The 57,671-nt window shown below is 38.9% G+C and carries 46 protein-coding genes and 1 riboswitch (1 of these 47 running past the window's edge); of the genes, 43 read left to right on the forward strand and 3 right to left on the reverse strand.

Annotated features, from left to right (window positions below):
- Window positions 1-615 precede the first annotated feature (615 nt).
- The 7 genes from galE to ACE198_RS18050 all read left to right on the forward strand — a co-directional run bounded on the left by galE (window position 616) and on the right by ACE198_RS18050 (window position 6,721).
- Window positions 616-1,668: a UDP-glucose 4-epimerase GalE gene (gene galE, locus ACE198_RS18020; RefSeq protein WP_375376531.1), complete on the forward strand. Its 1,053-nt coding sequence runs from the start codon at window positions 616-618 to the stop codon at window positions 1,666-1,668.
- A 261-nt stretch (window positions 1,669-1,929) separates the two neighbouring features.
- On the forward strand, window positions 1,930-2,202 hold the full coding sequence (locus ACE198_RS18025) for a hypothetical protein (protein WP_375376532.1): 273 nt from the start codon (window positions 1,930-1,932) through the stop codon (window positions 2,200-2,202).
- Window positions 2,203-2,291: 89 nt separating this feature from the next.
- Window positions 2,292-3,077: a hypothetical protein gene (locus ACE198_RS18030; protein ID WP_375376533.1), complete on the forward strand. Its 786-nt coding sequence runs from the start codon at window positions 2,292-2,294 to the stop codon at window positions 3,075-3,077.
- Window positions 3,074-3,349, forward strand: coding sequence for a PqqD family protein (locus tag ACE198_RS18035; RefSeq protein ID WP_375376534.1), 276 nt, complete (start codon window positions 3,074-3,076; stop codon window positions 3,347-3,349). Before ACE198_RS18030 ends, ACE198_RS18035 begins: the two co-directional genes overlap by 4 nt.
- Window positions 3,339-3,794, forward strand: a complete 456-nt coding sequence (locus tag ACE198_RS18040) for a signal peptidase I (RefSeq protein ID WP_375376535.1) — start codon at window positions 3,339-3,341, stop codon at window positions 3,792-3,794. The genes ACE198_RS18035 and ACE198_RS18040 overlap by 11 nt, the downstream gene beginning before the upstream one ends.
- A gap of 22 nt (window positions 3,795-3,816) precedes the next feature.
- Window positions 3,817-5,622 (forward strand): ABC transporter ATP-binding protein, encoded by a 1,806-nt coding sequence (locus ACE198_RS18045; protein ID WP_375376536.1) that lies wholly within the window; start codon window positions 3,817-3,819, stop codon window positions 5,620-5,622.
- A gap of 19 nt (window positions 5,623-5,641) precedes the next feature.
- The gene (locus tag ACE198_RS18050) at window positions 5,642-6,721 is read left to right on the forward strand and encodes a nucleotidyltransferase domain-containing protein (protein ID WP_375376537.1); all 1,080 of its coding nucleotides are present in this window, start codon (window positions 5,642-5,644) and stop codon (window positions 6,719-6,721) included.
- A gap of 47 nt (window positions 6,722-6,768) precedes the next feature.
- Here the strand turns inward: ACE198_RS18050 and ACE198_RS18055 are convergent, their stop codons facing one another.
- The gene (locus ACE198_RS18055) at window positions 6,769-7,473 is read right to left on the reverse strand and encodes a DUF421 domain-containing protein (RefSeq protein WP_375376609.1); all 705 of its coding nucleotides are present in this window, start codon (window positions 7,471-7,473) and stop codon (window positions 6,769-6,771) included.
- A 37-nt stretch (window positions 7,474-7,510) separates the two neighbouring features.
- Entirely contained in the window at window positions 7,511-7,990 is a 480-nt protein-coding gene (locus ACE198_RS18060; RefSeq protein ID WP_375376538.1) for a VanZ family protein, read from the reverse strand.
- Window positions 7,991-8,539: 549 nt separating this feature from the next.
- A riboswitch (cyclic di-GMP riboswitch) is annotated at window positions 8,540-8,623 on the forward strand.
- Window positions 8,624-8,651: 28 nt separating this feature from the next.
- Here ACE198_RS18060 and ACE198_RS18065 point away from each other — a divergent pair.
- Window positions 8,652-8,801, forward strand: coding sequence for an anti-repressor SinI family protein (locus ACE198_RS18065; protein ID WP_375376539.1), 150 nt, complete (start codon window positions 8,652-8,654; stop codon window positions 8,799-8,801).
- Between the two features lie 99 nt (window positions 8,802-8,900).
- Here the strand turns inward: ACE198_RS18065 and ACE198_RS18070 are convergent, their stop codons facing one another.
- On the reverse strand, window positions 8,901-9,962 hold the full coding sequence (locus tag ACE198_RS18070) for a lactonase family protein (RefSeq protein WP_375376540.1): 1,062 nt from the start codon (window positions 9,960-9,962) through the stop codon (window positions 8,901-8,903).
- Window positions 9,963-10,117: 155 nt separating this feature from the next.
- Here ACE198_RS18070 and mgrA point away from each other — a divergent pair, with 155 nt between their 5' ends.
- The 35 genes from mgrA to ACE198_RS18245 form a co-directional block, all read left to right on the forward strand.
- Window positions 10,118-11,110, forward strand: coding sequence for an L-glyceraldehyde 3-phosphate reductase (gene mgrA / locus ACE198_RS18075; protein ID WP_375376541.1), 993 nt, complete (start codon window positions 10,118-10,120; stop codon window positions 11,108-11,110).
- A gap of 214 nt (window positions 11,111-11,324) precedes the next feature.
- Window positions 11,325-13,775, forward strand: coding sequence for an alpha-mannosidase (locus ACE198_RS18080; protein WP_375376542.1), 2,451 nt, complete (start codon window positions 11,325-11,327; stop codon window positions 13,773-13,775).
- 137 nt (window positions 13,776-13,912) lie between these two features.
- Entirely contained in the window at window positions 13,913-15,226 is a 1,314-nt protein-coding gene (locus ACE198_RS18085) for an amylo-alpha-1,6-glucosidase (RefSeq protein WP_375376543.1), read from the forward strand.
- A gap of 30 nt (window positions 15,227-15,256) precedes the next feature.
- The gene (locus ACE198_RS18090) at window positions 15,257-15,880 is read left to right on the forward strand and encodes a YesL family protein (RefSeq protein WP_375376544.1); all 624 of its coding nucleotides are present in this window, start codon (window positions 15,257-15,259) and stop codon (window positions 15,878-15,880) included.
- 331 nt (window positions 15,881-16,211) lie between these two features.
- Complete coding sequence (locus tag ACE198_RS18095) at window positions 16,212-17,231, forward strand: LacI family DNA-binding transcriptional regulator (protein ID WP_375376545.1); 1,020 nt, start codon at window positions 16,212-16,214, stop codon at window positions 17,229-17,231.
- A 106-nt stretch (window positions 17,232-17,337) separates the two neighbouring features.
- Window positions 17,338-18,222 (forward strand): carbohydrate ABC transporter permease, encoded by an 885-nt coding sequence (locus tag ACE198_RS18100; protein WP_375376546.1) that lies wholly within the window; start codon window positions 17,338-17,340, stop codon window positions 18,220-18,222.
- Between the two features lie 62 nt (window positions 18,223-18,284).
- A complete protein-coding gene (locus ACE198_RS18105; RefSeq protein WP_098572851.1) occupies window positions 18,285-19,175 on the forward strand; it encodes a carbohydrate ABC transporter permease in 891 nt (296 codons plus the stop codon).
- A 208-nt stretch (window positions 19,176-19,383) separates the two neighbouring features.
- Window positions 19,384-20,664, forward strand: a complete 1,281-nt coding sequence (locus ACE198_RS18110; protein ID WP_375376547.1) for an ABC transporter substrate-binding protein — start codon at window positions 19,384-19,386, stop codon at window positions 20,662-20,664.
- A gap of 111 nt (window positions 20,665-20,775) precedes the next feature.
- Complete coding sequence (locus ACE198_RS18115) at window positions 20,776-22,068, forward strand: amidohydrolase family protein (RefSeq protein WP_375376548.1); 1,293 nt, start codon at window positions 20,776-20,778, stop codon at window positions 22,066-22,068.
- A gap of 5 nt (window positions 22,069-22,073) precedes the next feature.
- Window positions 22,074-24,110, forward strand: a complete 2,037-nt coding sequence (locus ACE198_RS18120) for a YyaL domain-containing protein (RefSeq protein WP_375376549.1) — start codon at window positions 22,074-22,076, stop codon at window positions 24,108-24,110.
- A 78-nt stretch (window positions 24,111-24,188) separates the two neighbouring features.
- Window positions 24,189-24,848 (forward strand): aspartate/glutamate racemase family protein, encoded by a 660-nt coding sequence (locus tag ACE198_RS18125; RefSeq protein WP_375376550.1) that lies wholly within the window; start codon window positions 24,189-24,191, stop codon window positions 24,846-24,848.
- 46 nt (window positions 24,849-24,894) lie between these two features.
- On the forward strand, window positions 24,895-25,812 hold the full coding sequence (locus tag ACE198_RS18130) for a class II fructose-bisphosphate aldolase (RefSeq protein WP_375376551.1): 918 nt from the start codon (window positions 24,895-24,897) through the stop codon (window positions 25,810-25,812).
- A 31-nt stretch (window positions 25,813-25,843) separates the two neighbouring features.
- A complete protein-coding gene (locus ACE198_RS18135) occupies window positions 25,844-28,270 on the forward strand; it encodes an alpha-mannosidase (RefSeq protein WP_375376552.1) in 2,427 nt (808 codons plus the stop codon).
- A gap of 2 nt (window positions 28,271-28,272) precedes the next feature.
- Window positions 28,273-28,944 (forward strand): class II aldolase/adducin family protein, encoded by a 672-nt coding sequence (locus ACE198_RS18140; protein WP_375376553.1) that lies wholly within the window; start codon window positions 28,273-28,275, stop codon window positions 28,942-28,944.
- On the forward strand, window positions 28,941-30,212 hold the full coding sequence (locus ACE198_RS18145; RefSeq protein WP_375376554.1) for a four-carbon acid sugar kinase family protein: 1,272 nt from the start codon (window positions 28,941-28,943) through the stop codon (window positions 30,210-30,212). The genes ACE198_RS18140 and ACE198_RS18145 overlap by 4 nt, the downstream gene beginning before the upstream one ends.
- 27 nt (window positions 30,213-30,239) lie before the next feature.
- Window positions 30,240-30,884, forward strand: a complete 645-nt coding sequence (locus ACE198_RS18150; RefSeq protein ID WP_375376555.1) for a D-sedoheptulose-7-phosphate isomerase — start codon at window positions 30,240-30,242, stop codon at window positions 30,882-30,884.
- The gene (locus ACE198_RS18155) at window positions 30,881-31,858 is read left to right on the forward strand and encodes an ROK family protein (RefSeq protein ID WP_375376556.1); all 978 of its coding nucleotides are present in this window, start codon (window positions 30,881-30,883) and stop codon (window positions 31,856-31,858) included. The genes ACE198_RS18150 and ACE198_RS18155 overlap by 4 nt, the downstream gene beginning before the upstream one ends.
- Before the next feature lie 36 nt (window positions 31,859-31,894).
- On the forward strand, window positions 31,895-34,048 hold the full coding sequence (locus tag ACE198_RS18160) for a Sip1-related alpha-galactosidase (protein ID WP_375376557.1): 2,154 nt from the start codon (window positions 31,895-31,897) through the stop codon (window positions 34,046-34,048).
- Between the two features lie 22 nt (window positions 34,049-34,070).
- Window positions 34,071-37,229 carry an FAD-dependent oxidoreductase gene (locus tag ACE198_RS18165; RefSeq protein ID WP_375376558.1) on the forward strand — a complete coding sequence of 1,053 codons (3,159 nt, stop codon included), beginning with the start codon at window positions 34,071-34,073 and terminating at the stop codon, window positions 37,227-37,229.
- A gap of 5 nt (window positions 37,230-37,234) precedes the next feature.
- Complete coding sequence (locus ACE198_RS18170; protein WP_375376559.1) at window positions 37,235-38,578, forward strand: GH1 family beta-glucosidase; 1,344 nt, start codon at window positions 37,235-37,237, stop codon at window positions 38,576-38,578.
- 6 nt (window positions 38,579-38,584) lie between these two features.
- Window positions 38,585-40,468: a beta-N-acetylhexosaminidase gene (locus ACE198_RS18175; protein ID WP_375376560.1), complete on the forward strand. Its 1,884-nt coding sequence runs from the start codon at window positions 38,585-38,587 to the stop codon at window positions 40,466-40,468.
- 35 nt (window positions 40,469-40,503) lie between these two features.
- Window positions 40,504-41,295: a sugar phosphate isomerase/epimerase family protein gene (locus ACE198_RS18180; protein ID WP_375376561.1), complete on the forward strand. Its 792-nt coding sequence runs from the start codon at window positions 40,504-40,506 to the stop codon at window positions 41,293-41,295.
- Window positions 41,296-41,339: 44 nt separating this feature from the next.
- A complete protein-coding gene (locus ACE198_RS18185; protein ID WP_375376562.1) occupies window positions 41,340-42,320 on the forward strand; it encodes a Gfo/Idh/MocA family protein in 981 nt (326 codons plus the stop codon).
- An 85-nt stretch (window positions 42,321-42,405) separates the two neighbouring features.
- Window positions 42,406-43,023 carry a YesL family protein gene (locus ACE198_RS18190; protein WP_375376563.1) on the forward strand — a complete coding sequence of 206 codons (618 nt, stop codon included), beginning with the start codon at window positions 42,406-42,408 and terminating at the stop codon, window positions 43,021-43,023.
- 226 nt (window positions 43,024-43,249) lie between these two features.
- Window positions 43,250-44,587 carry an ABC transporter substrate-binding protein gene (locus ACE198_RS18195; RefSeq protein WP_098572867.1) on the forward strand — a complete coding sequence of 446 codons (1,338 nt, stop codon included), beginning with the start codon at window positions 43,250-43,252 and terminating at the stop codon, window positions 44,585-44,587.
- Window positions 44,588-44,721: 134 nt separating this feature from the next.
- A complete protein-coding gene (locus ACE198_RS18200) occupies window positions 44,722-45,624 on the forward strand; it encodes a carbohydrate ABC transporter permease (RefSeq protein WP_180230056.1) in 903 nt (300 codons plus the stop codon).
- Window positions 45,621-46,532, forward strand: a complete 912-nt coding sequence (locus ACE198_RS18205; RefSeq protein ID WP_375376564.1) for a carbohydrate ABC transporter permease — start codon at window positions 45,621-45,623, stop codon at window positions 46,530-46,532. The genes ACE198_RS18200 and ACE198_RS18205 overlap by 4 nt, the downstream gene beginning before the upstream one ends.
- Before the next feature lie 37 nt (window positions 46,533-46,569).
- On the forward strand, window positions 46,570-48,084 hold the full coding sequence (locus ACE198_RS18210; protein WP_375376565.1) for an FGGY-family carbohydrate kinase: 1,515 nt from the start codon (window positions 46,570-46,572) through the stop codon (window positions 48,082-48,084).
- A 30-nt stretch (window positions 48,085-48,114) separates the two neighbouring features.
- A complete protein-coding gene (locus ACE198_RS18215; RefSeq protein ID WP_375376566.1) occupies window positions 48,115-49,035 on the forward strand; it encodes a class II fructose-bisphosphate aldolase in 921 nt (306 codons plus the stop codon).
- A gap of 40 nt (window positions 49,036-49,075) precedes the next feature.
- On the forward strand, window positions 49,076-50,449 hold the full coding sequence (locus ACE198_RS18220; protein ID WP_375376567.1) for a protein O-GlcNAcase: 1,374 nt from the start codon (window positions 49,076-49,078) through the stop codon (window positions 50,447-50,449).
- A gap of 27 nt (window positions 50,450-50,476) precedes the next feature.
- Window positions 50,477-52,300: an MBL fold metallo-hydrolase gene (locus tag ACE198_RS18225; RefSeq protein WP_375376568.1), complete on the forward strand. Its 1,824-nt coding sequence runs from the start codon at window positions 50,477-50,479 to the stop codon at window positions 52,298-52,300.
- Window positions 52,300-54,771: an alpha-mannosidase gene (locus ACE198_RS18230; RefSeq protein WP_375376569.1), complete on the forward strand. Its 2,472-nt coding sequence runs from the start codon at window positions 52,300-52,302 to the stop codon at window positions 54,769-54,771. Before ACE198_RS18225 ends, ACE198_RS18230 begins: the two co-directional genes overlap by 1 nt.
- Before the next feature lie 39 nt (window positions 54,772-54,810).
- Window positions 54,811-55,614 (forward strand): DeoR/GlpR family DNA-binding transcription regulator, encoded by an 804-nt coding sequence (locus tag ACE198_RS18235; protein ID WP_375376570.1) that lies wholly within the window; start codon window positions 54,811-54,813, stop codon window positions 55,612-55,614.
- Between the two features lie 22 nt (window positions 55,615-55,636).
- Window positions 55,637-56,650 (forward strand): Gfo/Idh/MocA family protein, encoded by a 1,014-nt coding sequence (locus ACE198_RS18240; protein WP_375376571.1) that lies wholly within the window; start codon window positions 55,637-55,639, stop codon window positions 56,648-56,650.
- A gap of 23 nt (window positions 56,651-56,673) precedes the next feature.
- On the forward strand, window positions 56,674-57,671 hold the 5' portion of the coding sequence (locus tag ACE198_RS18245) for a Gfo/Idh/MocA family protein (protein ID WP_375376572.1). 61 nt of this gene lie beyond the right edge of the window; the window shows 998 of its 1,059 coding nt (coding positions 1-998); its start codon is at window positions 56,674-56,676; the stop codon falls past the right edge of the window.

Genomic DNA, 57,671 nt, shown 5'->3' on the forward strand with positions numbered 1-57,671 from the left:
CATATAACCATAAACTGCCAATTAATATGGCGAAAATAAAAAGGAAACGCAAGTGTCGGTGGCAAATATACTTTGTCACCGACACTTGCATTTCCGAATTCACCGTCATTAAAAATGACTCCTGACACCTTACTAACATCAAATGCAATAACATGTTTCATTTCCATCCTACTAATATAGAATTGAAGTCTTCACCTTACACTTATCGATTCCAATTTCTTAAACACGATGTTAAAGGATCCAAAATACTAAAAACTGATTCAAGTAAGGTAACTGATGTAGGTCGCTTTTTGATACGGATTCTAGATAACAACGAGCCACCGGTCTATTCTACACATCAACTATATAAAAAATAGTAGTGCTAACTAATGCCTTGGTACGCACTACGAATCTTAGTATGTTTTTTATGTGATCAAATCATATAAATGTAGCTCAAAATAATTTTCAAAAACAGGTATGTGGTGGATTTAGCTTTTGTTAAATTAATGTTCTTTAAAAAGAATGCTAACTGTATTATAATATATGGGTAGAAAGAATAAAATCCGGGTGTAAAAACGTGAATTTTTTTGATTAATTTGTTCTTTATAATGAATGTTTTTAATGGAGGTAATTTCTATGTCTATTTTAGTTACAGGCGGCGCAGGATATATTGGATCTCATACTTGTATAGAATTGTTGAATGCGGGACATGAAATTGTTGTATTAGACAATTTCTTAAATAGTAAACCTGAATCATTAAAACGGATATCTGAAATAACGGGAAAGAATTTTAAATTCTACAATGTGGATCTACTTGATTACTCTGCAATAGAGTCTGTGTTTCTTGCAAATGATATTTTGGCCGTGATTCATTTTGCTGGATTAAAAGCAGTTGGAGAATCAGTATCTATGCCATTACAGTATTATAACAACAATATAGTAGGAACATTAAATTTATGTCGAGTTATGGAGAAATATGGGGTTTATAACTTAGTATTTAGTTCTTCGGCAACTGTATACGGATTTCAAGAGCAGGTACCTCTAAGTGAAGATTTACCACTTCAAGCAACAAACCCTTATGGGCGCACAAAACTAATGATTGAGGAAATTTTACAAGATCTATATGCTTCCAACCAAAACTGGAGTATAGCCCTGTTGGTTTATTTTAATCCAGTGGGTGCACACAGTAGTGGGCAAATAGGAGAAGATCCTAATGGTATTCCAAATAATCTAGTTCCTTATATTACCCAAGTAGCTGTTGGGAAGTTACCTGAACTAAAAGTATTTGGTGGTGACTATCGAACACATGATGGTACAGGCGTTAGAGATTATATTCATGTGGTAGATCTTGCAGATGGTCATTTAAAAGCTCTGGTAAAGGTTATGGGGAATTCAGGAATTACGGCATATAATCTAGGAACTGGTACAGGATACAGCGTATTGGATATGATTCATGCCTTTGAACAAGTGATTGGGCGTCCAATACCATATAGAATAGTAAACCGAAGACCTGGAGATGTTTCTATTAGTTTTGCTGATGCTTCCAAGGCCAATGAAGAACTAAATTGGAATGCCAATAAAGGTCTTAATGAAATGTGTAGAGATTCATGGCGATGGCAAGTTAATTATCCAAATGGATTTGATAAAGATTACGAAAGTAAGAAAATAAATGTTGTAAATCAATTATAAAACTACAATTATAATTTTAATCTGTAGAAATAATGGAATGTAACCTAAAGTGTTATTTATGTTGTAGTTCTTGATACATTTTATGTAAGAAAAAGTTAATGGAATATGACATTTTTGTTTAATTTGTTCTTTTAATAGAACGTTTATTGGATTATAATTTTATATATAACCTGTTTAATTTAATAAATTTAAATCGACAATTTTCTTTGAATTATTTGTTCCTTATAGTGAACAATATTGTATCGTTAAGGAGGTGAAATAATGATTATTGAAAAGGTTTACTCTAGACCTATCGTATTAAGCCATCAATCTCTTCGGTTTGAAACCAGACATAGCTGGAATCCTGGGAAAGGGAATAATCCTGATTCAAATGGAAATGGGGGAATAAATTTTCCGGTTGATAAGAATCCAAATCCACAACCATGTGGAGCAGGAACACCAGGAAATGGCAATGGGAACGGTAATGGAAATGGGAATGGCAATGGCAATGGCAATATCGGGGTAGGTCAATGTAATCCAAATGTTAACCCTTAATTTCAGTGGAGACGGGAAGAACATGGGAATATTTATTCCTTGACTTCCCTTTCCAAAAAATATCAACTTTTCCTTGTAGGAGGCCAATAATGAACAAATTAATAACAAAAATTGGCGACCATTATATACATATAATCTGTGAATCTAAAGAATTAAATAATATGTTTGAAAAAAATTTTAACTCCGACATATGTGCTGAAAATGAGCTGCCTGATCTGATCATCAAAATTGAAGAAGGCTATGGTGTTCCCTTTCAAGATTACGAAGTAGAGATTATCAAGAATGAAAGCCAAATCCAGTACCGTCGAGCCGATTACTTAATTGAGGTTAATACTGAGTTTAAGTCTGCGACTATTTCTGTTTATAATGATTTCGCCTTAAAACATGCATTAACAAATTTATACAGTGCCTTCATCGTGTATCATAATTGGGGTCTCTTGATCCACTCCTCCTGTGCAATAGAAAATGGTAAGGCCCATATCTTTGCTGGTCAATCGGGGGCAGGTAAATCAACAGCAGCCAAACTGTCGAATCCAAGACCTCTTCTTTCGGATGAGGCTACACTTGTCAAAATTGCCTCAAATAAAGTTACTGTGTATAACTCACCATTTCGCAGTGAAATCCAATCAGATCATTTTGAGGGAAATGTAGAATTAGCTAGTGTTCAATTACTTTACCAAGCACTACAAAATCAGAGAACTAGGTCTGCTAAATCTGATGCTTTACTGCATTTAATGGATAAAGTCTTCTTTTGGCCCCATAGTGATGAGGAGACGAAAACTATTATGAGATTAATGACCTATTTAGTAAAGAACGTACCAGTTTATGAACTTCATTTTCAAAAAAATAATACATTTTGGGAGTTAATATCATGACGACTCAATATATTCAAAAAGGAAATTATGAAGCTACCGAACTTGATGGAGAATGGATTATCTTGAATACTGAACAATATACCATTACCAAATTAAATGATGAGGGTGGACAATTCTGGTCATTGCTTACTGAGGTTCAAACAGTTGATTCCCTAACGCAATCTTTGTTAGCGAAGTTCACAACAATAGAGAATGAGCTGCAAGTAAAAAAGGACATGGAAGAATTCCTAGCCAATCTCGTTCAGTGCGGGCTGATTGAACATGTTGATTGACAATCATACCTTTGCACATCTTAAACGTACAATCAAAAAGGACGGCAAGTTGGAGCTGCCGGCATTTGGGAATAGCATGTATCCATTTATACAACAAGGTAATCTCTGTAGGTTTATCCCATGTCCATCTTCTCAATTAAAGAAGGGCGATGTGATTCTGTTTTATTCGCAAACCGGTCAATTAATCGCCCACCGATTTGTGAACGTAACAAAATTAGATAACCAACTGTTTTTCTTATTTAAAGGAGATACAAACCTTGGTTACGATCAAGTTATAAGAGAAGAGTTTATTCTTGGTAAACTAGCAAGTGTGCAAAAAAAACGGCTGACAATAATGCCGCAACATTTTCTGGCTCGCAGTTGGGGAAAAATGATTCTTACCTTTCCTTTCCTATCAGGCATGCTTAGAAAATATTTAAATAGGAAATTCAAATTACAATTCTAGTAAAATTTGGAGTGTCCATACGATGAAGGAACGGTTTGATTCTTTAATTAAACAATATTTTACCATGAAAGATATGCGCAGGGCTTTTTCCTTTGTTTTGCCCTTTATCATGAAACGTTGGAAGGCCTATCTTGTTATTCTTATATTATTAGGGTTGGATATTTACTTAACGATCGCTTTTGCAAGGTACTATGGTCAGATTACTGATGCAGCTATTCATGGTGGGTATCAACAGATTTTATCCTTCATACCCTATGGCGGATTACTTATTATATTGAGTATTGTCTCAAGCGTTTGTTATACATACGCTAATTTGTTTGCGACGAATGGGGTAAAAATGGACATTAAAAACCATTTTTTTCACCATGTACTAAGACTGCCAGCTGCAGAAACATCCAATATTCGCTCCGGTGAATTAATGTCCCATTTTTCTAATGATATCCATGGTGTTGATGGAGTAATTGGCAGTAATCTTATTAGTCTAGTTAGGCTGCCAATAATTTATATTGTTGTATTTGTTTATTTGGTAAATATTAATTTGACACTGTGTTTAGTAAGTCTTATCATCGCCCCAATCACAGCATTATCTGGTGTTGTATTCGGCTTGTTACTTCGGAAAAATGGGAGATTGATCCACCGATTAGTAGGAAATATAAATAGCCTCCTAAATGAGACTTTTCATGGCTTTACCGTAATTCGTTCCTTTACACTTGAGAAACTGCAGTATAAAAAGTACGTCAGACAAAATAAGGAATTATTTCAATTAGAGCTTGAAAATGGCAAACTTCAAAGCTGGTATAATTCGGGCGGTCAAATTTTAAGTTCGATTACTTTTATGATTAACCTGTCTGTCGGAGCCCTTTTTGTCTCCAAAGGAATGCTTTCCGTTGGAGCATTGTTAACGTTTCTAAACTTAGTTGGGCACTTATTTTATCCAATTACGGGAATGGCTAGTTTATGGGCTGGCTTTCAACGGTCTGTTGCCGCACTTGAAAGGGTGTTAGCTGTCCTTGAAACACCAGCTGATCTACAAGATTTACCTTCGTTTAAGCCCACCTTGAACCAAGTCGATTCGATTCGGTTTCATAACGTGACCTTTAGTTATGTGGAAAATAAAAATGTTTTGGAACATTTTCATTTAGAGATTCCTGCTGGGAAAGTGGTGGCGTTAGTTGGTCCGAGTGGAGCGGGGAAGAGTACCCTGTTTAATCTATTACAGGGATTTTATAAGCCGCAATCAGGAGAAATTAAAATTGCTGGTAAATCCATAGAAGAGTTCTCCGCTTCAGAGTTAAGAAGTTCGATTGCCCATGTCCCACAAGAAACCTTCTTATTTGCTGGAACCGTTCGAGAGAACCTTTTGATTGCCCGTCCCAATGTGACGGAGAAAGAAATGGTGGAAGCGGCAATCAATGCTGAGATTCATGACTTCATTCTCTCGCTTCCTAACGGATACGAAACCCAAATTGGTGAAAATGGAGTTAAATTATCTGGAGGCCAAAAACAAAGAGTCGCCATTGCTCGAGCCATTTTAAAAGATTCGCCAATTTTACTATTAGATGAAGCTACTTCGGCTTTAGACGGGGAAACAGAATATTTCGTCAAAGAAGCACTGGATGAATTGATGAAAGGCAGAACGACAATTATTATTGCCCATCGCTTGTCGACAATCCAAAACGCTGATGTAATCATGGTGATGAATAAGGGAAAAATCGTTCAACAGGGAACACATGAGGAGTTAATGGGACAAAAAGGTTTATATCGAAAACTCAATGAAACATCGTATAGTTCTAAAAAAGAAACACCTTTGTCTTTAGTTTCAAACTAATAAATGGGAGATGAGGCTGGTGAGTCTAGAGTTCGTGAAATTTTTATATGATAGTAAGAAATCACTGCCTCAGGATGAGGAGCTGTATCATCAAGTTCTTCAGGATATTGAAGATGACGGTACTGCCTCCCAGGTTTATTTTTTATTAAAACAGCAGGGGAGGCTCGAGCAAACTCCTGCGTTTTTTCAATTTCATCTTAAAGAAGAATATAATAAAGGATTGTATCAAAATCTTTTTATTAAAAATCAAACAGATCAATTATTAAGGTTGTTTGAGGAGAAAAAGATAGACGTTATTGCGCTGAAAGGGGTTTATTTTGCTGAGAAATATTTTGGCCACATCGGGGCAAGGGCTACCTCTGATATTGATTTATTAGTCAAAATTCAGGATCTTACTATCGCCATTGAATCTGTTAAATCGTTAGGTTTTACGGTGGAAGAAGAGTCCATACCTGGTCATTTTCATTGTAGTTTTAGCAAGAAATTACCTGATTCGCCCACGCCGCTAGTGGTGGAATTACATTGGGATTTGGTAAAAAGAAGTACCTCGAGGTTTAATATAAATGATCTTTGGGAGCAGTCGGTACCCGTGAGCCAATCCGGGTATATTAAAGAACTTTCCCCACTTCATACCTTTTATATGATTTGCCTTCACGGCTGGCGCCATAATTTAGACTCAATGAAATATTTTATGGATATTATTCAAGTCATTGACAAGGAGAGGAAGGAGATTGATTTTGACCATTTCATACAGCTCGCGGAATCTCACCAAACCTTAAAGCGGAACATCAGGACCTTATCCATCGTTTATCAGCAATTTCCACACTTAGACGAAATCAAGATGTTCCCATTTCAAGTGAATACTCTTTGGGAATACCAAACTTTAAAGGCATTTAGGCAGTACTGGGATTTCCTCGATTATCAATTTTTTAGCTATGATACATTCAAACATACATTGATTGAAATTGGTAACTGGCTTTGGCCTTCAGAATATGAAGTATCTTCACAAATAGATGAGCAGTCACAAGGCAAGAAAATGTACCTCTTGTTGTATAAGAAGAGACTTACTAGTCTATTAAAGGCGGTATTGCCACATTAATAAGCCATCTAACCTAACCAGATGGCTTATGTTTCTTTCATATGCAATTATTTATAAATGAATACCCTCAAATTGTTTTCCCCATCAATTGTGGCTAACAAAACATTCTGGATCCCTGTTTGATGTGTTTGATTAAGAGTATCCACAAGCCACCTTTCATTCTTGTTTTTTTCTTCTAGTGTATGATGAACAATCTTGCCTTCTCTTATAACGGTCTGTGGGAGATCAAAAGGCTTCGTTGTCATCTGGTAGGTGGATGGCGTAATCGGCTCATACTGCGGATCTAAGAAAATGGAAAGTTTCCCATCTGATTCCCATAGCGCTAATGCTACTTTTTTTACATCCTCAATTTTTTCTTTTCTCAACTCTGCTAATAAATAATCAATTGAAATTCTAGCTTTCTTTAACCCTTTATAAAGAATTTCTCCTTCTTTAATAAGAGGAAATGGATCGGGGTCTAGAAACTTTCCGATGCGGGTTGATTTTAAACTGATAAATAAACCACCGGTATACAGAACCACCAATACGATGGTTGTAGTCATCGCACCTTTCATTCCAAGGTGCTCGTCTGATAATGGATGGGCAATAATATTACCAACAACTAGGGCGATAACGAAATCAAGTAATCTTAATTGAGAAATGGCACGTTGTCCCATTAGTTTAGCAACAATGAGCATAAAGAAGAATCCAATTACAGCTCTTAAAATCCACTCCATTAAATTAAGCGTTTCTTGAGCTTGCAAAAAATCCATTGAAGGCAAATAGTCACTTCCTTACCTTGTAAACGTCTTACTTAGTATTGTCACGAATAAGTACTTTTAATATAAAAAATACTGATAAAATACCGAATGAGTCAATAACTAAATCGTAAAGCCGTCCATCTCTACCAAAAAACAGTTGCAGGAATTCTGTTAAAAACGCAAAAATAATGGATATGCCAATAGAATATTTGTGACTTCTAAATAGATTGAAGAGAAGAAAATCCATGATCGCAAAACCAACAAAATGTCCTAATTTAATTTTAATAAATTCAGGATGAATCAAAGTTAAATCATTAAAATAAAAAAAAGACAAAAAATCAGGATTTGAAACCCACTTTAATCCAAAAGAATGTAAATATATTAGTCGCTCTATACTCTCAGTCCAGGTATTTACCAACAAAAATAGGCCCCATAAAATAATCAATAGAACTTTTATGAAAAGAAATCGTTTCTGTGTCTTTCTTTTCTTATCGATTCTACAACTACCTTGTATCGGTTGATGATCCAAAGTCCTTGCTCCTAACTAACTATTATTTCTTAATATACATTTTACCATTGTTCCTTTTAAAGAACAAACGGGGATATTCACATTAAAATAATCCAATAATCTACCACTTTCGTATTATAGGTGAATGAAATTTATCTGGGTAAAATTAACTCCTCTCCGTTTACAAAATTCTACAATTTCTTTATAATGAACAAAGGAAGTTCTTTTTTAGGAACTAATAATTAGAAAAGAAGGGGAATCATGATATATCCACTAATAAAAGAAAGAAACAAGATTCACATTGTGAAGGATTCCTATCATTGTGCATGCGGTATAGTCTTTAACAAGGATCGGATTATTAATAGGAAGACCCTTAAAAAAATTAAATTTATTGAAATAGGTCAGGTAACATGTGAGAAATGTGTTTTAAAACTTCTAAACTACGATTAATTGGTTTATATAAATTTTGTCGAAATTCTGTCGATATTTTTGGAAATATTTTCATTTAGTTTCCATCAAGACTATAGTACTATTAGTTTATTCTATAATAATTTAATACTTTAATACTATGAATGACAAAGGCAAACCTTTCGAAAGATTGGGACGCAAAGCTACAGGTCTAAGGTTTTTAACTAGGATGGCTGAGTTACCTAAAATAGTAATCATTTTAGGAGGGTTAATTTTGCCTGCATTAACCGTTGAACAAGATATTGATACAGAATGGTTAGATCTTATTAATGAAGCTAAAAAGATAGGACTCTCTATTGATGAAATTAGGGATTTCCTAAATCGCTCCCTTGGATTAAAGACGATTGAACCGGAATATAATTAATAAGAGGGGTAATTGAGTGTTTAATTTTCGCAATATTCAATTGATTAAAAAAACAGCTTAACAAATTAATGAGCAATTTGTTAAGCTGTTTTTTTAATTTTAATAATTTAAAAACTTCACACAAACCGGATACGGAACCTCGATATCAGCCTGAATCAATGCAAGTTTTCCTGTGTTTTCATCACGCGAAAACAAGACGAGGTTACTGGACTCTTGGTTTGACGCCACAATGAATTTCTCTGTTGGGTCGAACATAAAATCTCTCGGCCAATCACCTTCAGTGGAGGTGCGATCAACAAAACTAAGCTCTCCCGTTTCTTGGTTTACACGGAAAACAGCAATACTGTTATGGCCACGATTCCCCGCATAAACAAACTGTCCATCAGATGAAATATGAATGGCGCTTCCTTGATTATTCTCGGTGAAATCTTCAGGAAGCGTTGAAATATATTGTTTCTCTGTAAAATGACCATTTTCCGAATGATAGGATAAAACAATCACTTCCGAACTAAACTCTGTCATGATATATGCAAATTTTTGGTTCGGATGGAAAACTAAATGTCTTGGTCCGCTTCCAGCTTTTAATGGAAGAAAGTGCGCTTTTGAAAGTGTTCCATCACTGTTGACTGCATAAGTAATTAAAGCATCAATACCCAATTCAACCACTGCTAGATAATTCTCATCAGGGGTGATGCCGGCATAATGGGTATGCGGTTTCTCTTGTCTTGGGTCTGGACCAGAACCTTCATGTTTTATAACCGATGCAGCTGGTTGAATCGTTCCATCTTCCTGGTTAATTAAATAAGATTCTACCGATCCTTTATGATAATTGGCACTGAATGCATAACGGTTGTTACTGTCAACACTCACATGACAAGGCGATGAGCCCTGAAGTAACTGACGATTGAGCTCGGTTAATCCGCCTTCCCTGTTTATGGAATAAGCAACTACGCCTCCATTTTCTCCTTCTTTAGCCACAGAATAGAGGTATCGATTGTCCTTACTGATCGTGACATAAGTTGGATTCTCTAACTGTGCAGCTGCAACTTGAATATCTTCGATTCTTTTCTTATCCGTATTTAGTTTAAACGTATAGATTCCTTCGCTGCCGCCCTTGGTGTATGTTCCAATATAACCGATAAATGTTTGGTTGTTTGTCATTTTTTTGGCTCCTCGAAAAATGTAGTCTGTTTATTTTAGCAGAAATTTTATTTATTACTCAAATATAGAACCTGAATTAACTGAAAATTAATTTGATATGGTATAGTTTGGGTGTTAGTTTTATCCAAAAGCGAATAGAAATGAGGGTACCCCACATGGTTTACCAAGCTGCAGAAAATCGTTATGAATCAATGAAGTATAATCGGAGTGGCCATTCAGGGTTATTACTACCGGCCGTTTCACTTGGACTTTGGCACAACTTTGGCGGTGTGGATACATATGAAAATGGACGGGCAATGCTGAAAAGAGCGTTTGATTTAGGCATTACCCACTTTGATTTGGCCAACAATTATGGTCCGCCGCCAGGTTCGGCTGAAGAAATGTTTGGTAGAATCTTAAAAACAGACTTTGCTCTATACCGTGATGAAATGATCATATCTTCAAAAGCGGGCTATACGATGTGGCCGGGTCCATACGGGGATTGGGGCTCAAGAAAATACTTGATATCTAGTCTAGATCAAAGTCTAAAACGAATGGGACTTGATTATGTTGATATTTTTTATTCACACCGTCCAGATCCCAATACACCACTTGAGGAAACCATGGGGGCATTAGATTCTATTGTTCGTCAAGGCAAGGCGTTATATGTTGGAATCTCTAACTATAGTGCTGAACAAGCGTCAGAAGCTATCAAAATCTTAAATCAGTTAGGAACACCTTTGTTAATCCATCAGCCAAAGTATTCGATGTTTAACCGCTGGATAGAGGATGGCTTACAGGATGTGCTCCAGGAAAACGGGGTAGGTTCAATCGCTTTTAGTCCGTTAGCGCAAGGTTTATTAACAAATAAATACCTAAAAGGGATTCCAGCCGATTCTCGTGCAGCAAGCTCTACAGGGTTCTTGCGTGAGGAGCATGTAACTTCAGAAGTATTGAATCGTGTTCAAAAATTAAATGAAATTGCAACAGAGCGTGGTCAGAGTCTTTCACAAATGGCGCTTGCTTGGGTTTTACGCGGAGAAAAAGTTACTTCTGTCTTAATAGGTGCAAGCAGAGTGAGTCAAATTGAGGAAAACGTTGCTGCATTAAATAACCTTGATTTTTCAGAGGAAGAATTAATAAGAATAGAGGATATTCTAACTAACTAAGAAGATGGATGGGCTATTGCTCATCCTTTTTTTAGGTGATAAAACTCACTTGCTTAGTTTATTGAATACACAAACTAATGTTAAGATGCTATAATAATTCCAATCGTAAATAATATTTATGAAAGCGGTGTCTTTACGATTGATAGAGGCAGTTAAAACTAAAAAGAAAAGTAAATCTAACTAAGATTATCAATCAATCAGGAGGAAAATCTACATGAAGAATATGTTTATGATTGGAAATGCACACCTTGATCCGGTTTGGCTTTGGCGCTGGCAGGAAGGCTTTCAAGAAGTGAAAGCAACTTTTCGGTCTGCATTAGATCGTTTAAAAGAATATGAGAATTTTATATTCACGTCCAGTTCTGCTGCTTATTATGAATGGATTGAAAAAAACGATTCGAAGATGTTTGAGGAAATCAAGGAAAGAATACAAGAAGGCAGATGGGTTATTTGTGGGGGGTGGTGGATACAGCCCGATTGCAATATTCCAAGTGGCGAATCATTTGTCCGCCAAGGATTGATTGGTCAAAATTATTTTAAAGAAAAGTTCGGCGTGACAGCAAAGGTTGGCTACAATGTTGACAGTTTTGGTCATAATGGTATGCTGCCGCAAATATTAAAGAAATCCGGGATGGATTCCTATGTATTTATGAGACCCGGCCCTGAGGAAAAAGGACTTCCAACCCGTTTGTTTTTGTGGGAATCTAAGGACGGTTCCCGAGTAAAAGCCTTTCGGATTCCTTTTGAATATTGTACCTTTGACCATCTTGAAAACCATATTATGCATTGTAAGAACGAGCTTAAACATTCGTTTAATCAATTAATGTGTTTTTATGGTGTAGGCAATCATGGGGGGGGACCAACCAAAGAAAACATAGAAGTTATTGAAAAATTAAATGGAACGATGGATGATACCAATCTTATCTTTAGTTCACCCAATGACTTTTTCGAACATGTGGAAAGCCTTAAGGACACACTGCCTGTTGTTCATGATGATCTGCTCCACCATGCCGTTGGTTGCTATTCAGTTCATTCGGAAGTGAAGAAGCTAAACCGTTATTCTGAAAATCTCACATTAATGGCAGAAAAATTCTCTTCGATTGCGAATTGGACAACGGGACAAGTCTACCCTCCAGACATAAACCAGGCTTGGAAAGGGATTTTATTTAATCAGTTTCATGATATTTTAGCTGGAACAAGCATTGAATCTGCTTATCATGATGCAAGAGATTTGTATGGGGAGTCTATCAGTATCTCCTCAAGAAATATGAATTACGCTCTACAATCCTTAAGTTGGAATATTAATATTGAAGAAGAAAAAGGAATGAAGCCAATGGTTATCTTCAATCCGCATTCTTGGCCAGTAAGGGTGAATGTTGAAATTGAAGATGGGCTATTTGTTAACTATCTGCTCCCAGAAGAGTTCATTATCGAAGATGTAAACGGGAATGAAATACCATACCAAATCGTTGATCCAATCGCAAAGATTCCAAATCGAAAAAGAGTTGTATTCTTGGCACAACTGCCTCCATTAGGATATAGCACATATAAACTTCGTGCACTTAAGCCAGCTAAAGAGTTTGAAACTGTAAAAGTAAGCGATAATGAAATGGAAAACGATCGTTTCAGGCTGGTTATTGATCAAGAATCTGGCGGGATTCGCAGCTTATTTGACAAAGTTAAGCAAATTGAAGTATTTAAGAATGACGCAGCTATTCCCGTTGTCTTAAATGACACTTTTGATACATGGGGACATGGGACGTTACGCTTTGATGAAATATCAGGGGTATTCAAGCCGGTAAGAATTAAGAAGCTTGAAGAAGGACCAGTAAGAGGGGTTATCCGGGTAACATCAAAGTTTCAATCTTCAACAATTGTTCAAGATTTTATTATGTATAAGCAATCCAATAAGATAGAAGTCAAAGTGAAAGTAAACTGGCAAGAAAGCTATCAAACTTTAAAAATCAAGTTTCCTGTAAGCTTTAATCAGCGGAATACTACCTATGAAATTCCATTTGGGCATACTAGTCGTGAGTCGGATGGAAACGAAAAACCGATGCAAAACTGGGTTGATGTAACAGGTACAATTAGTAAACAAAGGGAAGAGATTTACGGTCTAAGTATTCTTAATGATGGAAAATATGGAGTCGATGTCAAAGGGAATACAATTAACTTAACGGTTCTAAGAAGCACAATCTATGCGCACCATGCTCCGTTTATCCCTGATTTGGACGAGGATTACCCGATTACTGATCAAGGGATTCAAAGGTTTACTTATCAATTGTTACCACATGAAAACAGCTGGGAAGAGGCTGAAACGGTAAAGCATGCACTAGAATTAAATCAAAAACCACAACTGATTGTTGAAACGTATCATAAGGGTTCACTAGCGCAAGAAGATTCATTTATTTCGATAGATCAACCAAATATTCTTCTTTCTGCTTTAAAGAAAGCGGAGAATCATGATGACTTGATTATTCGTTTAGTTGAAACGAATAACGCAGAAACGGTCGCAAAAGTCGAATTGAAAAATTGGGGAAGAGCTATGGAACTGCATTTTGGACCAATGGAAATCAAAACATTATGCATTCCGAAAAATCCTGAAGAGCCTATTTATGAAACCAATCTAATTGAAAATCTCAATCAGGCACTGGTTACCGTATGAAGCGCAGCGAAATAATTCACCGTTTACATGATTGCTGCGTCACAGGAAGTGGAATAATTAATTTTTGAAAAAAATCATTTAGTAATAAGAACATGGATTTATCCATCTATAATAAATTGACTGGGGGAAGCAGTTTGATGGATGCTAGAATAGTTGAAAAGGGCAGAGAAAAGGCAGAAAAAATTTTGTTGCAAAACGGGGGAGAACTTGGTTTACTGGGATCAAGTACTGCTTACCAGCAAGTTTGGGCAAGAGACAGTATGATTTGTGGACTGGGTCTTTTAGCCTGCAGTAGTGAGGAGGGGCCAACGATTCATCGCAGGTCATTGGAGACATTAGGACAGTTTCAAAGTGAACTGGGAAAGATTCCTCATAATGTTGGTTTTCCAAATGTATTAGATCCCGCATTAATCGCACATGGTGGAAAACTTGGTGATGAAGGTGAAAGTGGACAAGCAGTGGAAGATTCTATCCACGCGGGTTGTGTAGACGGGAATATTTGGTATATTATTGGTCATTATGCGTATTACCAGGAAATGAACGATCAAGAATTTTTACGAAAATGGTGGGGGAATTTAGAAAAGGCACTGCTTTGGCTTCGATATCAAGATTCGAATGAGTGTGGGTTATTAGAGGTTCATGAGGCAATGGACTGGGCTGATTTGTTTGCCAACCGCTATAATGTTCTTTTCGATAATGTTTTATATGCAGCGGCCTGGAAGTGTATGGGACATATGGCTGATGCGTTAAACATCCCTTCGAGCTATTATTATGAAAATGCAGCTGATGTTAAGAAAAAAATTAATATTCTTCTGTGGATTACTCCGGATAATCAGGAAAAGATGGACTGGGTAAAAGCTGAGCGAAAAGAATGGATTTATCCAATTAAGCGTGTCGAAACGGAATTGGTAGAAAGACCATTTTATTTACCGTATATGGGGTTCCGCGATTATGCGGACCGATTTGATACACTTGCCAACCTGCTGGCAATCGTCTTTGGAATTGCGGATGAAACACAAGCAAATAAAATATTGGATTATATTCATGGCTGCGGCATAAATGAGCCTTATCCAGTTCAGGCCTTGTATCCAGCCATTCGCGAGGGGGAAAAGGATTGGCGGGATTATTATCGCGTTCGGAATCTTAATTTGCCTCATCATTACCATAATGGAGGTGCATGGCCGTTTATTGGGGGATTCTATGTTACCGCGTTAATTCAGGCCAAAAGGTTTGATGAAGCAAACTATCAATTAGAGAAATTAGCAAGCATGAATAAAGCAGGTAAGAAAAATGAGTGGGAATTTAACGAATGGTTCCATGGCCAATCAGGAAGACCGATGGGATATGCAGGTCAATCATGGTCGGCAGCCATGTATCTATTTGCAGAGAATGCTGTTAGAAATCAGAAGGTAAATATTTTTAATAGTGATCACCAATGGGTATCCTATTAAATTTTCTTATATATTAAAGGATGATTATGAATGAATACTAAGGGCATAAAAGGTTTTATCTATCGGATTACGGAACTCGTGATGCAATTTGCCTATCTGCAATTGTTGTGGATTTTGTTCACAATAGTCGGGTTAGGGATTTTTGGTATCTTTCCTTCAACAGCAGCCATGTTTTCTGTGGTTAGAAAATGGGTAATTGGAGCTGAGGATGCACCTGTTTTTAAAACATTCTGGCAGACGTATAAAACCGAATTTGTAAAGGTAAATGGACTTGGATTAATTTTCGTTGCGATGGGATGGTTATTATATGTTGACTACCACTTCTTTACCATGGGGGACACGGTTGGCAGCTCACTATTGAAAATTGTAACAATCTTTATCACATATTTCTTTATTACTACAGCAATTTATTTTTTTCCTATTTTTGTTCATTTTCGCTATCGTTTTTTTGATTACCTAAAATATAGCTTTTTATATAGTGTTGCTTCCCCACTAAGGACAGCAGGAATTTTTATTATTTCTTGTGTGATCTATTACTTGCTATTGAAAGTGCCTTCACTTTTTCTCATCTTTAGCGGGAGTATTATTAGTTATATTTGGATGTGGTATGTTTACTTAACGATTACTAGAACACAGGCAGCCAAAAAAGGGTGAGTATTTGGAGTTAACTTGCTTTCAATCATAATAAAAAAGAATTGTTTGACAATAATAGTGATAGGCATTAAAATTAAATTAATTAATAAATTCCTTACCCTAAAATGGGAACGTTCCCATTTTAGGGTATCAAGTTACTAGTATCAAGCCTTTTACTACCCGTGATCTTACTATCATATTTTTTTTACACTCAATGTAAACGGTTCCTATTTTTAAATTATTAGTAATAGTCAGTTAACTTTGTTTCTCAAAGAATAACATTCATTTGGCTTTTTGTGGGAACGTTCCTACATAATAATGATACAAAGCTTGTAGAAAGGAGGCTAATATAGTGAATCCAACAATTATAGATGTTGCTAAATTAGCAAATACATCGAAAAGTACGGTGTCCCGTTATCTAAATGGTCTGCCAATAAAAAAAGAGACAGAAGAAGCATTAAAAAAAGCCATTAAAGAACTAAATTACCACCGCAATGAAAATGCCAGAAGATTGGTTGTCAATAAGACACAAACGATAGGAATTGTGGTTGATAGTATTGCCAATATGTTTTATTCTTCCATCTTTAAGGGAATCGAAGAAGTTGCAAAGGAAAATGGTTTTAATTGTGTGTTCTACAGTATGACCTCCAATAAATACACAGAGTCTTACTTTCAAAATTTAGTTCTTGAGGGGCACGTAGATGGGATCATCTTAATTAGCTTTGTGAAAAGAGATGTTAAAGATCTATTGGAAATAGCTAACGCAGGGATTCCTGTTGTTGTTTTTGGTGATACGGCCGGAGTGGAGGATTTGGTTTCGGTGGATGTTGATAATTACTATGGTATTTCAGAACTTGTGCGTTATCTCCATCGGATTGGCCATCAAAAGATAGCTTATATTTCAGGGCCAAAAGACGCAGCTGCAACAGAGTGCCGCTTAGCCGGATACCTCGAAACGATGGAACAATTAGGATTAACTGTTAATCCAGAGTGGGTGGTTCCTACAGATTGGTCAAATGAGGACGGATATAATGCTATGAATCATTTATTAACAATAGGTGATTTTACAGCGGTTTTAGCTTCAAATGATGAAACGGCTATTGGGGCCTTAAGGGCAGTACAGGAACGGGGCTATAATGTTCCGACAGATCTATCAATTACGGGATTTGACGATATTACACTAGCAAGCTGGACTTTTCCGCCATTAACAACTGTAAAACAGCCGTTCTTAGAAATGGGGAAAAAAGCAGCGTTTGAATTATTTAAGCGCATGGGAAATTCTAAGGAATACATCTCAGAACGTCATTTGTTAAAACCAGAACTGATTATCCGTGATTCATGCAGGAAAATATCAGATCCAGTTATGAAATAAAAGTTACTGATAAGGCAGTCCATCAATTTAGTATAAAACTAGATTGATAGATTGGTACATATGGACCAACATTGGAGGCACAAAAAAGTTTAAAGGCTGTGAAAAAATGAGGAAATCATCTATAAACAAATCCAAATATGGTTTTTATTTTGTAGTTCCGTTTTTCGTTTCATTTTTTGTTTTTGGCTTAGCACCAATCCTTTACTCTCTTTATCTGAGTTTTACGAAGTGGGATGGTTTCTCCGATCCTGTATTCGTTGGATTGGCGAATTATTCACGCTTAATCCATGATACTTTCTTTTATAAGGCAATTGGGAATACGTTAATCATTTGGATACTATCCATTATTCCGCAATTGATTCTAGCCTTAGCCTTAGCAATGATTCTTAATGAGAAATTCATTAAAGGAAAGCATTTCTTTCGAGCGGTTTACTATTTTCCAAATATCATCACACCGGTAACACTCGGAGTGTTGTTTAGTTTAATGTTCGATTGGCAAACAGGGAGTGTAAATAAACTTTTAATGAGTATTGGACTCATTGATGACCCGGTAAACTGGTTTAATAGTCCCTGGCTATCCAGAATTATTGTCGCGGGAGTTATTATGTGGCAGTACTTTGGCTTCAACATGTTAGTTTTTATCGCAGGTCTTCAATCGATACCAGAGGAATTATATGAAGCCGCTGAGGTAGATGGAGCATCAAAATTTACCATCGCTACAAAGATTACCCTGCCTTTACTAAAACCGGTCCTGTTATTTACCTTTATCACATCCATTATCGGTGGTTTGCAATTGTTTGACGCGCCATTAATGCTCGGAAATGGTCCAGATAACTCTACACTAACAATGGTTATGTACTTATATCAAACAGCGTTCAAAAACTTCGATTATAGTTATGGAGCAGCCATCGCATACGCCATTTTTGTTATCATCTTAATCTTCTCATTGATTTCGATTAAGTTTTCAAAAATGAACAAAGTTGAACAGTAAAATAAGACAAGTAGAAGAACAACAGGAGCACTTCGGCGAAGAATTGGAAAGGAGATCCCTTTATGATAGCTAACAATGGCATTGCTGATAACGTTACAATTAATGAAGTTAAAACGAAAAAAGAGAGAAACATTAGTAAGTATTTAGGTAAATTCGCTGTGTATTTCTTATTGCTGCTAGTCGCATTCACATGTCTGGTACCCTTTTATAGTATGATGGTCACTTCAACCCACGCGAATTCAGATATTGCAAGGAAACTGCTTCTACTTCCTGGTTCTGAGTTTCTAGAAAACTATCATCGTTTGATAGATACGGTGCCGATTTGGCGAGGTTTTGCTAATACGCTGTTTATAACGATTACTTCAACAGCACTAAATTTATACTTCTCGGCTCTAGCTGGTTATGGATTTTCAAAATTTGATTATAAAGGAAAAAACATTCTGTTTCTTGCTGTACTAGGGACGATGATGATTCCGGGTCAATTAGGAATTATCGGCTTTTTTAAACTTATGGATTCATTCCATATGTTAAATACGTATTGGCCGCTTATCCTTCCATCCATTTCAAACGCATTTGGGATCTTCTTCATGAAACAAATGTGTGATTCAAGTATTCCGACAGAAATTCTCGAATCAGGCAGAATTGATGGGTGTGGTGAAATAAAAATATTCCACCGGTTAGTCCTTCCATTGCTAATGCCGGCTGTAGCAACACTAGGAATCTTTTCATTTATTGGTAAGTGGAATGATTTCTTAACACCAATGATTATTCTTTTTGATAATGAGCTGCAGACCTTACCTGTAATGATAGCCAGTGTAAAGTCTCAATTTTCAACAGACTTTGGAGCGATGTATGTAGGAATTGTCATTTCAGTTATACCAATCTTAATCTTTTTCTCTATCGTTTCTAAGAAGATTATTAGTGGTGTTACTGCGGGGGCACTAAAAGGATAATGATCTTTAATCTTGTTGGAGGTGTTGTAGAAAAAAGACCTCAGTGCAAGTACATCCTTCAGTGAAAGAGTGGAACTCCTCCACTGAAGAAATGCTTACCTTATCCATCTTTCATAGGTGTAAAAGAATTGACGGTCTTAGCCACCAAATGAAAACGATAAGAAAAATATTAGACCTTCATTATATCAAAAAAAGGAGCTGTAAATCTATGAAAAAGTGGCTTTCTATCTTATTTGCTTCTGTTCTTGTTCTATCATTATTTGCTGGATGTTCGAAAAGTGAGCAGACTGCGTCAGGCAATATTAAGAAAGATAATAATAAAGTTGAAGGTAAATTAACGATATGGACATTCTTTGGTCAAGTCGAAGATATGGCTAAAGAATTTGAGAAGAAATATCCGGATGCCGAAGTGGAAGTGAAAATCTTCCCTGGGGATCAATACCAAACGAAACTATTAAACGTCCTACAATCAGGCAGAGATGTCCCAGATATTTTTGACTTAGAAAGAGGCTATATTGACAAGTTTATCAATTCTAAGTTTGCTGTAAACCTTTCAGACATGGGTGCGGAAGACCTTGTAAAAGATTATGTACCATACGTACAAGCATTAGGAAGAGATTCTAAGGGCGATATAAAAGCGATCTCTGATCACTCTTCACCAGGTGCTTTCTGGTATATCAAAGAAAATGCAAAGAAATACCTCGGAACAGATGATCCAGAAAAAATCAGTCAAATGGTCGATTCCTATGACAAAATTATTGAGTTAGGGAAGAAAGTAAATCAAGACAGTAACGGAAAAGTTCACTTAATATCTCACTTTGGTGATATCTATAACATCGAAGCTTATAATACTAAGCCATGGGTGAAAGATGGAAAATTAATGATTGATTCTGCTTGGAAGAAAAATTATGAATTACAAAAAGAGATTTTTAATAATGATGTAGATGCAAAATTAGAATTCTTCTCTGCAGGCTGGGGTAATGCCATTAATGACGGAAGTGTTGTGTTAACTGCAATGCCAGCATGGGCAAGCTTCATGGTCGATAACAAAAATGATAAGGCAGTTAATAAATATGGTGTTGCAAGAACTCCAAAAGGGTTTTACATGGGTGGAACATACCGATCTATTTATGAAAAGTCACCGAACAAAGAGTTAGCTTATAAGTTCATTGAGTTTATTGCCAGCAAAGAATGGCAGCAGCATAATCTAGAAGTTACAGGAAATATGCCTGGATTATTATCAGTATATGAAGACAACTTGGATACTTATAAATCTCCAATGTTTGGCGATCAAAATGTATTAAAACCATATTACGATACTGTTAAAGATATTCCTGACTATAAGTCCGATAAATATGGTGAAGAAGTGTTAAGTAAATGGAGAAAAGTAGCTGGCCAAGGAATAAAAAATAATGAAAAAATTGATAGTGTCATTAAGAAATTCAAGAAAGAAGTTAAGAACACATTCCCAGAACTTAAGGTAGATTAATAGTTTGTTGTTAAGCAGAGGATGACTTAAAAATGAAATGGCAGCCCCCTGCCGCACTAAGTTGTTTGAAAAAACGATATGGAGCGGTTCTAAGGAGGGGGGCGTATTCTTTTGAGTCATCCTTTACTTTTGGAAGGAGCAGCACCTGTGAGCAGTATACATGAGGAAATAAATAAAATTCGCATCATCGATGGACATGAACATATTGATCCGATGGAAATTCGAAAGAAAAATAAAGTAGATTTCTTTGGTCTGCTTCATTATTTAGAATCAGACTTGATCACTGCAGGAATGAAACGAGGCATGTTAAACGTAAATTCACCATTAACTGCAGAAGAGAAAGCGGAACAATTCTTGTTGTATTACCACAAAACGCAAAATACAACCTATGCACGGTTATTAAAAACAGCAGTTCATGATTTATTTGGTATGGATGACTGGTCTGTAAATGGAATATTAGCTTTAAATGAAAAAGTATTAGCAGCTACAAATGATGAAACCTGGTATAGGAAAGTCTTGAATGAAAAATCGGGAATTGATTTAGCTATTACTTTGCCTTTTACGACCAATGTTGATTTTTCCCTTTTTCGACCTGTCATGTTTTTAGATTTTGCCTTTAAACTCCGAACCATTAAGGATGTACAGGTTATTGAAAGACAGACTGGAAAGCACGTTCAGACATTCCAGGATTATCTTCATGCTGTGGATGCCTTATTAAATAAATTTGTGAAAGAAGGAATGGTTGCAGTTAAGTTAGGCCATGCCTATTGGAGGACGCTGAAGACACTAAAGCCAACCTTCCATGAGGCGGAACGATGCTTTAACAACCTGCTTTCTTCTATTATAGATGAACCTATGTCGCAAAAAGAATCGGTCGTTTTACAAGATTACTTAATTCATCACGTTATCCAATGCTCTATCAACTATGAATTACCAATTCAAATTCATACAGGGCACCATGAAACCAGTGTTTCGGGCAATGGCAATATTATTACCAACTCGAAGGTAACGGATCTCATTCCGCTATTGGCAGCCTATCCGGAGGCAAATTTTGTGCTATTACATTGCGGGCTTCCGTATCACCAGGAATATCTGAGTATTGTAAAAAATTATCCGAATGTTTATGCGGATTTTACCTGGGTGTATGCCATCTCTCCAACGATAGCCAAGCAAATCCTGCACCAAATGATTGAGATGGTTCCGCAAAATAAGATCTTCGGTTTTGGTGGAGATTACAACTTCGTTGAGGGAACATATGCACATCAAAAGCTTGCCCGCAAAATTGTGGGCGATGTCTTAGTAGAAAAAGTGCAGGATCAACTGTTAACAGAAAAAGAAGCAGTTGAATTTGCCAGAAGAATTTTTAGAGAGAATTTGATTGAACTTTACAAACTAAAGGTGTGATTTCAGTGAGTACATTTATTAACATACTTGAAAACGGGAAGAAACCAACCGAAATACAGGTCTATTCTTCGGAACGGAAAAGCGGAAATGCATACCTTCAATTTGACTCCCTTCTCGATATATATGATGAAGAAAAGACGATTGAAAACATTCAAATCGACCATGTTGAAGAAATTAATGGAGCTTACCACATATCTGGACATGGAGAGGACTTCTCTGTTGAAACGGAATGGAAGAATGTTCAATCTGGATGTGGCTTTATTCAAGTGAACCTAAAGGTAACCTATAAAAAAGAAACATCCGGTAATTACGGGTTACAGGTTAATGGCAATTTAGCAGGGAGCGGGAAGCCGACTTGGATGATTCCTGGCGCTTTTTATAAAGAAAATCGCTTCGAGCATAATACCAGGAAATATCCACGATATGATTACCGGGATGGCAATCATGAGGAGATGGTATCAGATCATTGGTCATTTCGTTCAGACCGTGCCGCTCTTCCGGCTGTTTTTGCCTGGAATGATGAAATGTGCGGTGCACTTTGTGTCGATGAAATGAGTGAAGTGGGGTTAACTGGCCTGGGATTCAGAGGAAATAACTCTACAACATCGGTTTGGGTGAATTTTCCTTATAAAGAAGAACCAGTCACATTTGTTGGTGAACCGATTCCAGAGCCAAAGGACATTTCCTTGTACACATTTAAGCCAGGGGAAACCGTTCATTTACAGTTTAAAATCTATACCGCCTCATTTGATTTACATTCATATGATCTATTCGTCCGTGAAATGTACAGGCAGCATCAACAAGAGTACTCCTTAAATCCTTGGATGGGGCTTGAGGAGGCATCAGAATTAACAGCCCATGGTTTATATCGTTGGCACTATATGCCAGAACATAGTATTTTAGCCGAAACCGCTGCGTTTGACCGTGAGTTTAATAATAATGTAAAAGGAATGGGAGATCGTCCCCATATGCATGTGGGCTGGGTCAGCGGTGCGCCATATTCATACGCCCTCCTTACCTATGGCAGAAAGAAGGGTCATCAACCATATGTTGATGCTGCCATTGATGTAATGAACAATATTGCTTCGGCGCTTGCTCCGAGTGGAACATTCTGGGCATCATGGGTACTTGGCAAGGGCTGGGGAACTGGCTGGAATCCCAAGAATACCTGGCTGCAGGCAAGAACAATCTCTGAAGCCACATTGTTTTTGGTGCGTGCCTTAGCCTTTGAAAAGGAAGCAGGGGTAAGTCATCCAGATTGGGAAAAAGCAGTCCAATCCAACTTAGACTTTGCCGTAAAGAATCAACGATCTGATGGAAATTTCGGGTCTTATTACCACTTTGAAACAGGTGATGTCGAAGAATGGGACGGGGCAGGAGGAATTTTATGGATCGCTTCACTCCTTGAAGGAAGCAACTTCTTTGAAAAAGAAGAGTATCGGCTCACGGCAGTAAAGGCGGGGCATTATTATGAACATTTCGTGCTGGACGAATACATTTACGGGGCACCAGAGGATGTTCATTTAACTCCAACTTCTGAAGATGCTTATAATGCAGTGGTTGCTTATGTACTACTCTATGAAAATGACAAAAACGATAAATGGTTAAAGCTTGCCAAACATGCGGCTGATTGGTTAATGACCTTCCGATGGACTTACAACCTTGCCTTTCCAGAGCAAACATTTTTGCATCAATATGATTTTCGTTCACGTGGTGCGGACCAGGCATCACCTTCTAACCAGCATTTACATAATTACGGGTTATTCTGTGTTCCTGAGATGCTTCGTTTATGGAAGTACACAGATGATTCCTATTACTTAGACCGGACAAGAGATCATATTGCATGTTTCTTGCAGTTTATTGCTAGGAAAGATGGCGATTTTAATGCTTACAAAGGAATGGTAACCGAGCGTTTTTATAATACGAATTGTTTTCAGCCAAAGGGAATGATGCTGACATTATCACATTCATGGTGTGTAGGCCTTGTGTTATATGCCACCCAGGAAGCCTTACCTTTTAACCATTCATTACAACTGTCTTAATCTGAAAATTCCATTAACCATCTTGGCTTCCCATGATGGTTAATTTTGTTATTACTATTTAAATGGAGGAAACTTGGTATGAAAAAAAAACTTGCGATTATTCACACGACTCCTGTTACGATTGAGCCTTTGAAAGAGTTAACTGCCAAGATGATTGGAGATTGCGAGATTATTAATTTGGTGGATGACTCTATCCTGCCGCAGTTAAGCAAAAATGGCGGAAATATACAGGAAATCGCCCAACGCTGGGAAAGTTATGCAAAGATTGCGGAGCAGCTGGGTGCGGACTGTATTTTAAATGCATGCTCTTCGATTGGAGAACTTGTTTCTTTTACACAACCAAAAGTATCTACTCCTATTGTTCGGATTGATGATGCGATGGCAGAATTCGCAATTCATTCAGCTGAAAAAATCGGGGTAGCAGCTACATTGGAAACGACACTAAAGCCAACCTTGGAGTTGATAAAACAAAAAGCAAGTGAAAAAGGGAAAGCGGTTGAAATGGAGCCAATCCTCGTGGCATCTGCCTATCAGAAATTAATGGCTAATGATAAGGAAGGACATGATTTAGATCTAGCGATTGCCTTAAGGGAGCTGGCTAAAAAAGTTGATATCGTTGTATTAGCTCAAGCATCTATGGCAAGGGTCGTGTCCAATTTTACAGAGGAAGAGCAAAGTCTCTTTGTAACAAGTCCTGAATTGGGAATGGATGCAGTTAAGCGAACACTTCAAAAATAAAAACGAATAAACCACTACAAATACATAATAGAAGGAATGACGACGAATGAATCAATTAAAACCAACAAATGTCCTCCCGTTAACGAAAGCACTTGAAATGGCAGAAAAATTTCACTATGCAACAGGATCCTTTTCACCGCGCTATACAGCCATGATTGCACCAGTTCTACTAGCGGGTCAAAATTCAGCATCCCCGCTGATTGTTCAAATTTCACAAAAAGAATTAGAACGTTACGGAATTAACCCGTTTGAATTTGCGGATGAGTTTTATTTACAGCTTGAAAAGTTAGCAATTACTGTCCCAGTAGTTTTGCATCTTGACCATACAAAAGACATACAAGTAATTAAAGATGCCATTGCTGCTGGCTTCACATCAGTAATGATTGATGCTTCAGAAAAACCATTTGCGGAAAATGTAAAAATCACAAAGGAAGTCGTCGAATATGCACACGCCAAAGGAGTTTCTGTAGAGGCAGAACTTGGAATGATTGGAACCACTGATTTTATCGAAACCGATCATGATGAAGAATTATATACCGACCCGGTTGAAGCGGCTGAATTTGTTAAGCAGACAGGTGTTGATGCATTAGCTGTATCATGTGGAACTGCACATGGTGTGTATATGGTTCGTGAACCAAAGGTTGATTTCGAACGGTTAAGCGCTATTCGAGAATTAACTCCTGTACATCTCGTGCTTCACGGAGGATCAGGTGTACCTAGCGAAATGATGCAAAAGGCATTTCAATTGCCAAATGGCGGGGTAAGTAAAGTGAATATTGCCACCGATCTCGAACTTTCTTTCTTAAAAGCGATTGGACGTGAAGAAAGATTGACAAATGAAGAGTGTAATCATTTACCAGTTGAGATTTTACAAGTAGGACAGGCAGCGGTTGGAGAAACCGTTACGGAGAAAATCACACAATTTCTATTAAGTGATAACAAAGCAAGTCAATTCAACCAATAGAACAACGAGAATAAGGGCAGGGGTTGAGAAAATGAAAGATAAGACATTTCATATGATTGGGAACGCTCATTTAGATCCGGTTTGGCTTTGGCAATGGCAAGAAGGGTTTCAAGAAACAAAAGCTACGTTTCGTTCTGCCTTAGATCGAATGAAAGAATACGAAGATTTCATTTTCACTTCTAGTTCAGCTTCGATGTACGAATGGGTAGAAGAAAATGAACCTGAAATGTTTGCTGAAATTAAGGAGCGAATCAAAGAAGGACGCTGGCGAATTGTTGGCGGCTGGTGGATTCAGCCGGATTGTAACATACCAAACGGAGAATCCTTTGTACGACAAGGACTTTATGGTCAGCGCTATTTTCAAGAAAAATTTGGTGTAACAGCCAAGGTTGGCTACAACGTAGATAGTTTTGGTCATCATGGAATGCTGCCCCAAATTTTGAAAAAAAGCGGAATGGACTCCTATGTCTTCATGCGTCCGGCACCTAATGAAAAAGGGCTGCCAAATAATCTTTTTTGGTGGGAATCAGATGATGGCTCACGCGTGCTGGCCTTCCGAATCATGCATGAATATAATTCATGGGGAAAAGAACTTGATCGGATTGTCAAGCGATGTAAAGGCGAGTTTAAAGGAAACGTGCAAGACCAGATGATTTTTTACGGGGTTGGAAACCATGGCGGCGGACCAACAAAGGAAAATATTGAAAGCATTTATCGTTTAAATGAGGATGCTGCACTTCCTAATCTAGTATTCTCCACTCCTGAAGAATATTTTGACAAAGTAAAGAATACAAAGGATTTGCCAGTTGTTCATGATGATCTGCAGCATCATGCGAGCGGCTGCTATGCAGCCCATTCAGGTGTAAAGCAATACAATCGAAAGGCAGAAAATATGCTGGTAACGGCTGAGAAATATTCAGCTCTTGCATTTTGGTTAACAGGACAAGCTTATCCTGCTGAGTTTAACCGGGCTTGGAAGAATGTATTATTTAATCAATTCCACGATATTTTGGCGGGAACAAGCATTGAGCCAGCTTATGAGGACGCGCGGAATTTATACGGAGAAGCCTTGGCTATTGCTGACCGGGCACTGAATAATGCCATCCAGTCTATTTCATGGAAGATAGACATTGAGCAGGATGAGAGAATGAGGCCCATTGTTGTCTTTAATCCACACGCCTGGAATAGCAAAGTGAATGTCGAAATCGAAATTGGCAGCATTAAACCAACATCAGTGTTAATCGATGACCAAGGCCAGGCAGTTCCGTTTCAAACGGTACAGTCTCAAGCGACAGCGGGCGGACGATACCGCTTAAACTTTTTAGCTGATTTACCAGCTATGGGATACCGTGTTTATCGGATTTATTCAGAATTACCTGGGATCGAAACAGAAGTGGAACCAATAACAGCAAGTTCACATGCAATGGAAAATGATCGCTTTAAAATGGAGTTTGATCCTGAAACTGGTTGGATTTCTAGTCTATTTGACAAAAAGACGGGGCATGAAGTATTTTCAGGACCAGCATCAAGGCCGGTAGTGATCAATGATAAAACTGATACATGGAGTCATGACACCCTTCATTTTAATGAAAAGATTGGTGACTTCAAGGCTGTAAAAGTATATCTTGCTGAGCATGGTCCGGTTAAATCAGTGATCCGCGTGAAAAGTGAATACAATCGTTCTATCTTAATCCAAGACTTTACAATGTATCATGAAAAGGATCAAATCGATGTAAAAGTAACCGTTGATTGGCGCGAGAAATTTAAGATGCTTAAGCTTGTTTTTCCAATTAATTCGATCTTTAGAAAACAGACTTATGAAATTCCATATGGAACAATTGAACGAGAGCATAATGGTGAAGAAGAGCCAGGTCAAAGCTGGGTTGATGTTACTGGTGTTACACCAAACCATGAGGGAGTTTATGGATTAAGTCTCATTAATGACGCAAAATCCAGCTATAGCATTCATAATAAAGAGCTTGCATTAACAGTATTACGAAGCCCGATCTACGCTCATCATGATCCACTCGTACCAGAAGAGGACGAGGAATACTCATTTATTGATCAAGGCGTTCAACGTTTTGAATACTCATTACTACCTCATGAGGGAAGCTGGGAAGAGGCAGAAACACCGAAAAGGGCAGCGGAGCTAATTTGTAAACCAATCTCAATTATTGAGACTTTCCATAAAGGTTCGTTACCACAAAATGATTCTTATGTGACTGTAACTGCTGATAATGTGCTTGTAAGTGCAATTAAAAAAGCAGAAGACAATGAAGATTTAATTATTCGATTATATGAAACAAATAAACTGCCAACGGAAGCAGAGATCACCTTGCCAAAATTTGATCGGACTTTCAAGGCTGTCTTTAAGCCTTCTGAAATAAAAACCTTCCGTATTCCCAAGAATATTAATGAACCTGTCAGAGAGACAAATTTGATTGAATGGGATGAATAACAATGGTTATTTTCGATAAAAAACAAGATCTAAAAAGGCAATTAAGAGAAACAGGGAAATATATGATGCAATATGACCTTGCCTGGGGGAATTCAGGGAATATCAGTGCCAAAACCGAGGAAAATTCGTTTTTAATTACGTCGAGCGGAACGTATTTAGGAGATTTGGATTTAGAGGATTTTGCCGAATGTTCGATTGAAACAGGTCAGGGTATAGGCAGTGGCAGAAAACCTTCTAAGGAAATTCCGATGCATCTTGCCATCTATGAAACTCGTCCTGAGATTGGCGCTGTTTTGCATGCCTCGCCTTTATATAGCACATTGGTTGCTTCTTCTAACATTGAAATTCCTTCGTCATGGTTTGTTGAAGGCATGTATTATTTGGAAAAGATTGAGCGGGTGCCTTATGCACACCCTGGCTCAAAGGAACTTGGTGAGCTTGTTCGGGAACAAGCGAAAAAGGCAAACATTCTTCTATTAGAAAATCATGGCGTTCTTGTTTATGATACTTCCTTAAAAGAAGCGAAAATGGCATTGCAAACATTAGAAATGGCATGTCGAATGCTAGTAATCTCGCAAAAAGCTGGTGTGCACATACAAGAACTTTCTGAGGAAAAGGTCCAAAGTTTTCTTGTAGATTCAGGATATAAGCCAAGAAGGAAGTGGGAACATTGATTGGAATCGTTGCGGATGATATTACCGGAGCAAATGATATTGGAATCATGTTTGCAAAGTCAGATTGGGAGACAGTAGTATTTCCTTATCCATTTCGCAATAAAATGGGAACGTTCCCACCAGATGTATTAATCATAGATACGAATTCACGTCTGGATCAAACTGAAGAGGCCTATAAGAAAGTATTTGCAAGTACCAAAAGTCTCCAGACTCTTGGTTGTGAACAATTTTTCAATAAGACCTGTTCTGTTTTTAGAGGAAATATCGGTGCGGAATTTGATGCAATGCTCGATGCGCTTGAAAGCGAATTTGCGGTGATTGTTCTTGGGTTTCCTAAAAACGGCAGAACGACGATACATGGGCAGCACTTTGTTCATGGAAAGAAATTGGCAGACTCTGAGTTTCGTCATGATCCTGTCCATCCGATGCATCGCTCGGATTTGGTTGGAATTTTACAAGCGCAGACAGAAAGAAAAGTGGGACTAGTTGATCATGAGATTGTTGAACAAGGCAGTGAAAAACTGATACAAGAAATTAATTCAATGCGCTCCCATTGCCAGTACTTAATTATTGATGTCAAGGATCAGTCTTCCTTACAAGTCATTGCTAAAGCAATAAAGAATGAAAAAATTATTTGTGGTGCATCAGGGATTGCAGAAGAATTAGCCCTCGTTATGAATAAAGGTCAAAAAGGCACGGGTTCGATATCCATACCAAAATTAGAATCCGGGGTATTGTGTGCGGCCGGCAGCTTGATGCCGCAAACCTTTCATCAAGTAGAAGAAATGAAACAGCGCGGACTTCCTGTTTTTGAAATGAAATCACCGATTCTTTTTTCGGATCAAAAGGATGCCCATTTAGAGGAACTTATTACGAATCTTGTCACGCGGTTAAATGATGGCAAGGATGTTCTTGTTCACTCCTCTAATATTCAAGAGGTAGTCCAAGAAACAAAACAACTAGGTGCAAGTTTGGGTTATACCAATACTTCCGTTTCAAGAATGGTATCTGAAAGCTTAGCGTTTGTAGTAGATGAGACATTAAAAAGAACAAAAGTTAACCGATTGTTATTAGCGGGAGGAGAAACATCTGCTTCTGTTTGCAGCCGGCTCGGCGTCGAGGGATTGACTGTATGGAGAGAAATTGAACCAGGTCTTCCTTCATGTATTACTTTAGATCCTCCAACGCGGATGCTCGTACTGAAGTCAGGAAGCTTTGGAAGTAAGGATTTCTTTGCAAAGGCAATAAAGCACCTGAAAGAAAATTAAACTAACCATTTAATAGGGGATGTAGCAATGAATGCTAATTTAATGAATGCTAACTTAGAAAAGCTATTTAGAAAGTATCCGGAATTAGTAGAATGCCAAACAAGTATAGAGGAAGCATTCGAAATGATTAAACAGGCTTATCAGTCAGGAAGAAAGCTGTTATTAGCAGGTAACGGCGGCAGTGCAGCTGATTGTGAGCATGTTGTTGGTGAATTAATGAAGGGCTTTATGTCAAAACGTCCATTATCACAAGAGATGAAAGATAAACTAGCTTCGTCTTCAGGCGGCGATTACTACCTGGGAGAAAATTTACAAGGGGCTCTCCCTGCAATCTCATTGGTAAGTCACTCAGCACTCATGACGGCATTCGCCAATGATGTAGCCCCAGATATGGTTTTTGCTCAACAAGTGTTCGGATATGGTAAAGCAGGTGATGTATTTATCGGCTTTAGTACCTCGGGTAACTCCAAAAATATAAATCATGCGGTAAAGGTTGCCAAAGCCCTTGGGTTAGTAACCATTGGATTCACTGGAAAAGGCGGTGGAGAATTGAAAACGTTATGCGATGTAACGATTTCAGTACCCTTTGATTCCACACCTGATATACAAGAAAGACATCTCCCGATTTACCATACCCTTTGTATTTTATTAGAGGAGGCGTTCTTTGGATGATTCCCGTTTTAGCCGGTTTAGATATTGGCGGTACAAAATGTGCTGTTGTATTAGGAGTGGAAGATGAAAAAGGAATTAAGGTAGTGGCAAAGCAAAGCTTTCCTACTCCGGGGACACCTGACTCAGCCCTTTTAACAATGATGGATGAGTTAGAAAAGTTATTGCAGGAACAAAATGAAATGGAACTGAAAGCCATAGGAATCAGCTGTGGAGGCCCGCTTGATAGTAAAAAGGGTTTGATATTGTCGCCCCCAAATCTACCAAACTGGGATCGGATTGATGTGGTTTCACTATTAAAAGAACGTTTTCAAGTTCCCGTTTCTCTCCAAAATGATGCCAATGCCTGTGCATTGGCTGAATGGAAATGGGGAGCAGGAAAAGGCACGAACAACATGATTTTTCTAACGTTTGGTACGGGAATGGGTGCAGGTTTTATTTTGGATGGTCGTTTATATACAGGAACAAATGATTTCGCTGGCGAGGTCGGGCATATCCGTTTAGAGGATGATGGTCCGATTGGATTTGGAAAGGCAGGCTCATTTGAAGGCTTCTGCAGTGGCGGCGGAATCGCCCGCTTGGCACAGATGAAGGCAAAAGAGTGGTTAAATCAGGGAAGAGTGACCTCTGTTTGTTCTAATCAAGATGAAATTGCAGCAATTACAGCAAAAACAGTTGGTGAAGCGGCTCAAGCAGGCGATCTGTTTGCCAATGAGATCTACCGCATTGTTGGACAAAAATTAGGTCGAGGTCTGGCTTTATTAGTGGATATGCTAAATCCAGAAAGAATTATCATTGGAAGCATTTATTTGCGCCAGGAAGCATTGTTGAAGCCAATTGTCATGGAAGAACTTCGAAAGGAAGCACTTTCTTATTCTCTCGATGTTTGTACTGTGGTTCCTTCTGGCTTAGGAGAAAGTGTAGGTGACCTGGCGGCGCTTTCTGTTGCCAAATATGGACTAGAAATCAACGGTTAAGTTCTTTAACAAAAAATGAACAAAAGGAGTTATACGATGTTTCAATTCCAGCAAAATCATAACGAGCTGCAATGCCGTTTGAATAATAAAACCTTTCTTTCCGAGATTCAAGTGTCTATTAATCTGGAAAATCAATCCCTTCAAAATTTAGAATTAAAAACTAGTGAAGAGAGCACAGGAGAAGACCATCTGGGTTTTTATACTGAATATCGTTCTTCCTATAGCGATAATGATGATACAGTATTCACGAAATTACGATTCCGATGCTATGCTTCATCTATTACTGCATTTGTGGATGCAGATGTTAAAAATGAAGAATTGTTTAAAAAACAAGCATTTTTTTCACCACAGCGTGCCATCAACATTACCATTAACAACCTAATGGAAGATTATGAGATTATGGCAAACTATCAACATAAAGAGTGGTGGACGCGGCCATTCTTTACAGATAATATTCAAGAAATCCCAGAACGGACCCAATCGTTATTATTGAGAACAGAAAAAGAATACTATCATTTGCTGCCAGTTTGTGATGAAGTAGTACGGACAGATTTGAGCGGTACAAAAGATGGATTGAAAATCTCGATCTCACCATTTCATGGCGGCTATAATCATATATCCACATTTGCTTTTATTTTAGGAACGGGAAATAATCCTTACTCTTTAGTGAATGAAAATGTTAAGAAAGCCATCACGCTTTGTGGACAAAGCATCATGCCAAGAGAAGAAAAAAAGTATCCTGAGATTCTGGACTACTTAGGCTGGTGCAGTTGGGATGCCTTTTATCATGCGGTTAATGAAGAAGGAATCCTAACCAAGGCAGAGGAACTAAAACAAAAAAACCTTCCTGTTAAATGGATGATGATAGATGATGGCTGGTCCGAAGTGGAAAATAGAAAGCTTTACTCCTTTGATGCCGACCAGGAGAAATTTCCTCAGGGATTGGCCAATACCGTTTCATCCCTTAAAAATGAATTTGGTGTCAATTGGGTAGGAGTTTGGCATACCCTTGCAGGTTATTGGGAAGGAATTTCACCGAATGGACCGTTGGCTAAGTCATTAGATAAACATTTATTTACAGCCAAAAACGGCAGTTTAATACCATCACCCAAAGCGGAAGATGGATTTGGTTTTTGGCATGCTTGGCACTCGAAATTAAAGAAAGATGGAATTGACTTTGTAAAAGTCGACAGTCAAAGTGCTATTTCAAACTTTACGGTGAATAACCAATCTATTGGCGAAGCAGCAAGCGGGGCCCATACAGCACTCGAATCTTCCTGTTCCCTACATTTTGATAATACAGTCATTAACTGTATGGGAATGGCTGAGGAAAATATATGGCATCGTCCATACTCATCCGTTTCTCGCAATAGTGATGACTTTGTGCCGCAAGAAGAGCGCGGATTCAAAGAACATGCCTTGCAAAATGCCTATAACTCCCTATACCATGGTGCGTTTTATTGGGGAGATTGGGATATGTATTGGACGAAAAACCATGATGATCTGCAAAATATGATCTTACGAGTAGTCAGCGGCGGGCCCATTTATTTTAGTGATGCAGTAGATCAAACCAATCCAGACATGGTTTGGCCGTTAATTTATAAGGATGGAAAAATCATTCGTTGTGATCAACCTGGAGTACCAACTGAAGATTGCCTCTTTATTGATCCAACTCAAGCAAAAAAGCCATTAAAGATTTGGAACCAATGCAAGGGTGCAGGAGTTGTAGCCGCATTTAATATTAATGAAGGAACTGGATCAGTTCAAGGATCGATTGGTCCAAATGACGTACCAAATCTAGTGGGTGAATCGTTCATCATTTTTGACGTATTCACCAAGAAACATGTGGTTGTAAGCAAAGATGAACGAATAAATATTGAAATTGAGGAAAACGGGACCTCCCTTTATTTAATTATTCCAGTTGAAAAGCCATTTACACCTATCGGTCTTTTAAATAAGCTCATTTGCAATGATGGGATTGTAAAGGTTTGGAACCTGGATAAAGAATTGAAAGTAACCTTAAGAGAAGGTGGAGTTTTTGCTTTCTTGTCGGAAGGAACACCAGTTAAAGCGACGGTTAATGGTGAATTGGTCTTAATACACCAAGATTCTGCGAACGAGCAGCTGTTTACCATTGATTGCCAGGATGTTGAGGGTGAAGTGTTCCTAGAAATAAAAAAAGGTCACTAATGTAAAGGGGGGGGCTGTCATTGTGAATAATCATCGATTGCCTGCACAAGAAATCCCGATTTTGGCGGAAGTTGATGTCGTCATTATCGGTGGAAGCTTTGCTGGTTTATCAAGTGCCCTGCAATTTGCCAAACAGGGTAAACGGGTTATGGTGGTTGAATCAAGAACTTATTTAGGAAGTGATTTAACAGCTGCCCTCAGGCCTTGGATAACGACGCCGTATACAACAATGCCAATACCTAGACTAATGGAAGCTTGTGTAAATGCTTGTGGAAGAACTATTAGCAATGGAAATTCTCAATCGATCGTCTTTCACGTCGATCGATTGAAATTACAGTTGGAAGAGGAATTGTTGGGTGCGGGAATCCATTTATTGTATGCCTCGCTCCCAATTGGGATCACGAACCTTGCTGACAATTACAACGGGTTGATAATCGCCAATAAATCAGGACGACAATTAATTCGATGTCACGGAATTATTGACGCGACTGAAACGGCTATTACTACTTTTTTTAATGGTGAAGAATGGACATCATCAGAGAAAAGCAAAACGGGTTACTTTAAGCGAGTATTAGAGTTTACCAATGTCCAAGAAATAGATCAAATAGAAATTACGGTTCCATCCGGTTTAGGGATAAAACACAACAAGATTCACCTCTACAACGGCTATCACGGAAATGGACATTTCTATGTAGAATATGAAATGTTGTTACCTGCGGATAACAGTTTAGAAGCCAATCAACAGCGGGAACTAGCTGCTCAAAAAGCAGGAATGTCTCTTGCAGAATATCTGATTCATCACATACCGGCTTTCAATAAAGCCTTGTTATGTGCAAGTTCATATGAATTAAATGGCCCGTGTCAAGAAATGGAAGAGTCTCCAAAAATGCAACGACCGCTGGATCTTAATCATTTATCGGTAAATTATCCATATACATGGTGTTTTTATCAAGATCTTTATAAGCATGGGAATACGGATTGGCTTGACCCTGTCAAAGCAGCTGCATTAGGAGAACAAGTTGCAGAATTACTGAATAATCTTACTTTCAAAAAGGAGAATTCAGGGCAGACAAATGCACAGCTTTCAATTCAAGATGACTGTTTTGAAATGAAAATCCCTGTTGATTTACTGGACCGTAATGTGGACCAAGAGTTTGTTCCGGAACAGGAAATTTACTTATGTAAAACATCAGGTGTGCTAGTGGCAGGAGGCGGCTCTAGTGGGGCATCAGCAGCGATTGTGTCTACAGAAGAAGGTATCAAAACCATCCTTGTTGACCTCAATCCGGGACTTGGCGGAACAGGTACTTTTGGCGGCGTGGATAGCTATTGGTTTGGTAAGCGCCATGGATATGCTGAGAGAATTACGAAACTTGTCCATGATGTCCAGAAACGAATTAAGTACAAAGGTCATAAGTGGAATATTGAGGCAAAGAAGTTTGCTCTGATCGAAACGGCTGATCGTTTAGGAATTGAATGGTTGTTTAACACGATCACATTCGGGGCGATTACAAAAGGAACTAGGGTTTGCGGCAGCCTTGTGGCCACGAAATGGGGAGCTGGCACTGTATGGTGCGATTGTGTAATTGATGCTACTGGTGATGGCGATCTTGCTGCATTTGCGGGAGCTGAATTTGAATATGGCGCTGTCCGCGACCATGTAGTGATGTGGTATTCACTTGCTCAATACAAAGAGCCAGGTAAATTACAAAATAACTTCACGAGCATGGTGAATGTGTCAGATGTTCAAGACTATACAAGGGCAATTCTTGCTGGGAGAAGAAGATGGAGTGCTGACGTTGATGGCTGCCATGACCACGGCATTTATGTAGCTCCGCGTGAAAGCCGTCACATCATTGGCGATGTTGTCATGAACATGAGCGATCAATTGTTACATCGAAGCTGGACGGATTGTATTAACATTCATTTTAGCAACCATGATATGAAGGGAATTAGTGAGGCTGACTGGTTAAATGCCGGCCTAATCCCGCCAAACTTTGAAATTGAAATTCCGTATCGAATGCTTCTCCCAAAAGGACTGGACGGAATATTAGTGGTTGGCAAGGCGGTCTCGGCAACGCACGATGCACTCCCAGCAATTCGCATGCAATCAGATTTGGAAAACTTAGGAGGTATTGCTGCACTTGCCGCAGCGATGGCTGTGAAAGAAAAGCAGTATCCTAGACAGATAGATTACCGGCTTTTACAAGAAAGAATTATAAAAGAGGGCTTAATGCCTGAAAGTATTTTAACGAGAAAATTGGGGTCTATTCAATATACAGATGAAGAACTAAAGAGCTTGGTTGATTCAATTGAGATAGAGCCTCTGTACGAATACTCTCATATGCGGATGAATGAAATCTATCAACAGCGGATTCCATTCGTTGAAATTTGTACAGCGGGAGAGAGAATCATTCCGTTTCTTGAACAGGCATATGAGGACGCGGATAGAATTCGTAAGGTCCGGCTTGCACAAGCATTAGCCATGTATGGGTCAAACTCAGGTGTTCCGACTTTAATCTTTGAAATAATGACCATGCTGCAAGGAGAACAACTGCCGAAACGGACGGCCGATATTTTGTATGTAACGATGCCGCCTGACCACGGAGCGATGTCAGATGCCTGTTATTTACTTTACTCCTTAGGACTTACCAGAGATAAACGCAGTATTAAAGTTTGGCAGCGGGTTGCTGATTTACTGCAACCAACAGAAGAAGATTTTAAAGATAAGTTGTGGGGAATTTTTTATTATATCCATGCAATATGTGTTGGGGCTGAGAGATTAGGTGATGTGGATGCCATTCCAATGTTAAAGCAATTACTGCGCATCCCATCTGTCAACAATCAACAGTGTTATGCTGGCCATCAAGCAGACTTTTTCTTTGAAAGGCGTGCCCTTCTTGAACTAGCCATTGGCAGAGCCTTGGCGCGGTGCGGAAGTGCACAAGGGTATGAAACTTTAATCAATTATCTCGATGATGTCCGTTCCTTACTTAGTAAACAGGCTCATACAGAATTAAAGCGAATAAGTGCCCTTAAACTTCATAAGGATAGAAGGGTTTGGAAAGATTGGCTTGAGAGTAAAAAAGCTGCTTTAAAATCGCAGCCATATATAGTACATACAGATATTGGTGTCAACAATGAAACGATTCTAAGAAAAATAACTTTTGAAAGGGGTTAACAATCGTGTCAATTATTACATTCCCTAAAGATTTCCGCTTTGGGGTTTCTACGGCTGCCTATCAAATAGAAGGGGCATATAACGAAGACGGCAGAGGAATGTCGATCTGGGATACATTTAGTCGGATTCCGGGAAAAGTCAGAAACGGAGATAATGGCGATATCGCTTGTGACAGTTACCATCGCATCGATGAAGATATCGCCTTATTAAAAGAATTAGGTGTCAATACATACCGCTTCTCAATTGCCTGGCCAAGAATTTTTCCGAATGGAAGAGGAGAAGTAAATCAAAAGGGTCTGGATCACTATCATACATTTGTTGATAAATTGTTAGAAAATGGAATTGAACCTCTATGTACCATTTATCATTGGGACCTGCCGCAAGCACTTCAAGATGAAGGCGGATGGAAGAATCGCCAAACGATTGAGGCATTTGTGGAGTACTCAGATTTATTGTTCCATGAGTTCTCTGGAAAAATTAAATCATGGTTAACGATTAATGAGCCATGGTGTGTTTCATTCTTAGGATATTTCGTTGGAGAACAAGCACCAGGAGAAAAGAATCTCCAATCAGCTCTTGATGTAGCACATCATTTATTACTAGCCCATGGAAAAACGGTTAAGCGTTTTAAAGAGCTTGGAATTCCTGGAGAGATCGGTTTTGCGCCAAACGTTACTTGGTACGAACCATTTAGTGATCGCCCAGAAGATATCGAGGCTTGCAAGCGAATCTCTGCCTGGTTTACGGAATGGTTTTTCGATCCGGTGTTTAAAGGCAGTTATCCACAAATATTAGTTGATTGGTTTGCAACAAAAGGGGCAAAAGTAAACATCGAAGAAGGCGATATGGAACTCATTAATCAGCCTATCGATATCCTAGGAATCAATTATTATACGGGAACCGTCTCAAGATATAAAGAAGGTCAGGGAACATTTGATTGTGAACACATTGATTTTGGATTTGATCACACGGACATTGATTTCACCATCTATCCTGAAGGCTTTTATAAAGTGTTAATGGATATTAAAAATAAATATGGTGATGTCCCTATCTACATTACTGAAAATGGTGCAACGTATAATCAGGACCCAATAGATGGACGCGTACGAGATGATAAACGGATTAAATACCTGAAACAGCACCTAACACAAATTAGTCGTGCCCTTAACTCAGGGGTTAATTTAAAGGGCTATTGTATTTGGTCATTGATGGATAATTATGAATGGTCATACGGCTATAGCATGCGTTTCGGTCTCGTTCATGTGGACTACCAAACATTAAAAAGAACAAAGAAAGATAGCTATTATTGGTACAGTAAATTGAATCAAAATTATTGGTTTGAGTTGTAGGCCCCTATGAAACTACACTTTTACGGCGATATCCAAGGACTTGAAGAAGGATTATCAATTATTTGTCATGAGCTTAAGATTGAACAAAGCGAACAAGGATTTCCTATTCATGTGAAACAAATGGCTGGTCCGTTAAAGATCAACTGCAATCCGGAACGCGGGGAGATTTTCTTTGAAGAGAAGATTCACTTTTTTCGTGCAGTAGGATTATGGATACAGGCGTTTGAGGAAAAAAAGACGTTTCAGGTAATGGAAGAACCTCAATTTAAAACCAATGGTGTGATGGTCGATGTTTCCCGTAATGGGGTTTTGACTGTAGAAGGAATTCAAAATCTTCTGCGAAAAATGGCATTAATGGGTCTAAATGTCGTGATGATGTATACAGAGGATACATTTACAGTTGAAGAATATCCCTATTTCGGGTATATGCGTGGCCGGTATAGTGAGCAGGAATTGCGGGCATGTGATGATTATGCCCACCAGTTTGGAATAGAAATGGTCCCTTGTATCCAAACACTTGCCCATTTAACCGAGGCACTGAAATGGAATTATGCAGCAAACATAAAAGATACGGCCGATATTTTATTAGTTGGTAAGGAAGAAACCTATGAATTTATTGAAAAATTATTTAAGGCTGCATCCAAGCCATTTCGAAGCAATCGGATTCATATTGGTATGGATGAAGCCCACCAACTGGGTCTAGGAAAATATCTGGAACAGAATGGCTACCAAAAACGTTTCTCCATCATGAATGAACACTTGCATAAGGTTGTCGCACTTGCCGAAAAGTTATCTTTAACACCAATGATATGGAGCGATATGTATTTTAGACTTGGCTCGAAAACTGGTAATTACTACGACCTAAATGCCCACATACCAGAGGATGTCATTGATTCTATGCCGAAGAATGTCCAGATGGTGTATTGGGATTATTACCATACGGATGAGGAATTTTACCGAACATTTTTAAAAAAGCATAAAGAATTTGGCTCTGAGCCTATCTTTGCAGGCGGAGTTTGGACGTGGAATGGAATGGCTCCGAACTATGGAAAAACAATGGCAACTACAAATGCTGCATTGGAGGCATGTAAAAAAGAGGGTATCACTGAGGTATTCGCGACCATGTGGGGAGATAATGGTGCGGAAACACATCCATTCACCGGATTGGCCGGACTGCAGCTATTTGCCGAACACGGATATGGAAGAGCAGTAGATCACAAGAAATTAGCGAGACGGTTTTCATTTTGTACCGGTGGAGATTGGGACGACTTCATTGCCCTAAATGAATTTGATGAAACCCCTGGTGTTTCGAAAGATAACCTTCATGAATCACATCCATCTAAATTTTTGTTATGGCAGGATGTTCTACTCGGTTTATATGATGAAAATATCCGCAGCCTGCCGTTAGGCCAGCATTATTTAAACTTAGCGTCACGTATGGAAGAAGCGAAAGAACGGAATAAAAATTGGTCAGAGATGTTTTCTTTTTATTCCCAATTGGCCCGTGTACTAAGTGTAAAAGCAGAATTTGGCATCCATTTAAAAGCTGCTTACGACCGGCGGGATAAACAGGAGTTAGCGCAATTAAAGGACCAGCTTCCATTATTAAGAAGCATGGTGGATGAGCTCCGCAAACTGCACCGCTCTTTATGGCTTTCATCTTTAAAGCCTTTCGGCTGGGAAGTAATCGATATTCGATACGGCGGGATTTTGTCTCGATTAGATACAGTCGAATATCGGCTGTATTCGTGGCTCAATGGAAGCATTAGCAGCATTGAGGAATTAGCAGAAGAGCGTTTGTTTTTTGATGCACCATGGAAAATGCCTGAAGGTGCATTGGGTAGAAATACGTACCATCGAATTGTAACAGCAGGAGGATTCTCTGTATAAACAGTCGCAATTAGAAATTGAATGGAGGGATTCTTGTGATTATTGGGTTTCAAACGGCAAATTATTTTGCCCGGGCAATGAATTACCAGACTACTATGGAAAATTGGGGAGAAGCCGAACGGAAAGTAATTGAGACTTTTAGTTTAGAAGAATTTGACCGTATTTGCGGGGATATTCAAGGTGCAGGATTCCGGGATATCGAACTATGGATGGGGCATGCCTTTCCTAAATTTATGACTCCATATTTTGCAGAGGAAATACAGAAAATTTGGAAGAGTTATGGATTAAGTGTCTATTCTTATTCATGTTCGCTAGGTGATCCGGTTCGATATCCTCGATGGACCCATCTTTGTTTCGAAACAGCCAAGATGCTTGGAATAGAGTTAATTACCAGCGGGATTACCAAAGAATCAGCTCCCGTCATTTATAGCCTTTGTAATGAATATGGAATCAAGGTTGGCGTTGAAAACCACCCCGAAAAGCACCCTGATCAGATAAAGGCAGCGATTGGGGATTATGGTGACTTACTTGGTGCGACAGTTGATACAGGCTGGTATGGGACACAGGGCTTTTCAGCAGCTGAAGCAATCTGGCAATTAAAGGATTATTTACTGAATGTTCATCTTAAAGATGTCAGGGAGATCGGGGAGCATAACCCCGTTGCGCTCGGAACAGGAATTGCCGGTATTACAGAGTGTGTACACGCCTTGAGAGAAATCGGATATGATCGGACAGTATCAATTGAACAAGAAGCAGTTAAGCATGATCCAACCGATGACTGCGGGAAAGCTCTTGTATGGGTGAAGAGTTTACTTAATGAAGGTTAGTCCTAGTTCCAAAATTTTAAATATCAGTAAGGAGGAATGCAATCATGGTACGAATTGCAGTGGTCGGCACAGGCTGGCAAGGCCAAGGGCATTTAAGCACGATGAAGAATATGCCGGAAATTGAAGTGGTTGGTGTTTGTGAATTAAATAAAGAAACACTTTTAAAAGCAGTTAATAAATTTGCTGTGAAGGGCTATACCAGTTATGTGGACATGCTGGAAGAAAGCAAGCCTGAAGGAGTAGTAATCTGTACTCCGCCAGAGGTCCGGGAATTTCTTGTTCGTGAAGCCGCGGAGCGGGGAATCCACTGTTTTATTGAAAAGCCGCCTGCAAAAAGTCTCGAAATGGCACAAAAGGTGGAAGATATTTTAGCGCGAACCGGTGTCATTAATAGTGTGGGGTTTATGTACAGGTACAGCCCTGCTGTCGCCTATTTAAAAGAACTGATTAAAGGCAGAAGGATTACCCTGGTTCGCAGTGCCATGCTTGATGGGTTAGCGCTTCGTCCAAATTGGCCGCGCTGGTTCTTTAATAAAGAAATATCGGGAGGTCCTGTATTCGACCAGGCCATTCATATTTTTGATTTGTCGCGCTACCTGCTTGGAGAAATGGAGCGAGTAACAGGTTATCAAGACAATCTCGTTGTGCCAAAAGGCGAAGACTTTACTGTTGAAGATAGTTTTAATCTATCAATGAAATACCAGAATGGAATCTTGCAGAATCACACACATACTTGGTCCTATCCAGATGTCTTTACACAAATTGAATTCATCTCGGACCAACTCCATTTAGTACTTGACCTTGTCAATGGAAGTGTAACCGGAAAGGTAGAAGGGGAGCCTATTTCCTTTCAATCGGATGAAAATGCACTATACCAGCGGGAATTAGCGGCATTTGCAAAGGCGATAGAAGAAAAGAATCCTTCATTTGTTCTCTCTACTTATAAAGATAGTATTCAATCTCTTGATGTTGCCTTAAAAGCAAGTGATGCCCTCGAGTTAAGTACAAAAAACTTAGTTAAATAGTTTAGTATAACCAGGGGTGTCACTCGCAATATAAAGGCACCCTGGGTTTCCATGATCATTAAGTCTTTTTAAGGAGAGCGTTTTTATGCGTAGAACACTGTTATTTATAATGGAGTGGCTGTGGAGACTATTATTTCTGAACGCTATTTGGCTATTATTTTCACTCCCTATTGTTACTATTATTCCTGCCACAGCAGCAATGTTTGGAGTAATGGACAGATTGGTTAGAGAGGATCAAGATGAGCCGGACTTTAAGGTCTTTATTCGAGAGTTCAAAAGGTTATTCCTTAAAAGCTATCCACTTGGACTTTCCATAGTGATTATTGGCGGGCTGCTATTTGTTGATCTTTTAATCCTAAGAAACGCAATTTCTGATATGACAGAAATTATTCGAGTTGCCGTATTAGCATTTACCCTGTTATTCCTAATTGCTGTTTCGTATAGTTTTCCTGTATTTCTTCGCTATGAATATCCATGGTATAAGACTCTATTTTTTTCTTTCATGCTGGGAGTACGAAAGCCTGTTATCACTTTTCTCATGTCGTGTGGTTTTTTGTTGATTCTATTACTGTTGTTGTTTGTTACTGGCATTGGAGTATTATTAATAGCAAGTTTAACGGCACTAATTAGTACTGTTTCAGCACACTATATCATAAATAGACTGCCAAAAATAACCTTAAAAGAGGCTGGTGAAAACTTATAAAAAATATAAATAGAATATTCAAAAATGATTGACTTGTAAACGCATTCATATAATAATAGGGATAAGTCCACAAAACCTCACAAAATCAGTAATAAATTCCACAATAACAGTCATAATCATTTGACGATTCAATGAAAAAACACGGAGGGAGAGAAGTTTTCCAAAATCTAGTTGAACAGAAATGTGAGGTTGCGACCAATTAAAAAATTTTCTAGGGGGATTTTGAATGAAGACAGTAAGAAAAACATTAATGACACTGTTAATTCTAGCCATGAGCTTTTCGTTAATCCTAACTGGCTGTTCAAGCAAAGAATCCGGTGCAAACGAGAGTGGAAGTAAATCTAAGAATGGCGAAAAAGTTGTTATTGATTTTTGGACTTTTTGGGGATCTGAAACTCGCCGTCCAATTATTGAAAAAATTATTGATGATTTTAATAAATCTCAGGATAAAATCGAAGTCAAACATACATATCTGCCATGGGGAGATGTTTGGACTAAGAACTTAGCATCCATTGCTGCCGGAAATCCTGCAGACCTAATCATAAATGATATCAATGCAGTAGGCCACCGTGCGAAAAACAATCAAAATACAAATCTAGCAAAATATTTAAAGAAGGACCCAGCAGTTAAAGATCGTTTCTTCCCAGAACTTTATAATGCAAGTCTATATAAAGGGGATCCATATGCATTGCCATTTAACACAGATACACGTCTATTATTCTGGAATAAAAAAATGTTTAAAGAAGCAGGCCTTGATCCAAATACACCACCAAAAACATGGGCAGAGTTAGAAGAAATGGGTAAAAAGCTTGATGTGAAAAAAGGCAATAAATATGAAAGAATCGGTTACTTGCCAAATCAGGGAATCGGAGCCGATGTCTGGATGATCAATGCAGACGGAAAAGGTTACTGGGACTTTGATGCAAATAAAGCAGTTATCAATGATGAAACCAATGTAAAAGCGTTAACTTGGATGAAAAATTACTATGATTATTACGGTGATAAAACAATTAATAACTTTAAAGCTGAATTTGGTGAGCAAACAGCAGATCCATTTGTTGCTGGTAAATTGGCTATGACTACTGATAATGCAAATTTCTTCACAAAAATAAGAGATTATGGTGAAGGTATGGAATTTGGCGTGGCGCCGCTGCCTGAAATGGAACCAGGAACCGGTAATGAAAGCTGGGGCGGTGGATTTGTCGCCGAGATTCCTAAGGGAGCGAAACATCCTGATGAAGCTTGGGAATTCCTGAAGTATTTAACGGATGTCCAGGCACAAGAATACTGGGCGGTTAAAAACTTTGATATTGTTGCAAACAAAGAAGCAGCAGAAAAAGCTTCTACCAGTACAGAATTTACAGAGGATGGCAAGAAGGTATATTCATTAGCGAATGAAAATATGAAACAAACCTTGCTAACGCCAACACCAATCGAAGCACCAGATTATATCAATTTAATCCAGCCAGAGATTGAGTCCGTTCTATTAGGGAAAAAATCACCGAAAGAAGGATTGGATGATGCACAAAAAGCAGTAGAAGAGCTGGTTAAGAATAACAAATAGTCTTAAGCAGTATTTCAGGGAGTGACATCAATTCGCTCCCTGATTGCTTAAACTGGGAAGAAGGGATGATTCAAATGGAACCAAAGATTTTAGGAAAATCAGATATAAAAAGGAATATTATACACTCAAAGACAATGGTTTCATTACAGCGAAAGGAAGGTCTCCAAGGATACCTTTTTATTGCTCCATGGATAATTGGTTTTCTATTTTTCCTTGCAGGACCACTACTATTTTCCCTCTATGGTAGTTTTACCAATTATAATATCACCTCAAGTATGGATTTCATCGGGCTGGATAATTTTAAAAAGATGTTTACAAATGACCCGATAATTTGGCTTTCACTGCGAAATACCCTCTATTTTGTCGTCGTTTCTGTACCGTTAACAACAGCTGGTGCTGTTCTGCTCGCTGTTCTTTTAAACCAAGGTGTTCGGGGAATGAGAGTATTTCGAACGATTTTCTATTTGCCGGCGGTTTTATCTGGTGTGGGTGTCTATTTACTTTGGATGCAATTACTGAGTCCTTCCACAGGATTGGTTAATACATTGCTTGGTTTTGTTGGAATTGAAGGACCGGCATGGCTGACGGATCCATCTTGGACAAAGAACGCATTAATCTTTATGAAAATGTGGAGTGTCGGCGGCGGAATGCTATTGTACCTGGCAAGTCTGCAAGGTGTTTCACCTTCTCTGTATGAAGCAGCAGAGATTGATGGGGCAAGTACATTTAGGAAGTTTTTTCATATTACCCTGCCTATGATTACACCAGTTATCTTTTTCGATCTTGTAACAAGTACAATTGGAGCGTTCCAAATTTTTCAAGAAGCTTATGTAATGAGTGAAAGTGGAGATGGCGGGCCGGCAAATTCATTAGTTTTTTATAATTTACATATGTGGAACAAAGCGTTTGAAGTTTTCGATATGGGTTACGCGATGGCGATGTCGTGGGTTTTATTTATCATCATCCTCGTGTTAACGGTATTCAACCTAAAGCTTGCCCCACGCTGGGTACATTATGAAGGGGAGGATCAAAAATGAGCGAAGTGGTCCAAAAGAGGAGCGGAACACAAATGAGTGAAGTCGTCCAAGAAAAAGATAACTATTTTAAAAGTTTACGATTCAAGAAAAAAGTAGGTCAAGCCATTATCTTAACCATCCTCATTCTTGGAAGCTTGTTAATATTATCGCCAATCTGGTGGATGTTCGCCACATCTTTAAAAGATATGAAAGAAATTATGACATACCCGCCAACCTTTATCCCAAAAGAGTGGCACTGGGAAAACTATGGAATTGCCTTAGAAAAGGGATCTTTTTTTAGATACACCTGGAATACTTTATTTATTACAAGTTTCGTTGTATTAGGGAATGTTCTCGCCAATTCGTTCATCGCTTATGGATTTGCCAAAATTCAGTTTAAAGGACGAAACTTTTTGTTTGCAGTAGTGCTGGCAACGATGATGATTCCTGGTTTCGTTACGTTAATTCCTCAATATGTGCTTTATGCCAAATTGGGTTGGCTAAATACCTATATTCCATTAATTCTCCCGGCTTTCTTTGGAAGTGCCTTTTTTATCTTCTTACTTCGTCAATTCTTTTTGACGATACCAAATGAATTAATTGAAGCAGCCAAAATAGATGGGGCTAATCATCTTTATATCTGGTGGAAAATCATCATTCCGCTTGCCAAACCAGCCATTGCTACGGTTGCGATTTTTTCCTTTAACGGCGCATGGAATGATTTTCTTGGACCATTATTATTCTTAAATGATGAATCAATGTATACTTTGCAGCTTGGCTTGCAAGTGTTTAAAGGACAAAATGACACCCAATGGAACTTTTTGATGGCTGGATCAATCATGGTTTTATTACCGGTTATCCTGCTGTTCTTCTTCTTCCAACGTTACTTTATCGAAGGAATGAATTTAACGGCTGGTTCTAAAGGATAAGGTGTACAAGGAAAAAGTGGAAGGAATTGTTTAGACAATGGGATTGCTTGGTATTGATATTGGGACAACACATTGTAAGGCGGGTTTTTTTCAAGAAAATGGATCAATCCTAAAAATTGCTGTTCGTCCAACTATTACTCATTATAACCAAAAAGGTGAACCGTTTTTCTCTCCATCAGAAATTTGGAGAAATATTGCAAGCTGTCTAAAGGAGATTTTATCCGGCTGTGATGAAAAGGTTTCGGCTATCGGTATAACTAGTATGGCCGAAACTGGTCTACTGCTGGACAGGAGAACTGGAAAACCAAGAACTAATTTCATTCCATGGTTCAGCCGCTGTGCGGAAACCGAAGCAGAGGAAATATCAAAAGAAGATCGACCCTTTGATCGCTTTCAAAAAACAGGTCTTCATAATAGCTACAAGTACGGGCTGGCAAAAATATTACAATTGAAAAAACAGGATAAGGATATTTTGGAAGAGGCTGTCTGGCTGTCGGCATCAGATTATATTGCCTACTTGCTAACCGGGAATCTTGCAACAGATTATACCCTGGCTGCAAGGACCTATGCGTTCCGGATTGACCAACTAACATGGGACCAGCCGTGGATAAAGCACTTTGGGTTACCGGAACAATTATTTCCAGAAGTAATGCCAAGTGGAAAACTAATGGGTGTGACTCAACCAAAAGCGTTAGACCAGCTAGGACTTTCTACAGGAATACCTGTCGCCATTGCAGGTCATGACCACCTTGTTGCTGCCCTTGCCGTTGGTGCTGTCAATCCAGGTAATGTATTTAATTCAATTGGAACCGCCGAGACAATGGTAGGTACGTTTGAGAAAAGGCAGCTTAAAGATATAGAATACGCTTCAGGTATGACCTTCGGCTGTCATATCGTCCGGAACCGCCTCTTTTGGATGGGAGGAATTTCAGCCTCCGGAGGTTCAATTGAATGGTTCAGGGAACAATTCGCAGATCGAAAAATGACCTACGAAGAAATTATGACCCTCTCTTCTAATGTAAAAGCAGGCCCGTCACGTATCTTATATTACCCATACTTGTCCGGAAGCGGCTCACCGCAGCCAGACACATACGCAAGAGGGGCTTTCGTTGGTCTCAAGACATCTCATCAAAGGAGAGATCTTTTGAAAGCAATGATGGAGGGAACAGCGTATGAATTGGAATCGATACGCAGATCTGCAGAAAGGATTTCTGGATACCGGATTAACCGAATGACTTCAGTTGGCGGAGGGACGAAAAATAAATACTGGATGCAAATAAAAGCAGACATTACCAATTGCCAGTTAACTATCCCGGAAATTAATGAAGCAACCATGCTTGGAGCTGCTATAGCAGCAGGAATTGGCAGCGGGGTTTATAAGAGCGAGGAAGAGGCGGTTTTGGCAGTCCGCTATACGCACAGCAAGGAAATAGTGCCAAATCAGGAATTCCATCAGGAATATAAACACTTATATGAAGAAGGGTATATGGGGCTGCAGGAACAACTACGGAATTTTTATCGCCGTTTTCCATCGTCCCTAACAAATGAATGAGTAATTAGATAAATAGAGGAGCTTATGATGATGACTAATAAAACAGATTTAATCAATGTATTGACGTTAAAAGAAGCCCTGGAGGAAGCAGAAAAAAAGGGCTATGCGATTGGCTCTTTCTCTCCACGGTATACTCCTATGATCCGCCCTGTTTTAAGGGCGGGTGAAAAAACAAAATCACCGTTAATTGTCCAAATTTCACAAAAAGAATTAGAACGGTATGGCATTACTCCGTTCGAATTCGCAGAAGAATTTTACCGAGCAGTCGAAGAAGAGAGTATTACAGTTCCGGTCGTTCTTCACCTTGACCATACAAAGCAAATCTCTGTTCTTGAAGATGCGATTGAGGCTGGGTTTACTTCCGTGATGATTGACGCTTCGGAGCACGAGTTAGCCGAAAATATCTCTATCAGTAAAAAGGTTGTGGACTATGCCCATGCGAAAGGTGTTTCCGTAGAGGCTGAGTTGGGAAAAATCGGAACAACTGATTTTGTGGAAACTGACAAGGATGAGGAGCTCTACACCGATCCAGCTGAGGCTTTGCAGTTTGTAAATGAAACCGGCTGTGATGCATTGGCGGTTTCATGCGGTACGGCCCATGGTGTCTATCTTGTTAGACAGCCAAAGGTAGACCTTGAGAGACTAAAAGCCATTCGGAAATTAACACCGGTTCATTTAGTTCTTCATGGTGGATCAGGTGTACCTGCTGAGATGATTATTGCAGCTACGAAGCTTCCAAATGGCGGTGTTAGTAAAGTGAATATTGCAACAGATTTGGAGATTTCCCTTCTAAAATCGCTAGGAAAAGAAGAACGGATGACAAACGAGGAATGCAAATCACTATCAAACGAGCAGTTAGAAATGGCGCAAAAAGCCGTTGAGGCAACAGTAATCGAAAAAATTCAGCACTCTCTGGGCAGTTCAAATCAGGCAGAAAACTTTCAGGGTTAATAAAAGGAGCAATTAAACCACTTAATAAAGGAGGTACGAAATGACAGACACATCCTTTTTTCCAGTTAGAGGGGTCATTGAAGGTTTTTATGGTTTATTTTACACTGCTCCCGAACGGAATAATTTAATCTCTTTTATTGCAGAGAATGACTTTAATTTATACATTTATGGACCTAAAAATGACCGCCAGCATCGTGCCCGCTGGCGGGAGCCATATCCCGATTTCATTATGGAACAATTTGCAGAAACGGTGAAACATTCGATGAACCATGGAGTAGAATTCTGCTACTCGCTCGGATCTGGTGTTTCAATCAATTATGCATCCGAAGAAGATTTCCACTTGATTACCACGAAGTATAAAGCATTTTATGATATTGGAGTCAGGCATTTTATGATTATGCTCGATGACATTGCTGCTGAATTCCATCATGAAGAAGAGCGGCTTATGTTTAACAGTTATGCTGGGGCGCATATACATATCGCGAACAGATTGCTATATTGGTTAAAATCGCTGGATCAATCATGTAAATTATCACTTTGTCCTACTGATTATCACGGGAAGGCACCATTTAGTGACTATATTCATGAACTTGGAAAAGGACTAGACCAAGAGATTGATATCTTTTATACAGGTCCAGAGATTTGTTCTGAAACTATATCCGAACAAGATGCTGCTGACTTTGCAGCAGCTGTCCAAAGAAAACCGATTATTTGGGATAACTATCCTGTAAATGACTTAGCGATGACAAATGAGATGCATATCGGTCCAATTACCGGACGTGACGGCAGACTTCCGCATGTGTGTAAAGGGTTTATCGTCAATACAATGAGCCAGGCTGAGGCCTCAAAAATAGCTTTGCTAACCTTTGCGGATTATTTTAAAAATCCAGCTTGCTATGAACCCTGGTCATCGTGGGAAAAGGCATTGAAAACAATCGCTGGTAATGAAAACTATGAAGCTATCAAACTCTTCGCTGAGAATTCATTGTTCTCTTGTCTTGGTTATCCGGAAGCACCAATATTGGAGCAGTTAGTTCAAAAAGCACTTTCTAGTCTTCACTTAGGTGAAACTGCATCCGTTAGCAAAGATGTCCAAAAGCTGTTTGACTACTTGGATTCACTTGATGAAGCCGGATACCATCTTAAATACAGAATGTCTAATTATGCCCTGCGTAATAATCTGGTTCAATGGATTGAACTGATGGAAAGCATGGCATGGGCAGGGAGAAGGGCCATTACGGTTTTAAGGGCTTTGGAAAACAACGAAGATATTACTGCTCCTCTCAATTGGCTTAAGGAGTCGGCCGGTGAAATACGGAATCATCCGAAAAGATATGCAGGAAGCATACTACTCCCATTAATAGAGTTTGTTGAGACGAAAGTAGATAAGAAAAAAAGCAATATCTTTAATTAAAGACAATAATGGGAGTTGTATAGAGAGATGAAAAAAATCTCAACAAATCTTTTCCTATATGAAGATACATGTAATGTCTACGTGATCAAGACCGGAAAAAAAGCGGTCTTAATTGACTTTGGGGATGGAAATGTTCTTCAACACCTGGGTTCAATCGGAGTTGACAACGTGTCAGATATTCTTATAACCCATCATCACCGGGACCAAGTTCAGGGGTTGCATATTGCAGTCCAGGAAGGGATACGCATTTGGGTGCCTCATACAGAACAAGACCTATTTCATCATATCGATGAACATTGGAAGGCTCGAGCAATCACAAATAACTACAATATGCGGCAGGATCGCTTTTCCCTTCTGCAATCAGTGCCTGTTTATGGCTCCTTAAAAGATTATTCCTCACATGTGATTAACGGGATAGCTTTTACGATTATTCCTACTCCAGGACATACCGTTGGTTCGATTACTGTCATAGCAGAAATAGACGGGAAGAGAACCGCATTTACTGGTGATTTAATTTATGGACCTGGCAAAGTTTGGTCCTTGTCTGCTACCCAATGGACGTATAACGGTGGAGAGGGGATTGCATTAAGTGTTCTTTCCCTTTTGGATATAAAAGACCGAACCCCCGACCTGCTTTTGCCATCACATGGGCAATTAATGGAGCACTCTTCAGATGCAATTGACCTCCTTATTGGGCGCCTTGTGAAATTAATGAATCAAAGAAATCATAACCCAAGGTTACTCAAATTGAGGGAAAACCCCTATGAAGAAATTACACCGCATTTGTTATTTAACAAAACAAGCATGTCCAATGCATACGTCATCCTATCAAAAAGCGGCAAAGCCCTGTTTATTGATTTTGGTTACGATTTCATAGGAGGGATTGCAGCTGGAAGTGACAGAGCTTCAAGGAGGCCTTGGTTATACACTCTTTCGAAGTTAAAAGAACAATATGGTGTGGAAAAGATTGATGTAGTCATTCCGACTCATTACCATGATGATCATGTGGCAGGTCTTAACTTATTGAGGGATATCGAAGGAACGGAAATTTGGTGCCCTGAAAACTTTTCCCATGTCCTCGAAGATCCTGAAAAGTTTAACTTGCCATGTTTGTGGTATGATCCTATCCCTGTGAATCGACAGCTGCCGTTAAAACAAAAAATTAAGTGGGAAGAGTACGAATTCACACTTTATGAGCAGCCAGGACATACTTTATATGCAGTTGTTATTGAATTTATCATTGATGGAAAACGAGTTCTTGCAATCGGAGATCAGTATCAAGGAGACGACGGACAATTCAATTATGTGTATCAAAACCAATTTAGAATTTGGGATTACATAGATAGTGCCAAGCTTTATAGAGAATTACAACCAGATCTTCTCATTTCAGGGCATTGGGAGCCAATAGTTGTTACTGAGGAATTTCTTCAACTAATTGAAGAAAAAGGGAAGGTGCTTGAACAACTTCATCGTGACCTTTTGCCATTAGATGAACTGGATTTAGGGGCCGATGGATTTGGAGCCATTATTCATCCATACCAGACGAGGGTTCAGACAGGTGATACTTTTTCGGTAACGGTCGAAATAAAGAATCCGTTTTATGAAGAAAAAGAGGTATTAGCAAAGATGATCACACCAACCAACTGGCAGGTCGATAATAGTGAATTCAAAGCGAAATTAACAAGCATGGAAACCATACAATTTACGGCATCCATGACAGTTCCAATAGAAACCCAAGGCTATAGAGAACGAATAGCCGTTGATCTAACCATAGGGGAACATCATTTTGGGCAGCATGCTGAAGCGCTGGTTACAATTAATAATCTGCCTGCTGAAGGAGGAGACCATTAATGACAGAAAAAACGATTGCTGAAAAAGAAAAACAACTGCCAAAAACAAAAGTGAAGACTTTACATATGATTGGAAATGCTCATCTAGATCCAGTTTGGCTTTGGCAATGGCAGGAAGGGTTTCAGGAGACAAAAGCAACATTCCGTTCGGCCCTTGACAGAATGAAGGAGTACCCGGAATTTGTGTTTACAAATAGTTCCGCTGCAAACTATGAATGGATTGAAAACAACGAACCGGAAATGTTTGAAGAAATCAAACAGCGCATTAAAGAAGGACGCTGGGAAATTGTTGGAGGCTGGTGGGTTCAGCCTGATTGCAATATACCAAGCGGAGAATCCTTTGTCCGCCAGGGATTGTATGGGCAGCGTTATTTCGAAGAAAAATTCGGGGTGACGGCAAAAGTTGGCTATAATGTGGACAGCTTTGGACATCATGGAATGCTTCCGCAAATTTTAAAGAAGAGCGGCATGGATTATTATATTTTCATGCGTCCAAGTCCGCAGGAAAAAGGACTGCCTGGAAGGTTATTCTGGTGGGAATCAGATGATGGGTCACGTGTTTTATCCTATCGTATTCCATTTGAATATTGCACATGGGGCAAGGAACTCAAGAAACATATACGCCGAAATGCTGATGAATTAAAAGCACCATTTAATGATTTTATGACCTTTTACGGTGTAGGCAACCATGGCGGCGGGCCGACAAAAGAAAATATCGAAAGCATTAAACAATTAAATGAAGACCCATCATACCCGAATCTTGTATTCAGCACACCTAATAAATTTTTTGATGAGCTCATGAAAAAGAATCTTCCGTTCCCGGTAGTTCATGATGACCTTCAGCACCATGCGAGTGGATGCTATTCCGTTCATTCTGGAATAAAAAAATGGAACCGAGAAGCAGAGAATGCACTGATCAAAGCAGAAAAATTTTCGTCTCTGGCGAACTGGCTCACAGGTCAAAATTATCCATCTTCTGAATACGGACTGGCGTGGAAAAATGTATTGTTCAATCAATTCCATGACATATTAGCAGGAACTAGTTTAGAAGCAGCCTATGATGATGCACGAGATATGCATGGGGAAGCGATGTCAATCTCCAAAAGAGGAGTAAACTATGCGATTCAATCGTTATCGTGGAGAATTAATATAGAAGAAGAAAAAGGAATGAAACCTCTTGTGATCTTTAATCCTCATTCATGGAACAGCAAGGTGAATGTTGAACAAGAAGTAGGCGGATTAAAGTCAAGTGATATTTTAGTAGATGAAGAGGGGAATCAAATTGCGATGCAGACCGTTCAATCCCAGGCTACAGCGGGAGGACGTTCACGGGTTAGTTTCATTGCCGACCTTCCTTCAATGGGGTACAGGGTTTATAAAATTGTCAGTCGTCATGACAGTAAAGAATTCCCATCGCTCCCAGCAAGTGAAGCATTCTTAGAAAATGCTCATTTCAGGGTTGAAATCGATTCACATACCGGCTTTGTAACAAATTTATTTGATAAACAAAAGAACCTTGAGCTACTAAGCGGACCAGCAGCAAGACCAGTGGTCATCCACGATAAGAGTGACACCTGGTCCCACAATGTCCTTCGATTTAATGAAGAAGCAGGTGCATTTAAAGCAACAAGTGTAAAACTAGTGGAACAGGGGCCTGTAAAATCTGTGATTCGTGTGGTCAGTGAATATGGGAAATCTATTTTGGTCCAAGACTTTACAATGTACCAGGAGCTTGAGCAGATTGATGTTCATTGCTCATTAAACTGGCAGGAACAATTTAAAGCACTAAAACTGAAGTTTCCTGTCAATCTAATTTTTAGAAAATCAACCTATGAAATTCCGTATGGACATATTGTTAGAGAGGGGAATGGGGAAGAAGAACCGGGTCAAAATTGGATTGATACCTCTGGAACCCATCCTTCAACAGGGGAAAGTTACGGCTTAAGCCTATTAAATGACGGGAAATACAGCTTTGATATACATAACAAGGAAATGAGTATGACCGTTCTGCGCAGCCCTATCTATGCACACCATGACCCAATCGTTCCAGAAGAAAACCAATCCTATTCATTTATTGATCAGGGAATTCAAAGATTTACCTACTCACTTTTGCCTCATACAGGGAATTGGGAAACAGCGGGTACGGTAAAACGAGCGGCTGAGTTAAACCAAAAACCTATTTCGATTATTGAGAGCTATCATAAAGGATCACTGCCACAAAAAGATTCCTTTTTGTCTGTAGATGTGGAAAATGTCATTGTCAGTGTGATCAAGCAAGCGGAGGACAATGAAGACCTCATTGTGCGGGTCTATGAAACCTCCAATGAAGCTACAGTTGCCGTCATAAGTCTTCCTAAGTGGAGCCGGACAATCACTTCGGAGTTTAAGCCATCAGAAATAAAGACATTCCGTATTCCTAAAGATCCATCCAAACCAATAGTTGAAAACAATTTACTGGAATGGGAAGATTAAAAAAAGAGTAATTATTTGAGCAAGAAGGGGTATTGCAAAATGATTGTGGCAGAGCGCAGGAAGGTTATTAAAGAACTATTGATAAAGAATAAAAGTGTAAAAGTTTCTGATCTAGTCGAATTATTGCATGTATCCGAGGAAACGATTAGACGGGACCTCACCCAGCTGGGAAAAGAAGGAATTGCAGAGAAAAACTATGGGGGAGCCATCCTGATTGAAGAAGAACAGTATCAGAATCATTCCCTGATTCCTCCAGTTAATAAACGAAAACTACAATATTCACATGAAAAAGATTCGATTGGGAAAGCAGCTGCTCAATTAATAAAGGAAGGGCAAATTGTTATTTTTGATGCAGGGTCAACCAACTGGTATGTGGGAAAAAACTTACCGGAAAATAGTCATTTAACGATTATTACCAATGCTATGGATGTAGCAGAAGAATGCAGCAAAGATGAAACTGCCTCGATTTACTTATTAGGCGGGAAACTAAGACGAAATTCAATGAGTCTGGTTGGTCCACAGGCGGAAATTGAATTAAAAAATTACAATGCCGATTATGTATTCTTAGGAACATCAGGGATTTCACTGCGCCAGGGTTTTACAAGTTCTGATTTGTATGAAGCAGAAATTAAACGGGCAATGGTTTCCTCAGGACAAAAAATTGTAGTAGTAGCTGACCATAGTAAACTTCAAAGGGCAGGGTTAACCTCTTTTTGTAATTTTAATGAAATAGATATATTTATTACTAGTGAACTTGCCGATACAGATATCCTTAAGGAAATTGAAAAAAAGGGCGTTGAAGTAATTGTTGTACCGGTATCAGAAGAGATAAATGAAATATAAAGCTTAAAAGTGAGGAGATCCAATGGTTAATGTTGCTTTGTTAAGTAAATGGCATGTCCATGCAGACGATTACGCACGTCAAGCAAATCAAAATGAACACATTCAAATTAAGGTCGTTTGGGATGAAAATGTGGAACGTGGTCAAGAATGGGCGAAAAAACTTGCTGTACCTTTTGAACCAGACTTAAAGGAAGTTTTGGCCGACTCAGAAATTGATGCCGTTATTGTAGATACACCGACAAACCTTCATAAAGAGATTATTATTCTGGCTGCTGAATATAAGAAGCACATTTTTACTGAAAAAATACTCGCTTTTACAGTAGAGGATTGTAATGAAATCTATGAAGCAGTGAATCAGAATCAAGTAAAGCTGATGGTTTCGCTGCCGCGGCTAACTGAGAATTATTATTTATATGCAGAACAAGTTCTAAATGAAGGGCTATTAGGGAAACTAACGTCTATTCGATGCCGGCTTGCACATAATGGTGCGGTTCCTTTAGAGGGGAATCCAAACGGCTGGCTGCCTAAACACTTTTTTAATAAAGAGGAGTGCGGTGGAGGTGCATTTATTGACCTTGGTGCCCATCCGATTTATTTAACGAACCGCCTGGCAGGACCAGTAAAAGCTGTGATAGCTCGCTTACAGCCACAATCGGAAAATGAAGTTGATGTTAATTCAGTGGCGATTATCGAGTATGAAAACGGAGCGTTAGGAACAATTGAAACAGGGTTTCTTTCTAATGGAAGCCCTTTCCAGCTAGAATTGTATGGAACAGAAGGAGCATTATTAATAGAAGATGATAAAATCCGCTTAAAATCTAAACAACTGGGTGAGGGGTGGCATACACCTGATACTTTGCCAACCGCACTGCCTCTGCCAATGGAACAATGGATAAGCTCCATTATTGAAGGAAAAATTCCATCCATTACAGAGAAGGATGTGCAGGGATTAACATTGATCAATCAAGCCGCAATCCTGTCACAAACACAAGGTCGAAGAGTAGAAACGGATGAGATAGTGACCGTAAAAAAATAGGGATAAATTAGGGGGGAAATGCGATGAAAAAATTAAGAGTGGGTATTATTGGTGCTGGCGGTATTGCAACGGGTGCCCATATTCCAAACTATTTAAAATGCGGGGAAAAGGTAGAGATTGTTGCAATTTGTGATGTTGTGAAAGAAATGGCTGACAAGGCGGCATTAGAATTTAATATCCCACATGTTTTTTCAAGCTATGAAGAAATGTTTCAAAGCGTTCAAATAGATGCGGTGAGTATTTGTACACCAAATAAATACCATTATCCTGCGACAATGGCTGCATTATCTGAAGGTTGTCACGTTTTATGCGAGAAGCCGCCGGCTATGACAGCAAAAGAAGCTGAGGAAATGGCCATTGCCGCTGAAAAGGCTGGAAAAATCTTAACTTATGGGTTCCATTTCCGCCATGCTCCACATGTAGAAGTATTAAAGCGCTTTATTGATGGAGGAGAACTAGGGGAAATATATGCTGCACGTGTGACGGCTATGAGACGCCGAGGAATTCCAGGCTGGGGTGTGTTTACAGATAAGGAACTTCAGGGCGGGGGACCTTTAATTGATATTGGAGTTCACATGTTGGATACCGCTTTATATTTGATGGGTTATCCTGAGCCGGATACTGTTTTTGGTGTGACGTATCAGAAGCTTGGCAACAAAAAAGGAGTAGGTCTCATGGGAACATGGGATTGGGAAAACTTCTCAGTAGAAGACATGGCACGTGGTATGATCACGTTTAAAAATGGGGCGTCAATTTTATTAGAAACTGCTTTTGCTGCAAATGTGGAAAAGCATGATGTGATGAATGTTTCCTTAATGGGAGATAAAGGGGGAGCAGATGTCTTTCCACTGAAAATCTATCAAGAAAAGCATGACACTTTAATAGATATTACCCCTTCTCATTTGCATAAGAAAGACTGGTATGAACTTGAACTTGAGAGATTTGTAGATTCGTGTTTAGAAGGAATAAAAACATTAAGTACAGGTATACAAGGTGTCTACCTTCAGAAAATCATTAATGG

Source organism: Neobacillus sp. KR4-4 (genome assembly GCF_042136325.1).
Classification (GTDB): Bacteria; Bacillota; Bacilli; order Bacillales; family Cytobacillaceae; genus Neobacillus.

Coding starts and splice junctions, on each gene's coding strand:
- galE (WP_375376531.1), top strand. CDS start 616: ATGTCTATTTTAGTTACAGGCGGCGCAGGATATATTGGATCTCATACT.
- ACE198_RS18025 (WP_375376532.1), top strand. CDS start 1,930: ATGATTATTGAAAAGGTTTACTCTAGACCTATCGTATTAAGCCATCAA.
- ACE198_RS18030 (WP_375376533.1), top strand. CDS start 2,292: ATGAACAAATTAATAACAAAAATTGGCGACCATTATATACATATAATC.
- ACE198_RS18035 (WP_375376534.1), top strand. CDS start 3,074: ATGACGACTCAATATATTCAAAAAGGAAATTATGAAGCTACCGAACTT.
- ACE198_RS18040 (WP_375376535.1), top strand. CDS start 3,339: ATGTTGATTGACAATCATACCTTTGCACATCTTAAACGTACAATCAAA.
- ACE198_RS18045 (WP_375376536.1), top strand. CDS start 3,817: ATGAAGGAACGGTTTGATTCTTTAATTAAACAATATTTTACCATGAAA.
- ACE198_RS18055 (WP_375376609.1), bottom strand. CDS start 7,473: ATGGATTTTTTGCAAGCTCAAGAAACGCTTAATTTAATGGAGTGGATT.
- ACE198_RS18070 (WP_375376540.1), bottom strand. CDS start 9,962: ATGACAAACAACCAAACATTTATCGGTTATATTGGAACATACACCAAG.
- mgrA (WP_375376541.1), top strand. CDS start 10,118: ATGGTTTACCAAGCTGCAGAAAATCGTTATGAATCAATGAAGTATAAT.
- ACE198_RS18080 (WP_375376542.1), top strand. CDS start 11,325: ATGAAGAATATGTTTATGATTGGAAATGCACACCTTGATCCGGTTTGG.
- ACE198_RS18085 (WP_375376543.1), top strand. CDS start 13,913: ATGGATGCTAGAATAGTTGAAAAGGGCAGAGAAAAGGCAGAAAAAATT.
- ACE198_RS18090 (WP_375376544.1), top strand. CDS start 15,257: ATGAATACTAAGGGCATAAAAGGTTTTATCTATCGGATTACGGAACTC.
- ACE198_RS18100 (WP_375376546.1), top strand. CDS start 17,338: ATGAGGAAATCATCTATAAACAAATCCAAATATGGTTTTTATTTTGTA.
- ACE198_RS18105 (WP_098572851.1), top strand. CDS start 18,285: ATGATAGCTAACAATGGCATTGCTGATAACGTTACAATTAATGAAGTT.
- ACE198_RS18110 (WP_375376547.1), top strand. CDS start 19,384: ATGAAAAAGTGGCTTTCTATCTTATTTGCTTCTGTTCTTGTTCTATCA.
- ACE198_RS18125 (WP_375376550.1), top strand. CDS start 24,189: ATGAAAAAAAAACTTGCGATTATTCACACGACTCCTGTTACGATTGAG.
- ACE198_RS18130 (WP_375376551.1), top strand. CDS start 24,895: ATGAATCAATTAAAACCAACAAATGTCCTCCCGTTAACGAAAGCACTT.
- ACE198_RS18135 (WP_375376552.1), top strand. CDS start 25,844: ATGAAAGATAAGACATTTCATATGATTGGGAACGCTCATTTAGATCCG.
- ACE198_RS18140 (WP_375376553.1), top strand. CDS start 28,273: ATGGTTATTTTCGATAAAAAACAAGATCTAAAAAGGCAATTAAGAGAA.
- ACE198_RS18150 (WP_375376555.1), top strand. CDS start 30,240: ATGAATGCTAATTTAATGAATGCTAACTTAGAAAAGCTATTTAGAAAG.
- ACE198_RS18155 (WP_375376556.1), top strand. CDS start 30,881: ATGATTCCCGTTTTAGCCGGTTTAGATATTGGCGGTACAAAATGTGCT.
- ACE198_RS18160 (WP_375376557.1), top strand. CDS start 31,895: ATGTTTCAATTCCAGCAAAATCATAACGAGCTGCAATGCCGTTTGAAT.
- ACE198_RS18175 (WP_375376560.1), top strand. CDS start 38,585: ATGAAACTACACTTTTACGGCGATATCCAAGGACTTGAAGAAGGATTA.
- ACE198_RS18185 (WP_375376562.1), top strand. CDS start 41,340: ATGGTACGAATTGCAGTGGTCGGCACAGGCTGGCAAGGCCAAGGGCAT.
- ACE198_RS18190 (WP_375376563.1), top strand. CDS start 42,406: ATGCGTAGAACACTGTTATTTATAATGGAGTGGCTGTGGAGACTATTA.
- ACE198_RS18195 (WP_098572867.1), top strand. CDS start 43,250: ATGAAGACAGTAAGAAAAACATTAATGACACTGTTAATTCTAGCCATG.
- ACE198_RS18200 (WP_180230056.1), top strand. CDS start 44,722: ATGGTTTCATTACAGCGAAAGGAAGGTCTCCAAGGATACCTTTTTATT.
- ACE198_RS18205 (WP_375376564.1), top strand. CDS start 45,621: ATGAGCGAAGTGGTCCAAAAGAGGAGCGGAACACAAATGAGTGAAGTC.
- ACE198_RS18210 (WP_375376565.1), top strand. CDS start 46,570: ATGGGATTGCTTGGTATTGATATTGGGACAACACATTGTAAGGCGGGT.
- ACE198_RS18215 (WP_375376566.1), top strand. CDS start 48,115: ATGACTAATAAAACAGATTTAATCAATGTATTGACGTTAAAAGAAGCC.
- ACE198_RS18220 (WP_375376567.1), top strand. CDS start 49,076: ATGACAGACACATCCTTTTTTCCAGTTAGAGGGGTCATTGAAGGTTTT.
- ACE198_RS18225 (WP_375376568.1), top strand. CDS start 50,477: ATGAAAAAAATCTCAACAAATCTTTTCCTATATGAAGATACATGTAAT.
- ACE198_RS18230 (WP_375376569.1), top strand. CDS start 52,300: ATGACAGAAAAAACGATTGCTGAAAAAGAAAAACAACTGCCAAAAACA.
- ACE198_RS18235 (WP_375376570.1), top strand. CDS start 54,811: ATGATTGTGGCAGAGCGCAGGAAGGTTATTAAAGAACTATTGATAAAG.
- ACE198_RS18240 (WP_375376571.1), top strand. CDS start 55,637: ATGGTTAATGTTGCTTTGTTAAGTAAATGGCATGTCCATGCAGACGAT.